Below are 42,015 nucleotides of genomic sequence, written 5' to 3' on the forward strand. Positions count from 1 at the left end.
TGCCCGGTGGTGCCCGTTGAATCGGATAACAGCCCGGAACGCGTGGAGAAAATTGCGCTCACCCTCGGCGCAGGTCTGCTGCTGAATACGACGGCGACGCCGGTTCAGATGAACGCGGTCAGGGTACTCAACACGGCGGAAATTAACGGGTCTGTCTGTACGGATGCCACACTGCATGCGCTGCTGAGTGAAAGCCGCCAGCGTTTGCAGGATGTCCCCGGCGAACCGCTGGCTTACATCATGTTTTCCTCCGGCACCACCGGCGAGCCGAAAGGGATCCAAATCACCCTGCGCAATATGGTGAATTTCATTCACTGGATCCGCGAAGATTTTCCACTGGACGGTGCCGTCACCGGCAATGTTCGCTACTGCTTTGATGTTTCCTTATTTGAAATCTGGTTAGCCTGGGTTTTCCTGCAACCGCTGTCGGTGCTCGATCACCGCGAACTCATCAGCGCCCGCAAAATGATTGCACAGCATGCAGAAACCGGTGTTGTCTGCTGGGTATCCACGCCTTCGATTATCCGCCTTTATCTGCTGGACCCCACGTTCAGTGCCGCACAACTTCCCCTGCTCAGGCGGTTTATTTTTTGCGGTGAAACACTGACAAAAGACATCGTCACACAGCTATGGACACGATTTCCCGATGCCAGCGTGATAAACACCTATGGCCCGACGGAATGCACGGTTGCGGTGACCTCGGTGCTTATTACACCTGAAATGATCAGCGACCCGCTACCCTTGCCGATTGGCGCGGCCAGACCGGGCGCGGTACTCAGCCTGCACGAACAGGAAAGTGACAGCGGCCGGGGCGAGCTGTTAATCAGCGGCACCTGCGTCGGGCCAGGCTACCTCAATGCACCGCTGAAACAGCAAACACAGTTTATCCGCCATGCCGGGCAAAATGCCTATCTGACCGGTGATATCGGCCAGGCGAAGGGAGATTGTTACTATTTTCTTGGCCGCGAGGACGGGGAAGTCAAGATCCAGGGACACCGCATCGATCTCTATGAAATTGAGCATTTCCTGCGTAGCCAGAATCTCGTGTCAGATGTCGTTGCAGTGCCTTTTTTACGCAAAGGCAATGCCGAGGCTATCCAGGCCTGCGTGATCCTCAATGATTCCTGCGCTCTTTCAGCGCTGGGCCACGCGATGCAGGCACATTTCCCGCCGTGGTCGATCCCCCGTTACTGGTATGCCATTCCTCATACTATTTTGAATCATAACGGAAAACTCGACCGCAGCGCGGCGCGTGATCTGGCACTGGATAAAGGGGAGAAATATGTTTTTATCGCAAATCAGACCGCTGTTTGACCGGCTTCGCAACTGTGATGACGCCATCGCGCTGATTAATCAGCAAGGCACCTACAGTTTTGCTGAACTGGGCGCACGGACGGCCGCCATCGCCCATTTTCTTACCCCTCTGGCGGGTCGCAATGTGCTGATCTACGGTCATAAACAACTCGATGCGGTCGCCGCTATTCTGGCCTGCATCAGTAAAGGCTGTTGCTTCACCTTTGTGGATCAGGCAAATCCGCCGTCCAGAATTGAAAAAATAGCCCGGATGACGCGCACGGAAGTGATCATCACCACGCTGCCGCAACCCCTCGCCGGGCTGGAGCAATGGCCGCAGTGTGTCAGTGCTTCACTGGCAGACATTTCTCCTGCAACGCTGCCCGCTGAACCGTCATTAACCCAATCTCTTTTCTATATCCTTTCCACCTCGGGCAGCACCGGTGAGCCTAAAGGCGTTATGGTCAGTTATGACAATTTTGCCGCTTTCAGCGCGTGGTTCGCACCACAAGTCACCGGCGGAACGGACAAGGGCTGTCATATTAATCACGCCTGTTTTTCTTTTGATATGGCGATCCTCGATCTCATTCCGGTTCTCAGCCGCGGGCAGACCGTGCTGATGCTGGATCATTGCAATAATGTTTTGCCCCGGCAAAACATCAGGCTGATGACAAGAGAGCCAGATGTGGCCGTCACCAGTTGGTTTTCAACACCCAGTTTTGCTGAACTCATGCTTAAAGACGCGCTATTCAGCCACGTTAAGTTCCCCGCCCTGAAGCGTTTTTATATCGGCGGTGAACGGGTTGCACCAGGTTTGATCACACAGTTACAGACGCGTTTTCCGGCGCTTGAAGTGATGCACGCTTATGGCCCGACCGAGACAACCTGCGTGACGCATACGCATCTTTTGTCCCAGCCGCTACACCATCAGGCGGGGTTATTGCCGCTGGGCAGGCCGCAAGGGCTGAACCGCATTCGCATCGTCGATGCGGCCGGTCATCCGGTTTCTGCCACAACGGTAGGTGAAGTCAGGCTTTACGGCCCTCAGGTTTCACAGGGCTATCTGCCGGAGGATCACCCCCGCAATCAGGCTTTTGCTGAGGATGAATGGGGTCGCTATTACGCCACGGGCGATCGCGGTTTTGTCGACGAAAATCAGTCACTGTTTATTTGCGGCAGAGATGACGGACAGTTTAAGTTGCATGGCAATCGCATTGAGCTGGCAGAAGTAGAATCCGCCGTGTGCCGAAATGCCAATGTGATCCAGTGCTGTCTGGTACCGCTCGAAGAACAGGGAAAAGTGACCGACCTGCAACTGTTTGTACAACTGCATGATGACAATGCGCTGCAGCGGCAAGCCTTACGCCATTTCTTGTCCGGGCAACTACCGGGATACATGATCCCTAAACAACTGGTCTTTTGCCAACACTTCCCCCTGACATTGCATGGCAAAATAGACCGGCAGGAACTCGTCCGGCAATACGCGGTTTCTGACCGTTTTTAATCGACATCCTGCAATCACATATAAAAAATCCAACGTAATTGCTGAGAAAATACCCGGCATCAATTTATCTTCATGATGATGAAGGCCATATAATTTTATGACGGGTTAACGGGGTTATAATGCGTTTCGATCATACCGGTTATGTCGTATCAGATACCGATGCAACCGTCGCGGCTATTAAACTCTTTTTCCCCGTGACCGTCAGGTATAAAGAACAGATTCATGCTCAGCGGGTGTTAATCACGTTGCTGTCCACGGCAGAGGGAAATAACCAGGTCGAACTGGTTGAGCCATTGCCAGATAATATTCATCTGCAAAGTATGCTGGATAAATCAGGCAAGTCATCCCTGCCTTATCATATTTGTTTTGTTGTCGATGATTTTGACCAGCAATATCAAACCATGAAATCCGCAGGCTGGATGGTATTAACGCGCCCGTTTCATGCCTTTAATAATCATCACCGCGCCAGCCACCTTTATCATCCTGATGCCGGAATCATCGAAATCATGTCGGGGTCGCTATGAAATCATTTTACGATCACCCATCAGACGCGGATTTTTTCACGCCGGATGCCCAGGCGCAGGCGATTGCCGATAAGCTCCGCCAGATAACCTCGCCGGACGACACGCGGGCGGTCATCAGCCAGTGGACGCAGGCTGCGGCGTTTAATCTCCTCGGCGTGCCTGCTGAATACCCGTCACACAAGCCACATCTTCAGGATTATCAGCACATCCGTTTGACTGAGCGCTACCGGCTCTATGAAAAAGTGGCCTTTATCTCCCCGATACTCATGTTTTCGGCTCCCGGCCCCGGCATGGCGGCTTTTGCCGTCTCCGGGCTGGGGACAGAACAACAACAGGATGCTTTTTTTAGCCGCTTTCAGCAGACCTTATGCTGGTCATGTTTTGCGATGACTGAACCGGAGCAGGGAAGCGATGCAAGCGCCATGGAAACCACGGCGTCGCCGGTTGACGGCGGGTATCTGCTCCGCGGGAGAAAAATGTTCATCGGCAACGGCATGATTGCCGATACCGGTGTGATATTTGCCCGCACAGCACCCGGACCTCTGGGTATTAATGCTTTTATTTTTAATCCGCAGTCAGCAGAAATTTCCCGCTACGCACTGGAATTAAACGGGTTGAAAGGCACTAACCTTGCGCACATGCAGTTTGATGATCTGTTTATCCCTGAAGCAGACATGTTGGGCAGGCATCTGAAGCCGACGGAGCGGTTTGCAAAATCCGCCATCGCCACATTCGATGCCCTGCGTCCTTGCGTCGGCGCGCTGGCGCTGGGTGTCGCGCGACGCGCACTGCACGAATGGCAACATGAGCGGCGAATGACACCTTCGCAGTCTGCCTGGCTGTCGCAGATGGAACGCCGCTGGCTGGTGGTCTATCACCACGGGCTGCGGGTCTGCCAGCAAACCGAAGATAAGCTTCCGCCGGAAAATCATCCCGGAATGGTAAAAACCAGTTGCGTGATCCTGGCGGAAGAGCTGATCTGCGGACTGATTCACCGTACACCGGCCAGAGATATGCGGCTGCTAAACACGCTATGGCAGGCCTTCCGGGATGTGAAAGCCTTTGAATACACTGAGGGAACGCGGCAGATCCACCGTTTAAATCAGGGGTTTTCCCGGCCGCAAGAGGTGAACACATGCCTGTAACCGTCACCTTGCTCGGTCAGGGCACGATAACGGTTCTTACCCGCAGCCAGGCCGTCACACCGGACAGCCGGCATTTCATTGCTTCAGAACTTTTGGCGACAGAACACAGGGCGGCGGGCAACTGGTATCATCACTGGCCTGAAGAGGATTGCGGAAACCGTCTGCATGCTAAAGCCCTGATCACGCTTTGCCAGCACCATGTTCTCTCCTCTTCGGAGAGTCTGCTGGTCTACGATTCACGGTATCCGGCCGCACGCGGCGCCACCCCTTTACTGCAAAGTTTGCTGTGCCACTGCCCGGAATTTTCCGAAGCCTGGGGGATTTGCAGTGGCCGTTTTGATCCCGGTGAGGCGTACAGGCTGGCTCAGACCCTGATGCAGGAGGAATGCCGCTTACTTTATCTCTACGACCCGATACAAAGGCTGAGTCAGGATCCCACGCCTCAGGAGTCAGAATTGCACTATCTGATTTTCTCGGCACGGATGTTGAGAAAGTAATGGATAATTTGCTGGTTTCGCTGACAGATAAGCTGTCAACCCCGGCTGTTTTTCCGATGCGTCCCTCAGAGGTGCAGCAGCTCGCGCTGATGAGAACGGAAACACTGCATTGCGGGCCATATCGCAGCCGGGTGCTGATCAGTCAAGGTCCGATGCAGGCGGCAAAAAAAGCGCTTGTGTTACATGGCTGGGGCGGTCATCCCCTGATGCTGGCGCAGGCTAAAGATATTCTGCTGGCGCAGGGATATGAAGTGTATCTGCCGTTTTTACTCGGACATGATCCGCAAACGCCAGCCCCCTGTGATTTTCCCGCACAGTGCCAGTTACTGCTCACCCTGCAAAATACCTTGGGTGCTTTCGACACCGTCGTTGCCCATTCTGCTGGCGGGCTGATCACCGCGTTGTCGGCATCTCTCGGCTTTCGCTTCAGCCGGCTGGTGCTGATGTCAGTTCCGGCCTCGTTTACCAGCCTGCTGCAACACTATCTGCGGCAAAATCATCTGCCTGAATCTTATCTTGCCCCGCTGTGCGCGTGGTATCAGGCCCGCTTCCCGGCACCGGAGATGCCCGCAACGGACTCGCTTTTTGCGCTGGGCGACATCCCTGCACTGATACTTCAGGGTCAGCAGGACACCAGAATCAATCCGGCCGATGCGTGGAAAATACACCGTCAGTTACCCGGCAGCCAACTGGCATTGATAGAGCATACCGGCCATCTGGGTGTGCTGACTCATCAACGGACACACTACGAATTAAACGCCTTTCTCCGTACGGCAAACGCTGATCCTGAAAAAAGGAGCCACTATGTTGGGTCACATTGAATCCCTGACGGTCTACATTCCTGAACAACGGAAATCACTGGCGGAAGTCGCGCCCGCGCTGCAACTGAGTCCGCTGGATATCAGAATGTTTTCCCGCTTTTACGGGCTGGCAAGTTTCCCGCGCCAGCCGGGTTCACTTGATGATCTGTTGCGCCCGTTGTTAAAGCAGTTCACCGACAATCACGCTGATTGGCTCCCCCGCATTAAACATGTGGTGCATGCCCATACGCTGCCCGGCATTCGCCCTTTCGACCTGTCGGGCAAAGCCCTGCTCGACGAGGCCGGATTTGCTGACGACACCCATTACACCTCGCTGACGATGGGGCATTGTTCGACGTCATTGTCAGCCGTGGAATATGTTTGCAGCCGGATTAAAACGGGGGAATATGCCTTGTTGCTGGTCGGCGAAAAGGCCTTTCACCCCAAAGTCGAACTGATCGACGATACCACCATTATGGGCGAAGCGGCCTGCGCCGTTCTGCTCAGTCGCGCCGGGGAACGCTGCAAAGTGACCGCCAGATACAGCATGCAGGCGGGTGAATTCAGTCAGCATCGCGGAAATGAATCAGGTAAGGAATCACGCTTCGCCAGCGTTTATTTTTCTTTTATCGCCACCGCGATGCGCAATGCTCTGGAACATTTCGGGCATACTGCCGGTTCGCTTGACTGGATTGCACCGCATAATGTGAATTTATCGTCGTGGCAGAAACTTGCTGACGAACTGAATATTCCACGGCAAACACTATTTCTCGAAAACGTACCACGTTATGGTCATTGTTTCGGCGCAGATCCTTATCTGAATTTGGCGACATTGATCCGTCAGAAAAGATTATCGCCCGGCAATCATGTGATGCTGGTAAGCGTAGGCATGGGCGCGACCTTCTCTTCATTGTTGCTGGTATTATCAGCCGGTAATGAAATTCCGGTATTTTGCAATTTGGAGCAATTTCCAGATATTAAGCAGGATTAAGTTAATACGCACTTGTTCTTTATGTGATGTGTTAACTCCTCATGGCTGATATTACCCGATACTACCCGCAGCTGAATGAACTCCAGGCACTGCTCACCACGGCTGGCAAAATTTCGGAATATAAACCGGATCAGGCGCTGGCCTGTTTTGATCATCCCGAACTGATGAGCATTGCCTGTATCGGCATTCCCTCCCGTTTTAATCCCTGGGAAACGGCGGCCTTTTCTGACGTTGATTACTCACATCACTTACAGATCATCGAATATCTGAGCCGGGCAGATGCCAGCGCGATGATGATGTTGCCCGGCGCATCCCTCAGCACCCGCGCTATTTTGACGCTCGGCACTGAACAGCAACAGGCACGTTTTTTCGCCTGTTTTGAACACAGCCCTGCCTGGACATTTTTTGCCGTCACCGAGCCGGGGTTTGGCTCCGACGCCACGGCAATTGCCTGCGAACTCACGCAAAACAGTCAGGGATGGTGGCTGAACGGGCAAAAGATGCTGGTCGGCGGCGCGATGCGCGCCAGCGCGGGCCTGGTATTTGCCCGTTATGAACAGACCCACCGGCTGGTGATGGTGTTTCCCGAAGGGAAAACCGGACCTTTGCAGCGTGAACTGCTCGATACCTTCGGGTTAGCGGGTGCAGCACTGACACGTCTGACGATGACCAATCTGAGTGTCAAAGAAGACGATATTTTAGGGCATGAACGCCGGGGATTGCAGCAGGGGCTTAATGCGCTGAGCAAGGTCTTTGAGCGCCACCGTCCCATGGTGGCGGCCATGGCGCTGGGCACCACTTACGGTCTGCTGAAAGCGCTGGAAACCCGACCATTACCTGCGACTGCGCGACATTGGATCGCCTGCCAGTGGCGTAAATATCATGTTCTCTTTGAGCAGATGCTCGCACTGGCGGAAGGCTATCGTACGGGTCAGCAGCAATATGCCAGCACCAGCCGCCTCAAATTAAGCGCTACCCGTCTGGCCGAAGAGACGGCGAGCCATCTGCCCCACTGGCTCGCCACCGAAGACTGGCTGGAAGAGACTTTCCTGCGCAAGCGCTACCGCGACAGCTTTGCTTTTGAATACATGGAAGGCACCAGCAATATCCACTTACTTAACAGCTTCCGCACACCTGAAATTCAGGGAGATCAACGCCATGCTGTACCTTGATCCCGCCGATATTGTCAGCCAGTCGTTTCATCACACCGAAGTCCCTCAACCGGAGTGGGAAACGGATATTCCGCACTGGCGTTCGTATGTTCAGCATTTTTTCGCCGCTAACGGTGAGCCGCTCAGTCAGGAAAACGAGCAGGTTAACACCTGGATCACCAGCAATGAACGGGCGGCCTTCAGCGATATGGTCGCTACGTTGCTGCCACATCTTGCCCCGGTCGTTCAGCCGCAGCGGGTGAAAACGGTGCTGATGGCGCACTGGACGCCTGACCTGCACATGGGGAGTTCTGTGGTGAATTTAGCCATACATCAGCTCGGCCTCACCGACTGTCTGGCGCTGGCAATCAGCGATCGCGGGCCGGATGCGGCGTTGTTCGCCCTTGATGGCCTCAGCGACTGCCTGCAAGGGAAAGCGGAAGACGGATTGTTACTGATCGCCGAACAAAAAAGCCTGATGTACTTTTCACCGCTGATGGCGCGCCTGCAACCGGAAAACAATGCCTGCCTCTGTCTGGTCAATACGCAACAGCGCGGATTACGTTATCTGGGGTATCAGCGTCTGAAAACGTCCGCAGATTTTAGCGAGGCCATCTTGCAGTCCGTTGAGCACTTCGGATTTACCCGCGAACGGTTAACGCTGATCGGCCCTCAAAATTGTCTCGCCAGTTTACCGGAAGGCTTTACGTCACTGGCGGTCAATCCCTGCTTACTTTGCGCGGCGCCTTTTGTCGCCCTGCGTCAAAACTGGCAGCCCGGACGTGATTATCTGCTGATGAGTGAACACAACGGACGGATAAGCCTGTGCGGTCTGGCGGCAGCAGAGAACCTGAGATGAATATTTTTGCGCTGAAAACCTGTATTCCTGTCACACGGATATCGCTTGACGCGATCCTCGCCCATCGCGGCGCGAACCCCAGCGAAGCCCGGACTTTCCGGCATCTTTTCGGTTTTCAGGAAGCGTCAACGCTGGCTGAAGACGAAAGTGCCACCGCGACGTTTGAATCACTGTTGCAGCAAACCGCCGTACAGTTAAGGCAGGCTGAAAAAATCGATGCGATTATTTTGGTTCAGGGATTGCCTGCCCGTTCACGACGGCAACGGGTTGATTTAGCGTTGCTGCGACAACGTTTTGATTTTATTGCCCCTGACGCACATCTCATCACCCTCAATCAGCAAAACTGCGCCACGTTATTCTGGGGTCTGCTGATGGCCGGGCGCATGCTTGAGCAGGGAAAATATCAGTGTGTGGCTCTGCTGGCAGGCGACACGCTGGCAGATTTCAGTCTGGCAGAGCGCTATGTTCCCGGCTGCACATTAATCGGTGATGCCTTTGCGTGTGCCTTACTGAGACCGGGCGGCGGTGAGCGCAGGGTGTCCGGCATTCACTGTTTTCATCATCCCGCATTCTGGCAGGGCCTCGACGGCAGCCGGGAAGATATTAAGCGTTTTTATCAGTCTCATGACGCTCTGATCGACATGGCGCTGCGTCAGTATCCGGCTGAACAGCGGAAGGACGCATGGTTACTGCCTCACAACATTAACCGCCTGAGCTGGCAAACCTGGCGGCGGCATCCTGATCGCGCCCATCAGCGGATCGCCACCGATCTCATCGGGCAATGCGGACATTGTTACACCACCGATCCTCTCTTACTGCTCGATACCCACCCGCCAGCCGAAACCGGCCAGCCAGCCATTTTACTTTCTGTCGGGCTCGGCGGTTGGGTGGGCAGCGCCATGATCACTTCAGACACATTTGCGGAGCCTCAGGATGCCCGATAACGCGCAAGCCATCCCTTTTTTCACCCCGCCTTCCTCACAGTTTGCCCGGCTCGGTTTTCTTAAAATCGCCGAAATGGCCTGTCGTCAGCACGGAGATAAAGTCTGGATTGGTGAAAAAGACAATGCGGTGCTGCTGCTTGCCGGCGCCCGCCATGTCCGGTTGCTGATTGAGCAGGAAAGCCAGTTCGTGAAGGAATTTGAACATCTTTCCTCAGCCTCAACTATCGGACGCATCTTGCTGGGCCAGTCACTGACGACATCCAAAGAAGGCGAGGAATGGCGGCTGGCGAGGAAACTCACCACACCGCTGGTGAACCCTAAATCCCCGTTGCTGAAACAAAGCACTGACCTCTCCGCCCGCTGGCTGCTGGGTATTCTGCAGGATCCGCAGCAGACCTCATTGCGTGAAATCTGCCTGCACTGGGCGCTGATGTGTGTGGCAGAAGGATTTTTTGGCCGGGAGATCAGTCTGGCCCAACTGAATACGCTGATTGGCCATTTCCGTGATATCTATCTGCAACTGATTATCGCCGCACCGGACGCGGATTATGAGGCACTGTGCAGGCATCCGGCACTGGTCGCCTTCCGGCTGGAGGCTGAGTCCCTGCTTGGTCCGTTGCTGGATGACGCCAGGGGCGGCAATACCACGATGCTGGAACGTCTTTGTCAGGCGCTCAGTCCCGGCGCGCACCCCGAAGCGCGTGAGAGAGTGATCAGTCTTCTTCTGGGCAATCTTGCCGCCAGCGTCGATAACACGGGTATTGCCTTGTTATGGACGCTGACACATCTTTCGCAGCACCTGAACTATCAGCACTGCGTGCGTGAGGAAGCGGCTCAGGGCAAACGAAACATGGCCTCAGCCATTGTCCGGGAATCGCTCCGGCTGACGCCGGTGACAGCGTTTTTTGAGCGCCGGGTGGCAGAAAATATCGTGGTGGATGACGTGGTGATTACGGCGGGCACGCGGGTTTTATTCTCCCCCTGGCTGATTCACCGTCATGCCGCCTGCTGGGCAGAACCGCTTTGCTTCAGGCCGGAACGGTTTCTGGGTGAAGAGAAAATTGCGCCGGAGCATTTTTTACCCTTTAGCGTCGGAAAACGAAACTGTGTGGGCATGACTCTGGCTCTCGATCAGCTGACCACGGCGGTTGCGACACTGTGCGAACATTTTCAGTTTTCGCTCGCCCCTTCGACGTCACCTGCCGCCCTCACCCCGCTTTTTGCGCTTAATGTCATCCCGCGCGGTGACCTGTCTTTCATTCTCACGTCCACAAACAAGGCTGAACAGCATGACCACATCCCGTGAGATCCCGGCGCTGAGCCTGTTCTGCTTCGCCGATGTGGCCAGAGACAACTTCGCTGATAAATATGAACAATTATTAAGTACCGCACGGCTGGCAGATACGCTGAATTTTCATGCTATCTGGACGCCCGAGCGGCATTTCCATACCTTTGGCGGCATGTTTGCTAATCCTTCGGTGGTCAGCGCGGCGCTGGCGGCCTGCACGCAACGTATCGGTATCCGGGCTGGCAGCGTGGTGCTGCCGTTACATGATCCTCTGCGGGTTGCCGAAGAATGGGCCATCGTCGATAACCTGTCTCATGGCCGCGCTGGCGTGGCGTTTGCCAGCGGCTGGCAGCGTAATGATTTTGTGCTCAGGGCTGAGAATTACCGCCAGAGACAACAGGTTCTTTTTTCCTCACTGGCGCAGGTTCAGGCGCTGTGGCGCGGTGAATCCGTCACACGCCACGAGCTTTCGCTGCCTGCGCAACCCGAACCGGTCAGCCTGAAAACCTGGCCTGCACCCTTTCAGACAGAGATCCCCGTCTGGCTGACCACCGGCAGTAATCCCGATTTATTTACTGAGGCCGGAAAACGCGGGCTGAATGTGCTCACCCATCTGGTTTCGCAGACCCGCGAGCAACTGGTGGAAAACTGCGCGGCGTATCGCCTCGCACGCCGTCAGGCGGGTTTTGATCCCGCAGAAGGCACCGTCACATTGATGCTGCACACGCAGGCCGGAGCAGCACGAAAAACGCTGTTGCCACGGATTAAACCGGCACTTACCGGTTATCTGCAGGCATTTATGGCGCTTTCCGACAATCTCAGTCAACCACGGGTCGCCGATGCGGAGCAAAATGAGAAGAAGCAAGCCTACACACTGAAATGGGGAGTAGAGAAATATCTCAACCACTGCGGTTTATTTGGCTCTGCACAAGAATGCGCAGATCAGCTTGCCCGTCTCAGGCAGGAAGGAATCGATGAAGTTGCGTGCCTGATGGATTTTGGAATGCCTCAATCAAGTGTGGAAGAAACGCTTCGGACACTTGCTACATTGTTATGAAATCAAGGAATTATGATGAAAAAAATCACCCTGACGCTTACCCTGCTCGCCTGTGTCACCAGCACTTCTGCCCTCGCCGCAGAAAAAACATTCCCCCTGGAAGCCTTTAGCGCAGTAGAAGCCAGACAGGGCATTAATCTCACCATTAAGTGTGCCGCAACGCCGTCTATGGTGGTCTCCGGTTCGCAAGACACGCTGAATAAATTGAAAGTCACCCATGACAATCACGCTTTACTGCTGGTCAATGATGCCGCTGAAAATGATCGCTTTATCTCGCACACGCTGGATATCACCCTGTATACCAGCGGCCCGCTGAACAGTCTGGCCGGGAAAGCGGGTGTTAAAATAGCCGCACCGGCCTGTGCGGTGGATCCGAAAACACTGGCCGTTTCCGGCAGTATGGGCACGGATATCCGCGCTGAAGGCAAAACGGCTGAACTGAATCTGGATCTGGCCATGGGCGGGAGTTTTAACAAGAAGCCTCAGAATTTTACGGCGGAATCGGCTAACGTACGCATGAGCATGGGCGCGGAATCCTCACTGTGTCATATCCCCAAAATTCAGGGCACGCTTGCGGCCGGGGCTCGTGTTTCCGTCAGCGCCTCTGCTCAGGTGGATACCGGTTCTGCCAGCTCATTTGCCAGCGAGATTTCCACTTCTGGCTGTGCTTAACGCGCCTGATTAACTGTCCGCCTGAAAAATACAGACCTGCCATCTGACCGGCAGGTCTTTCAGCGGAGCACAGGCGCCATACGCCAGACAATACACCCCGTCGTTTTCAATCAGCCGGTGATGTAACAGGCCGATCTCTTCTTTACGCTCATCGAATACGTGCGCGATGCCACTGTGTTGCGGGATGGCACAAAAACCGGCGAGCGACTGCGTAAGGCCGGTTCCCCTGACTTTGAGCCACGCTTCCTTCACACTCCACAGTCGGGTAAAACGCAACAGGTAATGCGCCTCATCTTCTGCCAGCCAGTGCTGTTCATCAGGGTTGAAAAACCGGCGGGCGATGGCTTTTTTCGCCTCAACGTTTCCGCTGACTTTTTCCAAATCCACCCCGACCTCTGCCCCGCGACACAGCACAATCGCCGCCGAAGTTCCGCTGTGGGATAAGTTGAAACGCAATCCCGGGAAATCAGGGAGCCAGGGTTTACCCTGAGGCGTTCTTGCGATACTTAACTGTTCATCGGTCACCGATAAGTAGCCCGACAATACCTGACGCAGCCAGCACTGCGCCTGCTGTCGCAGCAGTTGCCCTGACAGCGATGCCTCAAAGTGACGGAGCAGGCAAAGCCCCTCTCCTGCCTTCAGTTCAGGCAGGGGATCACAGTGGGAGATTGAGGGTAACGCGGCAACCGGTTCGATCATGGCGATTCTCCAGAGACAGATACCCGCCATGACTTTCAGCGATTTGCCGGCACAAAATCAGCCCGATGCCACTGCCATTGGGTTTGGTGGTATAGAAAGGAACAAACAGATTTTTGGGATTGGTCAGCCCGACACCCTGGTCAAGAATGGTCACAAACAGACAGCCTTTTTCTTCTGACCATTCAATACACACCGGCGCCGTGGTATCGCTCGTCGCCTCATCGGCATTCTTAATCAGGTTGATAAGCAACTGATGGATTTGCACCCGGTCGACATTTACCCTCAGCGGCGCCGGGCCTTTCAGGGTAATTTTACGGTGCGCAAACAACAGCGGCAGCTCCGCAATCAGGGCGGCAAAATCAAGCGGTGCTTTGACGGGGGGGGCGAGTTTACTGAGCTGGCGGTAACTGCTGATAAAAGCGATAAGTTCTTTGGCCCGGCGGTTGATCAGATCGATGCCTTCCGCAAAGCCCTCCGGCAGGTTTTCTGTATGGCGGCGATAATGCTGCTGGAGCATCTGGCTGATGGAGGCAATCGGGCTAAGAGAATTGTTTATTTCATGGCTGATCACCCGCAGCAGGTTTTGCCAGGCTTTTTGTTCTTCCTTACGCAGCATGTCGTCAACATCACTGACAAACAGCAATACGTTTTGGATCCCGTCCACCATATAGGTGTCACTGGACACTTTATAACGCCCCGGACGCCCTGCATGACTGGACTCCACCGGATGCTCCCGGTTGGCATTTTGCAACAACGTATCAAGTTGCCAGTGACTGCATTTTTCGCCAATCAGCTTTTCCAGCGATGTGCCCAGCATCCGCGAGGCCGCATCATTACACCACATCAGCCGGTTATTGCCGTCAATCGCGAAAATCGCCACCGTGATATTAGAAATCACTTTTTGCAGCAGAAAATCCATTTCTCTTTGCTGCTGGCGGTGGCGGGATAACTGACCCGAAATGGCGTTGATCTGTTCAATGACCCCTTCAAACACCCCTTCCCCGCTGGTCACACCGCGAAGGCTAAAATCTTCCTGCTCAACGGCTTCTAACAGGTTAGAAATCACATTGATTTTGTAGAGAAGTTGCTGGAAAAAGTGATAGGAAAAATACACTAACGTGACGCACAGAATAAAGAGCGTGAGAAATTTCAGGTAGAGAGACTGCTGTGGGAAAAACCACAGCAGCAGATAGGCAACAACGCCCCCCAGCGGGGACAAACTGCACAGTATTAAATGACGTGACTCAAAGGATCGAAAAAGTTTACTCATGACAGATTTTTAATTTATCCAGTCGTCGGTAAAAAGCGCTGCGACTCAGCCCTAACGATTCTGCCGCTTTCACTGCATTCCCGTCATAGTGACGCAGGCGCTGTAAGAGCACAGTTTCTTCCACTTCTGCCAGCGTGCCCGTCTCAAGTTGCGTCACCGGTTTTTGCTGTGGCTCATGACCGCTGTTTTGCCCCTTCACAGGCAGCGGCAGGCAAAGATCTGCCAGGTCGATCGTATTATTGCGGCAAAGCAATACGCCGCGTTCCAGCAAATGGCTCAGTTCGCGGATATTCCCCGGCCATGAATATTCATGCAGCCCCTGTCGCGCCATCGCCGATAATACCGGTTTAGGTTTACTGTATTTGCGGGCAAAACGTTGCAGGAAACGTTCAGCCAGCGGCTCAATATCTTCCTGCCGTTCACGTAGCGGCGGTAACGGAATTTGAATAACATTCAGCCGGTAGAGCAAATCCTGCCGGAACCGCCCTTCAGTCACGGCTTTTTCAAGATCCGTGTTGGTGGCCGCAATGATGCGGCACTGAGTGGTTTGCGTCCGTGATGAACCCACGCGTTCGAACTGCCGTTCTTCCAGGACACGCAGTAATTTTACCTGCTGGGACAAGGGCAAATTGCCAATTTCATCGAGGAATAATGTGCCTTTATCGGCCAGTTCAAAGCGTCCGATGCGATTTTCCCGCGCATCGGTAAACGCACCTTTTACGTGCCCGAACATTTCACTTTCAAACAACTGCTCATTGATGCACCCCATGTTGACTTCAACAATGCTGTGCTCACGGCGGGATGAGAGCTGATGGATATAGCGGGCGAGCAGGCTTTTGCCGGTGCCATTTTCACCCAGAATCAGGATGCTGGTATCCGTGGCAGCCACGGTTTCCACCACGTTGATTAACTGCTTCATGGCCTGAGAGCGGACAACCCATTCATTGCCCATGTCATCTTCAAGCGCCATTTTCAGCAGCTTGTTTTCTTCTCTCAGGCAATTCCCGGAGCGTCTCGCCTGGCTCAGTGCAATCTGTTGCTGAACAATGCTTAACAGGCGTTCGTTATCCCAGGGTTTTTGAATAAAATCCGCCGCACCGGCCCGCATGGCGCTGACGATGATGTCAACACTTCCCCATCCCGTCATGGCCACGGCGGGCAGACAGTCATCAAATTTTTTTAACTCATCCAGCAGTTGCAAACCTTCCAGACCCGACGTGGTGTCTTTCTGGAAGTTCATGTCCATCAGTACCAGATCAAAGGGCTTTGCGGACAAATGTGACAATAAACGGTTGGCCTGCGTTTCCAGCGTCACGTCATACCCTTCCATACGGAGCAGCATGTCGAGGCTGGTCAGAATGCCTGCGTCATCATCAATGACAAGAATACGTTTTTTTTCGTTCATTAAAGCATCCGGCTTGTGCCGCCGCACCCGTCAGGCACGGCGACAGATTATTCATAGCGAATGGCGTCCGCAGGCGACATCCGAATGGCGCGTCGGGAAGGCAACCAGACCGCTAACGCCACAATTAAAGAAATCATGACGGCGACACCCCAAAAGAGCAGTGCAAAGGAGGTATGCCCGTTGCCCAATATACGCGTCAACTTGGGTGCGACAAAGAAGGCCAAAGGCAACCCGATAATCAGGCCAATGAATAATTGCTTACTGCCCTGAAGCATCAGCATCCGTAACAGAACGCCTTCCGTTGCCCCCATCGCCATACGCACCCCGATCTCCTGAATACGTTGATTGATCACATTGCGCATCACGGCATAAATGCCGGTGGCCGCCAGAATGACCGCGACCAGACCAAACAACATAAAGAGGTTGGCAATGAAATGCAGCCCGGCGGTATTCCTGGCCAGACGTTGATTCAACGTTTGCACCTGATTAACGGAGAGCGTGCTGTCAATCTGGCGAACCGCATTCATGAGCGCAGGCCCTAACGTATCAGGATTCTGAGCCCTGAGCACCAGCGTTAATGACGCCGCGGGTATTTGCGCCAGCGAGCGGTAAACCGTGACCCGCTGGCGGAACGCGCTGAAAGGCCGGCCATGAATGACGTTAGGCACCACACCGATAACCGTGAACCAGCGCTGATCATCCGTATCACGAAAACGCAGGCGTTTACCGATGACATCCCGCTCACCGGGCCAGAACTGCTCCGCAAACGACTGACTGACCACCACCACGGGCTGTGAGTCCTGCGTATCACTGCTGGCAAACTCCCTTCCGGCCACCGGCGTGATCCCCATTGCCGTCAGGCTTCCCGGCATCACCTGAACATCATTGACCAGAGGATAAGACCAGCGGTCTTTACTGTTGTTGGTAGACGAATCGATATCCACCTGACGGGGCACGGTAAATTGTCCGACGGCGCTGGTGGTGATGGCCGTTTTTTCAACACCGGGGATCCCGCTGAGGGACGATTGCAGGCGCTGATAGAACAGGATCCGGCTCGCATCATCAGGATACTGGTTGGCATTGAGGTTAATCTGACCGGTGAGATAGCCCTGCGTCGCCACCCCGTAATCGGCACGGGTCGCCTGGTAAACCAGCAGCGCCAGCAGCGCACTTATGCACAAAATGGAACAGGACAATCCGACTTCAAACGTCACCAGAATACGGGACACCCTGCCTGCCCCGCGACTTTGCGCGCCCCGCGTTCCATCACGCAAAACATCGTTGAAATTACCGTGGGTGATTTTCCACGCAGGCAATGCACTGGTAACGACAGCCGTCATGATGACCAGCACTAACGCATTGAGGATCATGACGTTATCGAGTGACAAATGCCACCAGAACGGAATTTTGTTCGGTACAAACGTCGGCAGTAACGTATTGGTGATCTCGAGTCCCCAGGCGGCGAGCAGAACGGCGATGATGCCCGAGAAGGCGCAAATAAATAAGCTTTCCCACATCATTTGCATGACCAGACGACCGGAAGGTGAGCCCAGAGCAACGCGGATAGCGATTTCCTTTGAACGCTCTGTGGTTCTTGCCAGCAATAAGTTACCGACATTACAACACGCCAGCACCAGCACAAAAGCCACGGCAAAAAGCATGACGATGAATATCGGCATGGTCTCCTCACCCATGAAATTTTCCTGGAATGTCAGTACCTGCGCCGACAGCCCTTTATTGCTTTCAGGATACTCAGAGGCCAGCGACTGCATCACCTGAGCGAGGTCACCGTCAGCATCGGCGAGCGGAACACCGGGTTTCAGGCGCGCATAAACGGATACTTCCGGCGCACCTTTGCGGACCAGATACTGTGCAGGATCCAGCTTAGAAGGCAGCCAGAGATCATGGAAGAAAGGAAAGGCAAAATTGGCGGGCATGATGCCCACAATGCGCGTGTGTATCCCATTGATCAGGACATCTCTGCCAATGAGTTGCGCATCGGCAGCAAAGTAGTTTTGCCACATGCCATAGCTGATAACGGCAACCGGTGTCGCGCCAGGCTGGACATCTTCATTGTTCAGCACCCTGCCACGATAAGGCTGGATGCCAGTATAAGAAAACATCTCCGGCGTATTGCGGATCGCCATATAGGAAACCGCTTTGGTGCCGTCACTGATATCGGCACGTTCAGCATAAAAATAACCCACGTCATTGAGCGTGGTATTGCGGGCCTTAATTTCCTGGTAGTCCAGGAAGTTGACCCCGGAGTCACTCAGACTGACGCCATTGACCGTCGGGTTTACTAACACCATGTTTTTCCCGTCCGGATAAGGAAGCGGCGTAAACATGATGGTGTTAATGACTGAAAACATATAAAGCGTCAGTGCCAGACCGCAGGACATGATAAGCACAGTGATAAAGGTAAATGACGGGCTTTTGAGTAACAGGCGTAAGGCATATCGGATATCAAAAAGCATTTTATGCTTCCTTTATCAGGGTCAGTTCCCGTGCCACATGTCCGTCTCCGACGACCTGCCCGTCAGAAAGCACGATGCTGCGCTGCGCCCGCTCGGCTGAACGAGGATCATGGGTGACGATGCAGATCGTGGCGCCCTCCTGATGTAACTTATCGAGAATATTCAGCACCGCCTCGGCATTGTGGGAGTCCAGGTTACCGGTCGGTTCATCCGCCAGAATGATGGAGGGATTGCCCACGATAGCCCGTGCGACGGCCACGCGCTGCTGCTGTCCGCCGGAAAGCTGCGAGGGATAATGGCGTCCGCGGTGGGACATATTGACCTTGTCTAAGGCTTCCGCCACTCTCTGCTGCCGCTCAGTTTTAGAAATATCCTTGCGGTAAGTCAGTGGCAGGGAGACATTTTCCTCAATGGTCAAATCGCTGATGAGATTAAATGACTGAAAGATAAAGCCGATATCACGATTTCTCACCAGGGCACGCTGCTTTTTAGAAATATTTTCCACGTTGTGCCCGGCCAGCTGATAGGTCCCGGTAGAGGCCACATCGAGCAGACCCAAAATCGAAAGCAGCGTTGATTTACCACAGCCTGAAGGCCCGGAAATCGCCACGTATTCCCCTTTGGAAATGCTGAGCGTGATCTTGCTCAGGGCGTGTGTCTCAATTTCATCGGTCAAAAAAATCTTATTCACGTCAGTGAGTTCTACCAGTGATTCCATCATTTTCATCTCCATCGCATTGTCCTGTAAGCTGGCGTCTTTTGCAGGTGAGCCGGCATTATTTAGTAATCTCAATTTGATCTGCCCCTTGCCAGGCGCTGCCGTCACTGAGAATAATTTTATCTCCCGCACGCAGTCCACTGGTTACCTGAATATAATCCGCAGACCCCTGACCAAAGTTGACCTTCATTTTGGTGGCAGAGCGTTCCTTTTCATCGAGCCGGTAAAGCATCGAAGGTAAATTATTCTGGGCAAACGGTGGCCGCTCAACGTACAGGGAATCATTAATTTTTGTCACCGCGATTAAACCATCAACGCTCAGGTCAGGACGGGCTTCCTGCGGCAGTGGTTGATTGAATGTCACATCCACTTTAACGGTGCCATTGGTCACCGCAGGATCCACCCGTGACAATACCCCGGTGAACTGGCTGCGTCCGGTGTTAATGGTAACCTGCTGCCCGACGGCAAGATCACGGGACTGTAATTCCGGCACTTTGAGTTCAGCATAAAGTTCCTTTTCTTTCGCCAGACGGGCAATACTGGTGCCGGTGGTGACCCGCTGGCCGACCTGGACTTTCACATCCTGCAAAATGCCTTCAATCGGTGAGGTAACATTCAGCGAATCGACTTCCTGCTGGCTCAGCAGCACCAAAGATTCCAGTTTGTTAAGGCGCATCGCACTGGCTTTGATATCAGCATCAATGCTGAGCTTGAGTGTTTTTAATCGTTTTTCCTCAAGCAAAACTTGCTGACGATATTGTTCAGTATTAATACGGGTCGTTTCATATTCCAGCATCGGCACTGCCGCAATATATTTCTTTTGCGCAGCAAGCCGCATCGTAGAGCTGAGTAACCGGCTTTTCGCATCCAATACCAAGGCTTCCTGACTCAGAATTTTATTTTGTAATTCTGCATTAGTGGCGTCAGTCTCAGCCCGGCGGGCATCCAGCTCGAGCCGGTTTTCCTGTAATTTTTGTTCCAGCGTCGGGTTACTCATTCTGACCAATAACTGGCCTTTATTCACCTTCATGCCAGGTTTGTAAATGACCTCTTCCACGCGGGCATCGACATTGGCCGCAACCCAATTGATATCACGCGGTAAAAGTACCCCGTTACCCCGCACTTCAACCGAGAAATTGCCATATTGAACCTGCCCGACCGCGATACTCCCGCGGGAGATCTGATAAGGCGAAAAACGGTAATTATAGATTGCCGCCAGCGTGGCTAAAAAGAGTGCGCCCGCAACAATAAATTTGCGGTATCGCTTCAGTATGAATTTATTCCCGGGTTGCGGGATTGATATGTCCATAATAATACCTTTTCTGATAACTCCTTACCGATGAGCACAAATCGTGCCAACCTTTAAAATTTAATTAATCCACTGATTTTTATGTGTTTTTTAAAAAGTCGCCAATTACGCCTTTTCCCTTAATCATTTTCTATCTCATTAATGGAACGAAAATCGGGACGGCATGCCCTGATTACCCTCTTTTGCCTGCGAAACCCCACGCATATCATGCATTCCCAATATTGGGATATTAAATCAGGCAAGTTAATTAGTGTGTTTCGAAAATGGGATTTTACTATTTACATAACAGGAAAGAATAATAATATCCATTATAAACAATAAGTTGAAACAAATAAAAACATGGCATAGTAATTGCTTAGAGAATAGCGGGGACGGTATTCCAATTTTAAAAATCTGTTCATCACTCATTAATTACGCAGAAGGGGTGTGTATGTGGGAACGCAAACTATCGAACGCTGAAAAAAGTCTTTTCACACAGAAAATAACCGAGGATCTGGATAATCGTCATTTGACTATCTATGGCAAGCACGCTCATACAGACAAAGCATTATGTATTGTTAAGATTATTAATTATATGCTGGAGAATATTTCTGACGAGATCACACTTGAAGATCTGGAAAAAATATGTGGTAAAACCCGCTTTGATATTTGCCGCATATTCAAACATTTCTATGATGTCACACCGATAAAGTGGATGTGGAAGGTCCGGCTGGCGCTGGCCAGGGAATTTATCCATTTAGCCCCTGAGTGGTCTTTGACAGATATCAGCTATGCTTGTGGATTTTCGTCGCTGCCGCATTTTTCCCGAAGTTTCAGCAAGACCTATAATGAGTCTCCGCTCAAATTCAAACAGAATGTCATCAGGACAACACGCCCGGAAATAAAAAAAGAATCATCAGATTATGATTTCATTTTCGGCATCCAGAGAAACAACTTTTCAAGAAGTATGTTAATCAGCAACCTGCACTTCTTATAATTATTAATAAGATTTCTTATGCCATTTTTTATTATTCTCTACACGCAATATCAGTTTTGGTTCATGGAAAGATGAAAAATCCTCATGCAAAGTATCCCTCAGAAAGTTTGAAATATAATTGAAAACAACAGGGTCACGTAATGCGCCGTTGTGGCCCTTTCCCTCTGTAACGATTAATTCACTTTTCTTCAATGAATGGCTCAGTATTTCGGCCTCATCCAGTTCAATACTGAGATCATTCTTATCATGCAATATCATGACAGGTTGCGTTATTGAACCGATAAGCTCGGGACCAATAACATCAGGATGTACACCATAGCGGCGCTGATAAAGCTTTTTCATCGATACGGCAATGCGCCGGGGCAGTTTATTATTGCGGACATATCTGTCCATCATTTTTCCGTAACTGCACGGACTGCCGATTAAAATCATCCGTTTAAAAAGCAGTCCCTGTAGCGCGGCCATGCAGCCAATTAATCCGCCGGTCGAATGACCAATGATCACAGAGAAGTGCCCGTAATGCTTTTCCATCTCCATAACGGCCCGCGACAGATCATAGAAAGACACTTTTTTTCCGGGAGAAATACCATGTGCGGGCAGGTCAGGCGCAAAAACCGTATAGCCTTTTTCCTGCAACCGCTGCGCCATCTGCCGTAACATTATACTCCGGCCATCCCACCCGTGAAGAAGCAACACTTTTTCTGCCTGGGGATCCGCTTGCGGATAAATGAAGACCTTAACAAAAGATTTGCGCCAATAAAGCTCCTCCTGCACGCAGCGACTGAGCAGCATGATTTCCCCCTGCTTATAGGGTAAAGGCCGGGTCTTTTCGAAAAGACGCAACGCGTATAACGCAGAAAGATAGGAAGACATGGCATGCAGGGAATATAAGTCGAATAAACTGATTAATTTGCATGCCCGGGTATAATGCGTCGCAGGCCTTATTTTGGCTTTCATCAGTAACGTCGGACGCAATCGCATAATGACCAAAACCCGCAGATAATTTTGGTGAACCAGCGATAAAAACAACAAGACCGGATAAAAGAAGCTATAAAACATTCTCACTTCCTATTTTATTGGCCAGCCGCCAGTATTCTCTGCCGAACGCGATAAAGTACACCACATTAAAGACAATGATCAGATTCATAATACTTTGCAGTTGCGAGAACTTATCCCATCCCACCAGCAAGGTGATGACAGTCAGCAATTCGATGATAACGGTTAATACCAATACCCGCCGGGCCTGTTCTAATTGTTCCAGCAATGCCTGAAGCGAGGCAACGAAAGACGTCATGAAAAACGTCGGTAACAGAATCAGTAAAATCTGGCTGCTGACATCCTGAATTATTCTGTCACCGGACAGAATTTTTATCAGACTCACTTCGGTGAAATAGACGCCGGAGGTCAGCAGAAGGTAAATAATGCAAATAAAGGCTAACCCACGGTGCAGCAATCGTTTTAATTCTTCTCCGCTGCTGATGGCCAGCCGCTGGTTAATTAATATCGCCAGCGCGGATCCGCAGGCCACGGCGGGGATGACAATAAACATCCGAATCTTGGTCACAATCAGAAAACCGGCGACATATTGCTCACCCAGGGTGCCGATTAACGGGAATATCAGCAGAGAACTGAAAAACAGTACCACTAACGAGGCAAAAATGGGCATCCCCACCTGAAGCAAAAGCCCGCTGAGACGCGGAATAAATGCGCCGGGGCGGTCATCTTCCGCATGGCGACCGGTACGCCATACCAGCCAAAGTGCGACCGGGATAAGCAGGGCAGAAGCCAGGGCGTTGGAAATAATAATCGAATTGAAGCCTAATCCATAAACCTGATAGCCGGTGTAGCAGATCAACGCATTCAGCACGATATACGCGATGACTAACAGCATGCTTAGCGCGCTTTTTCCCTGCCCGCGCAATGCGCTGTTACACATCTCAAGCTGAATAAACGGCAGCATGGAAAGGAAATAGAGCGGTAATGCCGAGGAATAAAATGCATTGCCGGCGACCGGCAACAGGGTTTGCAAAAGAGGAGCGCAAAGCGCCGTCACGCCGCTCAGCAGCGCCACAATCACGATGCCCAGTGTCGCCAGCAGGGAGGTCGCCGCCAGTACCTTTTGGCGGGACCACATATTCAGCGAACGGGCACTGAAAACCTGATTGGTGATAGCCAGGCATTCCAGAATAGCCAGGAATAAGAAACTGAACGGCTGGAGCATCGAAAGCAAATAAATTGAACTGGTTTCTTTCCCGTGCCCCAGAATCGCGGTCTGAATGTTTTGCGAAAATGAGACGGCAATGGCCACCACGATCATCGGCCAGGCTAACTTCAGCAGGTCCGCGATATCTTTGCTCAGGCTGTTACGCCGTAGCAACGTCATCTCAGGTGAAGTATTCATACCCTACGCTCCTGACGTGCTGGCAACACGGTCATGGCAGCGTCTGCGGCCTTCCCGTACAGGCTGTAAATCATCATCGACAGGTAAGAAAGGCTGTGCGTCGAGCCTGATAAATAACCATGCCCGCCCATCAGTTTTTCTGCCCGGTTGGTTAGCTCCGTAATCTGCCAGTGATCCGCTTCCGGGTCAGCATAGTCCTGCGCCGTAACGCGCATCTGCCACTGGAGCAAAAGTAAATCTGTCTGGTTGCTCAGATCGGCAAAATCCGCCTTCACTAACTGATGTCGGGTGGTTTTTATGCCAAAACTTTTTCGCGCGGATAAGTGCTTCCAGCTCATCGCCAGGATCTGGCTCAGGAGCCCCAGGCGCGCCGCAAAAGAAGCCATCAGCGGGATCGGATCATCAGTGATGGTTTCTGTGCCGGTATGCTGCAAAGCAATCCCGAGTGACGCCAGAATACGATCAGACTCCGCGTGCTGCTCCGCGCAGGTTTCACCTTCTGCTGCCAGAATCTGATACCCGCCGCAAAATACGCCGCTGGCCGGGTTGGCCCATTTCTGCCGCATCTGCCGGAAGGCTTCTGCCGGCTCATGGTCCCTGAACAAAAAGTAAAGTCGGGTAAACTCTGCTTCACACATCAGAGCTCTCCAGTTGCAGATGCTGTTCAATCCATTGAATAAGTTTCCCGACAGTGGTGAAGGCATCCTGATTGATTTGATCAGGTTCAAACATCAGGCCGGGGATCTTTTCTTCCAGCGTTAATAAGAACTGTACAAATAATACTGAATCGAGATCCAAATCTTCATTAAAATCCGTTTCCGGCGTGATGTTGATTTTTGCAGACATGACATCATTTAATGCATCATTAACGGCTGACAGAAGTTGTGACATGGTTTACCTCATTATTTTCGTTTTTTTCAATCAGGATACAGGACATCGTTATCCCCATCCCCATAGCAACACAGAGAATTCTTTTACCTTCGAAGCTCTTTAATAAAGAAGACAAGTTAAATAAAATATCGGAGCAATAAGCGTGTCCATATCCTGATATATGCTCAGTAAAAAGCTCGCCCTTGAAGTTCAGTTTATCGGCAATTCTCCTGAGCATGGGTAAATCTATATTACCCGGAACAATCGCATCTATATGGTCAATCGTAAGGCTAAACTTATCCAGTACGTAAAGATAGAAATCATAATAATCTTGTTCGAGTGAGGAGAAAAGTTCCCGCCGTCGGGCGGCCGGAAATTCTCTGTGATTATTATAAAATGAAGACAGATGCCGCACGGCGGTTTGCTTGATTTGCCACGGTGAATGCCCCGCATTGAGGAGCATGGCAGCAGGAATTTCCGCCATAACACTATTATCAAGCTTATTAATATCACAGTGGAAAGCCTTTTCACCGGTGATGAGGATCATCGGCAACTGGCTTTTTATTATCCGGTTCTTTAATAAATGAATCGCCGACAAAGCCGATGCGCAATGATTGAGACTAATTGTTAATTTTTCCCAATGCCCGATTCCACAACGGGCCGCTATCTCATCAAGCCAGCAGTCATCAAAAAAAGTATTATGCGTTTGCGTTTTTGCATAGACCAAATATCCCCGCCCCTTAGCGACATTCAGATTTTCATTCACCAGAGTTGAAAGGGTTTCGTGTAACATTTCTGTATGGCTACCAGAGAACATTCCCACTGTGTGCAGAGAGTAATAACGTTCAAGTACCTTACGCGCGCCTGTTTTTAAATTATGAGATGATTCAAGCGTACTTAATGGCCTTAAAGAGATACGACCAGGCAACCAGCATAAATCATTAAGTGGCAACATATATTCTCACAGGGAATTATTTTAGAGTTATTATAAACGCAGTCCATAATCCCAGAAAAAAAACGTCTTTTTTGCCTGCAATTGCTTAAAGGGCAGGAATTCCCATTTTTGAATCCCAAAAATGGAATGTTATGAGTGTTCAGGAGGGAAAATCGGAAAGAACAGCGTACAAACGGAGCCGTTATAGCTGTACAAAGTGACCGTTGCTGACTTCGCGGTAATGACGCACCGGCGGCTGATAAGTGGCTGAGCGCAGCGGGCTGGCAAGCTCTTCCGGTACCACGGGACGTGTGCGGTGAACATCCGGGTCGGGCACCGGCACGGCGGCCAGCAGTTTGCGGGTATAGGCGTGTTGCGGGTTTTCGAAGATATCGGCACGCGAACCGATTTCGACAATTTCGCCCAGATACATCACCGCCACACGGTGACTGATGCGCTCGACCACCGCCATATCGTGCGAAATAAACAGATACGCCAGCCCGAGTTCCTGTTGCAGATCGAGCATCAGATTAATCACCTGCGCTTTGACTGACACATCCAGCGCCGACACGGCTTCATCAGCGATGATCATTTTCGGCTCCAGCGCCAGTGCGCGGGCAATACAGATACGCTGCCGTTGACCGCCGGAAAACTGGTGCGGAAAGCGCGTCGCCATATTGCTTTGCAAGCCGACCTGTTCCAGCAATTGCGCCACGCGGCGCTTCGCACTTTCGGCATCATGCAAGCCGAGGCTTATCATCGGTTCGGCAATCGCCTGACCAATGCGCATTCTCGGGTTCAGGCTTTCGTACGGATCCTGAAAAATCATCTGCGCCTGGGTACGGATATCCGCCAGCCGTGCGTTGTCAGCCCGGCGGATATCCTGCCCGCGGATCAGCACATCACCGGAAGTCGCTTCAGTGAGACGTAAAATCGTGCGTCCGGTGGTGGATTTCCCGCAGCCGGATTCCCCCACCAGTGACAGCGTTTCGCCCGGTTGCAGGCTGAATGACAGATCCTCCACCGCATGCACCCGGGCAGAAACCCGGCGCAGCAAGCCGGATCTGACATCAAAACGCGTCACCAGATTTTTAACCTCCAGCACCGGCTGACCGGTGCGCAGCGTATCGACAGACTCCGCCACCGGCAGCACTTCGCCGGTTTGGCTGTCGGTCAGCGGGAAGCGTTTCGGCAGCGCCACGCCGTTCATCGCGCCCAGTCGCGGCACCGCCGACAGCAGCGCGCGCGTATAAGGATGTGTGGGATGATGGAAGATTTCCCGCGTGGTTGCCTGTTCCACGGCTTCGCCACGGTGCATCACCAGCGTGCGATCCGCCACTTCCGCCACCACGCCCATATCATGGGTGATGAACAGCACGGACATGCCCTCTTCTTCCTGCAAGGATTTGATCAGCGCCAGAATTTGCGCCTGAATGGTGACATCCAGTGCCGTTGTCGGTTCATCCGCAATCAGCAAACGCGGATTACAGGCCAGCGCGATAGCAATCACCACGCGCTGACGCATGCCGCCGGAAAAACTCAGCGGATATTCATTGAGTCGTGCGGTGGCCGCCGGAATACGTACTTTCTCCAGCAACCGGACGGCTTCGGCGCGCGCGGTTTTATCGTCCATGCCGCGATGGCGTTTGAGCACTTCGGTGATTTGCACGCCGATTTTCAGCACCGGATTCAGGCTGGTCATCGGCTCCTGAAAAATCATGCCGATGCGGTTGCCGCGAATGCTTTGCATCTGCGAACGGTTGAGACTCAGTAAATCCTGGCCGTCAAACCGGATGTTGCCGGAATAACGGGTCTGCTTTTCATCCAGCAAACGCATGACGGACATCGCCGTCACACTTTTACCCGAACCGGATTCGCCCACCAGCGCCAGCGTTTCTTTCGGGCCAATCGAGAAGGAAAGGTCCCGCACCACATTCAGCCATTCGCCGCCCACGGAAAACGCGGTATTCAGTTTATCGACCTGTAAAACCGGGGGTTGCATCATCAATCTTTATTCCGCGGGTTGAGGATATCGCGCAGGGCGTCACCCACTAAGTTGATGGCGACGATCAGTACCAGCAGCGTGACGCCGGGGAAGAAGCTTATCCAGTAATCGCCGGACATCAGGTAATCAAACCCGTTGGCAATCAGCAGGCCGAGCGAAGGCTCGGTAACCGGCAAACCGATGCCAAGAAACGACAGCGTGGCTTCGAGCATAATGGCGTAAGCAATACGCATGGTCGCCACCACAATCAGCGGCGGCAGGCAGTTGGGCAGAATATGGCGGAACAGAATGCGCGGACTGGAAAGCGCCATGCTGCGCGCTGCGTCCACGTAACTGCGGCGACGTTCCAGCAGCGCCGAGCCGCGAATGGTGCGTGCGTAATACGCCCATTGCGTGACCACCAGCGCCAGAATGATTTTATCGACACCCTGCCCGAGTACCGCCAGCAAAATCAGCGCAATCAGGATCGGCGGGAAGCTGAGCTGGATATCGACAATACGCATGATCAGCGCGTCCGTTTTGCCGCCAACGTAAGCGCTGATCAGCCCCAGTGCTGCGCCAATGGTCAGCGCAATCATCGCGCTGGAGACACCCACCAGCAGACTGGTTCGCGTACCGTACAAAATGGCACTGAGTAAATCGCGCCCCTGATCGTCAGTGCCCAGCCAGTAAATCATGCCACTCATACTGGTGGTGCCCGGTTTCAGGCGGCCATCCATGATGTCGAGCTGCGATAAATCATAAGGATTTTGTGGCGAGATCCACGGCGCCAGCACGGAGAGCACAATGGCGATACCTAAAATGATCAGACCGCATAAGGAGAATTTGTTGCGCAGCAGCGCACGCACGGTGTGGTAAAACGCGGAATGCGGTTTGCCCTGCACGGCGGTACGCGAGTGAACGGAATCAGACGCCATCAGTTTTCGCCCCCCAGCCGCACACGCGGATCGACCAGCACATACAGCACATCCACCAGCAGATTAATCAGGCTGAACATCACCACGGTGATCATCAGATACGCCAGGATCACCGGCCGGTCGAGTACGGCGATAGAATCGATGATCAGCTTGCCCATCCCCGGCCAGGCGTAAATGGTTTCAGTGACTACTGCGAAAGCAATCAGCGAACCCAGCTCAAGGCCGATGACGGTAATCAGCGGGATCAGGGTGTTTTTCAATACGTGAACCAGCACGATGCGGCTTTCCGATAAACCTTTGGCGCGGGCGAAACGGATGAAGTCCTGTTGCAGGCATTCGAGCACACCGGCGCGGGTCAGACGGATAATCAGCGAGATTTTAAACAGCGCCAGATTCAGGGCGGGCAGGATCAGATGCGCGAGACCGTCGGCAGTAAACAGGCTGACGGGGACGCCGAAAATGTCTACCGTGGCACCACGTCCGGAGGCCGGAAGCACACCGAGTTTGACGCTGAACAGCATGATCATCATCAGGCCAATCCAGAACGTCGGCAGGCTGAAGCCTAAAATTGAGACGGTCATGATCGACTTCGATAACCAGCCGTCAGGGCGCAGACCGGCGTATACGCCGAGCGGAATGCCGGTCACCAGCGCCAGCACAAACGCCACCAGCGCCAGTTCAAGCGTGGCGGGCATACGCTGGAAAATCAGGTGCAGCGCGGGCTGATTGTAGATGAAGGAGTTACCCATATCGCCATGCAGGGCATTGACCACGAACAGGCCATACTGCTCCCACACCGGTTTATCGAGGCCAAAAGACTGGATCACACTCAGGCGTTCAGCAGGCGTCGCGGTCGTGCTGAGCAGCAGGTCAACCGGATTGCCGACCAGATACACGCCGCCGAAAACCAGCAACGACATCACCAGCAGCGTCAGCAACGTTTGCCCGAAACGCCCGAGCAGGTAACGGCTCATGCGTTTGCGTCGCCATCGCGGCTGCCGTATCGCGAGAAAACACGGCGCAGCAGACTGAAAAAGCCGTATTCATCCACTTTCTGCATGACCGTGGCGTTAGGCGGCGTCGACAGTTTGTTCCAGAAATCCGCGTAAGTGTATCCGGCGGTAGTACCGGAAACCGCTACGCCCACGCGCGCGGGCTGGCCTTCAAACAGGCCTGGCTGCAACATCCACGCAACGGTGGTGGCGTCATGCACCGGCCCGCCTTCGCGGCCAAACCGGTTGAGATCACTGCGGTCAAACGCATTAAGTAAAGCAGAAGTAGATTCGCCCGGCAGGCCGCCATCCTGTTTTAATGCTTCAATATCATCTGCGCTGATCAGCGCCTGAAAAGTCATATCAAGCGGCATGATGATCAATGGCACGCCGCTGTTAAACACTTTTTCGGCGGCATGCGGATCGGCATAGACGTTAAATTCAGCCCACGGCACGCGATGGCCGAGGGCGGTAAAGGCGCAGCTCATGGTGACGATCTGTTTAATGCCACGCGCGACGTCCGGGTGCATTCCCAGCGCCAGCGCAATATTGGTCATCGGACCGATGACGCACAAGGTGATCGGTGAGTTCTCTCCGGCGGCCTGTCGTAATGTCCGCACCAGAAAATCCACCGCGTGTTCGGCCTGCGGTTGCAGTTCCGTGTCTGGCACCAGTTCATTTTTGAACGCGCCAATGTGTGCGTATTTGCCATAAACCTGTTCACGCACCAGCGGACCGGGTGCGCCGGCATAAACGGGCGTAGCGGTTCTGCCAGACAACGCGACAATTTTGCAGGCATTGCGCACGGTGTCTTGCAGCGCCACGTTGCCAGCGACAACGGTCACACCAAGCACATCCAGTTCCGGCGAGGCCAGCGCCAGCCACAACGCGATGGCGTCATCCACGCCAGGATCGGTATCGATAATGATGCGCTGGCTCATAATTTTATTTCCCGGCATAACGTGAAAGCAGTTCGTAAAACAGCGCGAAGACTTTGTCGGCCTCTGCGTGCGTGACGATATCAACGTTGGGTGTCAGTCCCGACTTGCCATACCAGTCAGCGACGGTTTGCCCCATACACAACTCGCTGTCGTGTTCGACAAACACCCGCGCTTTTTCGGTGCCGAACAGTTCCGGCGCCAGTAGGTAAGCAATCACCAGCGGGTCGTGTAGCGGCCCGCCGCGTGAACCGTAACGGCGCACGTCGTTGCGATCCCAGAACGCCATTAATTCGCCCAACTGAACGGAGATCCGCCCGGAGACTTTGATAAATTTCGCCACATGTTCCGGCGTCAGAATCACCTGATGCGTGGCATCGAGCGGTAAAACCGTGATGTTCAGATCCGAGGAAAACACAATATGCGCGGCATGGGGATCGGCGAGCATATTGAATTCAGAGGTCATGGTGCGGTTACCGGCTTCGCGATACGCACCGCCCATCAGCACCACGCGACCAATACCCTCAGTGATCCCAGGTTTCATGCGCAGCGCCGTTGCCAGATTGGTCAGTGGCCCGAGCACGCACAGCGTCAGTGGCTGATTATGTTCAATCGCCTGCTCACAGCGGCTGATCAGAAAGTTAACGGCATGAACGGCGTCAGCCTGTTTCTGTGGCGCGGGAAAGGTGGTATTACCCAGACCGTTTTCGCCGTGAAACTGGCCGTGGATCGGCGCGCGCAGCAGCGGCTGATGACAACCGGCAAACACCGGGATATCCGGCCGGTAACCCAGCTCGGTAATTTGCAGCGCATTACGTGTGGTATTCGCCAGCGGCTGATTGCCGCACACGGTGCAAATGCCGAGAATGTTCAGTTGCGGCGCGACGAACGCGCTGAGCAGTGCAATGGCGTCGTCAATGCCCGGATCGCAGTCAATGATCACCGGCAGGGTTTTCACAGCGCCCCCACGGAACGCAAAACATCAGCGATTTCCTGACGCGCGGCCTGGTTTAATGGCACCTGTGGCGGCAACGGATCACCGACCTCAAAACCCTGCAATTGCAGCGCGGCTTTAATACAACCGGCGATAGAATATTTGGCGAAGATTTCATTGATGCGCCACAGCGGACGCTGTAACTCCATCGCCTTTTTCCAGTCGCCCTGCTTCGCGGCCTCATACAGCGCCAGACTTTGCTTCGGCACAATACAGGCCGGACCGGCCATCCAGCCCACGCCGCCAATCAGCATCACGCAGGCAGGAATATGTGCCGATGCGGCAAATACCTGCATCCGCCCCTGCGTGCGTTCGATAATCGACAGCAACCGGCCGGTATTGGTCGAAGCATCTTTAATATAGTTGATATTTTCCACGTGACTGAGCCGCTCGATGACAGGCAGGCTGAGATCAGAACGCTGGAACTGCGGATTGGTATACAGCACAACCGGCAGCTTTCCGGCTGCGGTCGCGATGGCACAAAAATAATCCTCGACGCCCTGTTCGGGCACCGGGAAATAGGCCTCGAGGATCGCCAGAATACCGTCGACACCCAGCGCGACGTAGCGAGCGGTTTGCGCTACGGCGTCCTGAATGGTGGTGGCTGCGACACCGGCAATAACCGGAACGCGGCCCCGAGCGGCTTCAACGACAATTTTCACTATCTCCGTGCGTTGTTCTGCATTGAGATAAGCGAATTCACCTGTACTGCCGAGCGGCGTCAGACCATGCACCCCGCTGTTTATCAGGTGTTCGACCAGCGCTGTTAACACTGGTTTGTCTATCTGGCCGCCATCAGTGACCGGCGAAACCAGATAGGGATACACACCGCTAAAAGAAGTCATAGCTTCTCTCTCTTTTAGTAAACTACTACCTTAGTACAGCCCTGGTGTTGGTGCTGTATTCCCGCCTGGGTTTGGTATGCACTTTGCGTTTACTTACTGTTTTTTATGGACAAAGTACGGCAACGTATAGCCATCTGAGCGACCAACGTAGGTATAAGGTGTTTTCATCGCCCAGGTGTAAGAAAGGAACAGCAACGGAATGGTGCCTTCGTCTTTCATCGCAATCTCTGTGGCGTGTTGCAGTAACTTTTCACGCTGCCCGTCGTCGAGAGTTTCCCGTGCCTGCAGCAGTGTTTTATCAAATTCAGGGTTCGAGTAACGCCCGCGATTGCCTTGCCCGCCGTTCGGCCCGAAGGTTTCGAGCAATGGCCCCAGCACACCGGAGGCTTCACCGGTTTCAATCGCCGCACCGCCCATAATCAGGCTGAAATCGCGTTTGGATGCACGGGAGAAATACACGCTGCCCGGCATGGTCACGACGTCAGTTTTAATGCCAACGCGGCTGAACATCTGGCCGAGCGCCTGCGCAATTTTAGAATCGTTCGGATAACGGTCATTCGATGCATGGAACGTCAGCGTAAAACCATCCGGATAACCGGCCTGCGCCAGCAATTGTTTCGCTTTCACCGGATCGTAAACCGGTGCGGCAATCGACGGCGTATAGCCGAAGTAACCTTTCGGCACCAGTTGCGACGCCGGAACGCCCTGCCCGTCCATAATGCGATCCACAATCGCCTGACGGTTTATCGCCAGCGACATCGCCTCACGCACTTCGCGTTTTTTCAGCGGATTGCTGCCATCCGGCCCTTTGGCGAATGGCGACACATCGCGATCCTGATCCGGGTGTAAATACAAAATACGGTTACCGGCGACAGATTCCAGATGCAGGCTGGCTTGTTTGCCCAGATCCCGCCCGTCTGCCGTCGGCACGCTTTCAATCATATCAACGTCGCCTGAACGCATTGCCGCCACGCGGGCACTCGGGTTTTTGAACACGCGCAAGGTGACGTTATCCCACTGCGCTTTTCCGCCCCAGTACTGATCGTTGCGCGCCAGCACGACGTTATCGTCCGGTGTCCAGCTGACAAATTTGAACGGGCCGGTACCGATGACATCTTTCCCTTCATTAAGGGTTTGCGATCCGACTGTCTCAAGCCGGGCCGGTAAAATAGCAACACGGCTTAAGTTGTTAAGTAATAATGGTGTTGGCGCTTTGGTGACAATTCTCACCGTTAAAGGATTCACTTCGGTGACGTCAGCGATATCGTTGACATACGGCGTATAGGCGCTCGGGCTGTTTTTTGAGGCCAGCGCCACGCGTTTCACGCTGGCAATCACATCTTTGGCAGTGAAATCGCTGCCATCGTGGAATTTCACACCGGGACGCAGGGCAAATTCCCAGGTGGTGTCGTTGATGACTTTCCATGACACTGCAAGCGCTGGCGTTATGAGTTGTTTTTCGTCCTGATTCACCAGGCCGTCGAATATGTTGCGTGCCATCGCACTGTTGGCACCGCCGACGTAAAACTGCGGATCCATAGACGTGGTTGATGCGGCAAGGCCGATATTAAGATCAGCAGCCTGTACGGTCTGTAAAGCAAAAAGCGTGGCCAGTGCCGAGGAAAGCACTCCTGCCAAAACGGACTTTCTCATTCATTTAACCCTTAATTATTTTAGATTTTCAGGCAATGTGTATCAGATCGTAAACTGGAGTCTAGGGGGTGGACTTCTGAATTGAAAATTGTATTTTGTGTTACATCCATAAACAAATGTTATGGATCTTGAGGATGCATATGAAAATTAATCCCAGACAGGTAGAAGCTTTTCACAAGGTGATCCTTACCGGTGGCATGACCGCCGCCGCCAATATGATGAACATTACGCAGCCTGCGGTCAGCCGCCTGATCCGTGATTTCGAATATGCGGTTGATCTGAAGCTGTTTGACCGCGACGGACGCGGGTTGATCCCGCGTGACGATGCCATCAAGTTGTATCGTGAAGTCGAGCGTTTGTATCTCGGACTTGAACATATTTCACGTATCGCCGACGAAATACGTCATTCAAAAGGCAGCGTTTTGCGCATTGGTACGGTTGCGGCGCTTTCCGCGCTGTGCGTCGAACACATTTTGCCGCCGCTGATTGAGAGTATTGACGATATCTCGCTGTTTCTGGATATCGAAAGCACGACGCACATCACCGATGTGGTGACCAGCAATCAGTACGACGTCGGGTTCATTTTCGGTAAGCCGGATGTGAAAGGGCTGGAAGCGGAAATGCTGGCGCGGGCCAATGCCGTTGCCGTGATGTCGCCACGTCACCCGCTGGCCAAACAGGATGTCGTCACCGCGATGGATCTGACGCGTTACCGCCCTATTATACCCGGGCGCAAAACGCCGCTGCGTGAACAACTCGACCAGGTGATGAGCCGCCTCGACTTATATATGAATAACCCGATTGAAACGTCGCTGAACAATTGTTGTGTGATGGCGGGGAATAATCTGGGTATCGGTGTGGTGGATTTCATCACGGCGCGCAGCCACAAAAGCGATATCGTGCTTAAGCCGTTTACGCCAGATATCAGCATCGCCTATCTCGCCGTTTTCCCGCCGCAGATCCCGAAAAGCCGTCTGGTGGAACATATCACCAAAGAAATGAAGACATTAATTGAAGGCTATTTGTAAAACACCCCGTCAGGTTCGCCAAAATCGTACCAGTGAGTCCAACGTGTTCTCCTTCTCCCCTTTATGGTGAGAAGTCCGCGGACGGCTGGTGCGTTTAATTAGATGAAAAACGTATATCAAACACTTCAGTTATCAAAATAACGAATAAAACACTTTATTTTATTCTTTAAAATCAATGAATAAAATTTACCTGCATAAATAATAATCTAATCTATAATAATTTACCTAATTTCAAACTCTTCGTTACACATTCACAACCTCGATGAGAAGTATTACTCTTTGCGCGAAATTGTTCTATTTGGTTCATTTAATAACGGGTGGTCATTAAGTGGTACCAGCTTTTCATCAACAGTTCTCTACAACCTATTTTCTACAAACCAATGCAGTGAGATAAATCATGCCAACAACAAATAACAAGTGGACGTGGCTCCTCTGGTTACTGAGTGCGCTGATGGTCGTCATCGGCCTGACACTCGGTATCGGTGGTGCGTATCTGGCCACATTAGGAGGAAGCGTTTACTTCCTGCTGATGGGTCTGGCGCTCATCGTTTCCGCCGTTTTGATTTTTAAAGGTAAGCCGTCAGGCGCATGGCTGTATGCCGTGGCCTTTGTGCTTTCTATTATCTGGGCTGTCTGGGACGCGGGCTTCACGTTCTGGCCGCTGTTCTCCCGCCTGTTCACTTTCGGCGTGCTGGCTTTCCTGGTGGCACTGGCCTATCCGTTGCTTCAGGCACGCGCGGGCCTGGTGGTGCGTAAAGGGCCAGGCTTCTCGCTGGCGGCTGTTCTGGCCGTTGCGCTGATTGCCGCATTCGGTAATACCTTCGTGCCGACGCCAATCATCAGCGCCGACAGCGATCAGGTGCCGGTGAAACCGGTAGATAAAGGTGCAGAGCAGAAGAACTGGGAAAACTGGGGTAACACCACCGCAGGCGACCGTTTTGCTGCACTGGATCAGATCAACAAAACCAACGTGGATAAACTTCAGGTTGCGTGGATTGCCCATACCGGTGATATCCCGCAGAGCAACGGCTCCGGCGCTGAAGACCAGAACACGCCGCTGCAAATCGGTGACAAGCTGTTTGTGTGTACCGCTTACAGCAAAGTGATCGCCCTGAATGTGGATGACGGTAAAAAGCTGTGGTCTTACGATTCCAACTCCACCGCACCTAACTGGCAGCGTTGCCGCGGGCTGGGCTATTACGAGAACAGCGCCGCGCCTCAGGCTGCGGCGGCACAACCTGCCGCTGTGCCTGCTGCTGAACCGGCAAGCCCGACCGCTGCTTCAGAAGCTGCCGCGCCTGCCACGAACGCACCGCAAACGCCTGCGGCTACCGGCGGTACCGTCAGCGCCACCTGTGAACGTCGTCTGTTCCTGCCAACCATTGATGCCCGTCTGATCGCCATCAACGCTGACACCGGCAAGCCTTGTGCTGATTTCGGTGACAACGGCGTGGTTGACCTGAAAGTCGGCATGGGCGAAGTGAAACCTGGCTACTACCAGCAAACCTCTACCCCGCTGGTCGCGGGTAACGTGGTTGTCGTTGGCGGTCGCGTAGCGGATAACTTTTCCACCGGCGAACCTCCGGGCGTGGTGCGTGCGTTTGACGTGAACACCGGCGCCCTGGTGTGGGCATGGGATCCGGGTAATCCGAACATCACCAAACTGCCACCGGAAGGTCAGACTTATACCCGTGGTACGCCAAACGTCTGGTCGGCCATGTCCTACGATCCAAAACTGGGTCTGATTTACATGCCAACCGGTAATGCGACGCCAGACTTCTTCGGCGGCACGCGTACCGAGCTGGATGACAAATACAGTTCTTCTGTTGTTGCGGTAGATGTGGCCACCGGTAAAGTCCGCTGGACCTTCCAGACCACCCATCACGACCTGTGGGACTTCGACCTGCCTTCTCAGCCGCTGCTGTATGACCTGCCGGACGGTAAAGGTGGCAGCACGCCGGTTCTGGTGCAGACCTCCAAACAAGGCATGATCTTCATGCTGAACCGCGAAACCGGCCAGCCGGTCGCGAAAGTCGAAAACCGCGAAGTGCCGCAGGGTAACGTCCCTGGTGAACGCTACTCCAAAACACAGCCTTTCTCTGTCGGTATGCCAAACATCGGCAACCAGACGCTGAAAGAATCTGATATGTGGGGCGCAACGCCGATGGACCAGTTGCTGTGCCGCATCGAGTTTAAAGGTATGCGTCACCAGGGCGTTTACACGCCTCCGGGTCTGGATCGTTCCCTGCAATTCCCGGGTTCTCTGGGCGGCATGAACTGGGGCAGCGTCTCGGTTGACCCGAACAACGCCATCATGTTCGTGAATGATATGCGTCTGGGTCTGGCGAACTACATGGTGCCGCGTGCACAGGTTCCGACCGGCGCGAGCGGTATCGAGATGGGGTTGGTGCCGATGGACGGCACGCCTTATGGCGCAGTCCGCGAGCGTTTCCTGTCTCCGCTGGGCATTCCTTGCCAGAAACCACCGTTCGGTACCATGTCTGCGGTGAACCTGAAAACCGGCAAAATCGTCTGGCAGGTGCCGGTCGGAACGGTGAAAGACACCGGTCCGCTGGGCATCAAAATGCGCATGCCAATGGAAGTCGGTATGCCAACGCTGGGCGCGAGCCTGTCAACGCAATCCGGCCTGCTGTTCTTCGCCGGTACGCAGGATTTCTATCTGCGTGCGTTCGATACCGCAACCGGTAAAGAAATCTGGAAATCCCGTCTGCCAGTCGGCAGCCAGTCTGGCCCGATGACCTACGTTTCACCGAAAACCGGTAAACAGTACATCATCATCAGCGCCGGTGGCGCACGTCAGTCCGCAGAACGCGGCGACTACGTGATCGCCTACGCACTGCCTGACGAGAAGTAAGATTTAGCAGTCAATGACAAAGCCCGCCGGTGCAGACCGGCGGGCTTTTTTTTATTGAACGTAACCTGCTGATACCTCTGGTGATGTTCCTGTCTGCACGACAATAATGTTAAAACATACTAAACAAAAAATTTTGGTTAAGGATGATGGCGAGTATCATGTCGCCATTATCCCTGTTAACCAAAAGGAATTGGCATGGAAATCATCGGAGACAACAGCGTTATCACCAGTGTTGCACCCAAAGGTAAGGTTGTTTACTGCCGTGGTGAAACCCCCAGATTCTGGCTGGAACTGCAATTTGTCGATGAGAATAATCTCCCCGTTACCGGACTGAAGGTCACACTGGAATACCATCCGCTGGCATCCGCGCAAGACGTCGCGATGTGGAAAAAATATAGTAATCACCACTACGATCCCACACCACCACCTAATCCCCCTGCCGGAGTGACAGACAGCCAGGGACTGGTCAGGTTCGACGATTTGTCCTGGATAACGGTCGACGTAAAAGCAGATGCACAGCAGCTGGCCGACGAAATGGAGCAGCGCCCGCTGGGACTTCGGCGCAATCCTAACAGCCAGCCGGTGAGCAAAAATGTCTTTCGTCGGGAAACGCGAGATAAAAGCTGGCGATCTGACGTACAGGAAAAAGCCGAGGCCGCAGGACATATCCACCATTACGTGACCATCGGTGAACTTTGCGATCAGTTGCCTCACATTGAAGGCTGGGAGGAGAAGGAGCCACCGGAGTTTCATTTTCAGCAAGGGCGTTCGCTGAAAGGCACAGAGATAGCGTGTCAGGCGCTAAAGCAGCGGCACGTCATTGAAATCTGCCCGTTCCGGGCGTGGGTGCTGGCACTGCATGACACCACCGCGTTTGATCTTGCCAACAGCCTAAACCTCGGCATTATGGCTGACCTTGCCTATTCGGCTGAAGCGAAGAACAATACCATTGATTATTTCTTCCGGAATAAATGTCAGGATCTGTCTGCAATCCCGCAGTTTGCCGAATTCCCGTCTTATTACCACACGCTGGCCGTAGATGTCCCCTTCCGGGAACGTTATCTCAAAGCCATTTATTTAAATACGACTGAAGGGGAACAGCCAAAAGGCGATACCCGGTTATTCACGGTGGAATGCGGCAAGCACATAATCGTTGCATGGTGCGGTACTGACAGCCTGCTTAACGCTCTGACAGATATCTCCTTTGCGCCCAAAAAATGTCTGCCAGAGCTTGGTGGCGTGGGTAATATTCACGGCGGTTTTCTTGAGGCTTATGATTTGGCGAAGCAGAAGTTTGATCCTATATTCCAGAACGTAGTCTCATCTCTAAATGAAGCCGGGGGAACGAAAAAATTATTTGTCTGCGGTCACAGCTTGGGTGGGGCTCTCGCGTTAGCCTATGCTGCCGAGATGAAGTATAGCCGTCCTATTCTGTATACCTTCGGTATGCCACGCACCTTCACCCGTGCGGCAGTGCTCGGACTGGACGCAGTAACTCACTACCGCCACGTCAATGATAATGATTCAGTCACCCAAATTCCTCCCGATGCTGATTTAGACAATATCTTCTATGAGAAATGGGGACCACTGGGCGACAAACTGGGCTTTGACTGGTCGGTGACAACGCTCACCGGTTTGGGAGTTGCTGTTCGTGACCTGGCTTTTCAGTCCACAGGAATTTCCGATAAAAAAGATCCCTACTGGCATCATGGCAATACGGTGATATTTTTCCAGGCTCAGCAGTGCGTAATGAAATCCCGCCAACAAAATGTGCCATGGATAGGTGGCGGAGGCAGCGATAATCCGGCACCCGGCGTGGTGAGCACCTGTATTAAGCAGTCGGTTAAACTCTTTCTGGTGCCATCACTGAATGAAGAATGCCTTAATGCCACCGGCGAGCATCAGGCGAAGTTTATCGGGTGTCTGGATACCGTTAACCTGAGAAAAACCTTCCCCAGAAACACTAATCCCGAACTGGACGGACTTTTGAGTAACCCTTCCAGCCATTCTATGGCACACCGCTACCTGCCTTATATCCATAATCAGGTACTTGAGCTGGCAAATCCGGATCTTGAGATGGACCGGAAGGAGAAGCGGGCTGAGTTCAGGCAGGAGATTGAAGCAACTGCCAAAGGAAGTGCTAATCAGGATGAAGTACAGCGAAACCAGGAATTTATAGCGCTTCAGGATATGTTGCCGGTGGCACTAACCCGCACCCGCTCAGAAGATGTGGGCAAAAATGCCCTGCTACGTTTTGCGGCAGTTACGGAGGAAGAAGTTGAATTTTCTAAATAAAACAGCCCTGTTGATGCCGACAGTATTTTTGCTTTCCGCCTGTTATGGCAAAACAGACCAGACGTTGTCACCGCCGGAAAATGCCCGGCGAGTAACCATAGCCGTCAGGGTTCCTGAAGGCATTACACTATTGCCATTGCAAATGCTTTACCGTTCTGAACGGTGCAAGACTAAAAGCTATAACTCGAGTAATGAAGCCTACGAAATTCGCGGATATAACGGTTTTATGCAGGCATTCCCCCCGCAGGAAAACAGTGATATCAGACAGCAGCGGATTGCCATTGATGGCGGCGGGCCATGCCAGTGGCAGCTTAATTCCATTAAAGTCAGCTTTAAATTTTCCAATGACAATCCTCTAGTACAAGGGAAGAAAATAATTACTACTAATTATATTTTTGATTTTGATGATTATGGCTTTAGTGATGGTTACGCCACCGGTGAAGCACAAATTTCCAGTGGAAATCTTGAATTGAAAACAGATTTTTTTCCTATGGTTATTATAAATCAAATGTTCAATCAAATATCTATTGAGATGTTTGGTGGTGATACAAATTATGACAGATGGAGCCGACGTTACAAACTTCAAGATACTCAGAAAATAGCCATTGAACCGATATTACACTCTCAGAAAGAAGTATTACTACAGGGTGATGAAGAACGTGGAGTCGGGATGATGATCACTTATCCCAATGGAAGCATTGAGCATGTACGCAAGATAAAGCCTGATTATGAAAAGCTACTATCGATGAAATAGAAAGGAATGTTTTATTTTACATATTCATGGAGGAAGAAGTTGAATTTTCTAAATAAGAATTATGCGGTTATATCCTTTATCGTGCTGCTTTATGGCTGTGATAACACTCCCGACCGCACTCTGTCTCCACCTCAGAATGCAAAGTGGGTCGACGTGGTCTTCACGCTTCCGGCAGATACCGTTCTTTTACCAATGGAAGTTCTTTACCGTTCAAATAAGTGTAAAACAGTGCGTTATAACTCGAGTAATGAGCCTCATGATATTCCCGGTTATAACGATTTCGAGAAGCCATTCGGTCAGCAAGGAAGCAGCAATATCTGGTGGGCACATATCGCCATTGATGGCGGCGGAAAATGCCAGTGGCAGCTTAATTCCATTAAAGTCAGTTTTAAGATCGCTGATAGCAATCCTCTCGTTAAAAGAAAAGAGGTTTTAGCTACTAATTATATCTTTGATTTTGATGATTATGGATTCAGTGATGGTTATGGAACAGGAAGAGCAAAAAAAGTCAGTGGCGATCTAGATATCAGAACAGATTTTTTCCCAGAAATATTTATTAGTCACAAATTCAAAAAAACGACACTGGAGTTATTTGGTGGGGATACCCGACACGAAAAATGGAGTCAACGTTACAGGGTTAATGATATTAAAACTATCGTTATAAACCCTGTCGTACATTTTAATCGAGTAGTTATACTTGAGGGACCAAATCAATCTCCAGGAAATATAATTGTGACTTATCCTGATAGTAGTAAGCAAAAAGCTTTGTATACAGAACCTGATTATGAAAAGCTACTATCAATGAAATAGAAAAGGAATTATTTCATTTTACATTTTCAAGGAGGAAGAAGTTGAATTTTCTAAATAAAACAGCCCTGTTGCTGCCGACAGTATTTTTGCTTTCCGCCTGTTATGGCAAAACAGATCAGACGCTG

General features: G+C 52.5%; 37 protein-coding genes (1 of these 37 running past the window's edge). 19 read left to right on the plus strand and 18 right to left on the minus strand.

The features are described from left to right. The 13 genes from EX31_RS02445 to EX31_RS02505 form a co-directional block, all read left to right on the plus strand. Positions 1 to 1,314: the 3' portion of an AMP-binding protein gene (locus EX31_RS02445; protein WP_037033154.1), read on the plus strand. Its footprint begins 240 nt before the window's first position; only the last 1,314 of its 1,554 coding nucleotides appear in the window; the start codon falls outside the window, past its left edge; the stop codon is at positions 1,312 to 1,314. After that, complete coding sequence (locus tag EX31_RS02450) at positions 1,283 to 2,797, plus strand: AMP-binding protein (RefSeq protein ID WP_037033155.1); 1,515 nt, start codon at positions 1,283 to 1,285, stop codon at positions 2,795 to 2,797. Before EX31_RS02445 ends, EX31_RS02450 begins: the two co-directional genes overlap by 32 nt. A gap of 119 nt (positions 2,798 to 2,916) precedes the next feature. Next, positions 2,917 to 3,321 (plus strand): VOC family protein, encoded by a 405-nt coding sequence (locus EX31_RS02455; RefSeq protein ID WP_037033156.1) that lies wholly within the window; start codon positions 2,917 to 2,919, stop codon positions 3,319 to 3,321. Beyond that, positions 3,318 to 4,466, plus strand: a complete 1,149-nt coding sequence (locus tag EX31_RS02460) for an acyl-CoA dehydrogenase family protein (protein ID WP_037033157.1) — start codon at positions 3,318 to 3,320, stop codon at positions 4,464 to 4,466. The genes EX31_RS02455 and EX31_RS02460 overlap by 4 nt, the downstream gene beginning before the upstream one ends. Further along, complete coding sequence (locus EX31_RS02465) at positions 4,457 to 4,963, plus strand: hypothetical protein (RefSeq protein ID WP_037033159.1); 507 nt, start codon at positions 4,457 to 4,459, stop codon at positions 4,961 to 4,963. The genes EX31_RS02460 and EX31_RS02465 overlap by 10 nt, the downstream gene beginning before the upstream one ends. Then, positions 4,963 to 5,784 carry an alpha/beta fold hydrolase gene (locus EX31_RS02470; RefSeq protein ID WP_037033161.1) on the plus strand — a complete coding sequence of 274 codons (822 nt, stop codon included), beginning with the start codon at positions 4,963 to 4,965 and terminating at the stop codon, positions 5,782 to 5,784. Before EX31_RS02465 ends, EX31_RS02470 begins: the two co-directional genes overlap by 1 nt. Continuing rightward, a complete protein-coding gene (locus EX31_RS02475; RefSeq protein ID WP_037033163.1) occupies positions 5,768 to 6,754 on the plus strand; it encodes a 3-oxoacyl-[acyl-carrier-protein] synthase III C-terminal domain-containing protein in 987 nt (328 codons plus the stop codon). The genes EX31_RS02470 and EX31_RS02475 overlap by 17 nt, the downstream gene beginning before the upstream one ends. A gap of 41 nt (positions 6,755 to 6,795) precedes the next feature. Beyond that, on the plus strand, positions 6,796 to 7,926 hold the full coding sequence (locus EX31_RS02480) for an acyl-CoA dehydrogenase family protein (protein WP_037033165.1): 1,131 nt from the start codon (positions 6,796 to 6,798) through the stop codon (positions 7,924 to 7,926). Then, entirely contained in the window at positions 7,913 to 8,764 is an 852-nt protein-coding gene (locus EX31_RS02485; RefSeq protein WP_037033167.1) for a hypothetical protein, read from the plus strand. Before EX31_RS02480 ends, EX31_RS02485 begins: the two co-directional genes overlap by 14 nt. Then, positions 8,761 to 9,708: a beta-ketoacyl-[acyl-carrier-protein] synthase family protein gene (locus EX31_RS02490; RefSeq protein ID WP_037033169.1), complete on the plus strand. Its 948-nt coding sequence runs from the start codon at positions 8,761 to 8,763 to the stop codon at positions 9,706 to 9,708. Before EX31_RS02485 ends, EX31_RS02490 begins: the two co-directional genes overlap by 4 nt. Then, positions 9,698 to 11,014, plus strand: coding sequence for a cytochrome P450 (locus tag EX31_RS02495; protein WP_037033170.1), 1,317 nt, complete (start codon positions 9,698 to 9,700; stop codon positions 11,012 to 11,014). Before EX31_RS02490 ends, EX31_RS02495 begins: the two co-directional genes overlap by 11 nt. Next, on the plus strand, positions 10,998 to 12,053 hold the full coding sequence (locus tag EX31_RS02500; protein WP_037033172.1) for a MupA/Atu3671 family FMN-dependent luciferase-like monooxygenase: 1,056 nt from the start codon (positions 10,998 to 11,000) through the stop codon (positions 12,051 to 12,053). The genes EX31_RS02495 and EX31_RS02500 overlap by 17 nt, the downstream gene beginning before the upstream one ends. Positions 12,054 to 12,068: 15 nt before the next feature. Beyond that, the gene (locus EX31_RS02505; RefSeq protein WP_156106957.1) at positions 12,069 to 12,725 is read left to right on the plus strand and encodes a GIN domain-containing protein; all 657 of its coding nucleotides are present in this window, start codon (positions 12,069 to 12,071) and stop codon (positions 12,723 to 12,725) included. A 9-nt stretch (positions 12,726 to 12,734) separates the two neighbouring features. Here the strand turns inward: EX31_RS02505 and EX31_RS02510 are convergent, their stop codons facing one another. The 6 genes from EX31_RS02510 to EX31_RS02535 are packed head-to-tail and all read right to left on the minus strand — an operon-like array spanning position 12,735 to position 20,603. Next, entirely contained in the window at positions 12,735 to 13,424 is a 690-nt protein-coding gene (locus EX31_RS02510) for a 4'-phosphopantetheinyl transferase family protein (protein WP_037033177.1), read from the minus strand. Beyond that, a complete protein-coding gene (locus EX31_RS02515) occupies positions 13,381 to 14,694 on the minus strand; it encodes a sensor histidine kinase (protein ID WP_037033178.1) in 1,314 nt (437 codons plus the stop codon). Before EX31_RS02515 ends, EX31_RS02510 begins: the two co-directional genes overlap by 44 nt. Further along, complete coding sequence (locus tag EX31_RS02520) at positions 14,687 to 16,099, minus strand: sigma-54-dependent transcriptional regulator (protein WP_013577961.1); 1,413 nt, start codon at positions 16,097 to 16,099, stop codon at positions 14,687 to 14,689. Before EX31_RS02520 ends, EX31_RS02515 begins: the two co-directional genes overlap by 8 nt. A gap of 47 nt (positions 16,100 to 16,146) precedes the next feature. Next, a complete protein-coding gene (locus EX31_RS02525; RefSeq protein WP_037033180.1) occupies positions 16,147 to 18,576 on the minus strand; it encodes an ABC transporter permease in 2,430 nt (809 codons plus the stop codon). A 1-nt stretch (position 18,577) separates the two neighbouring features. After that, positions 18,578 to 19,294: an ABC transporter ATP-binding protein gene (locus EX31_RS02530; RefSeq protein WP_037033254.1), complete on the minus strand. Its 717-nt coding sequence runs from the start codon at positions 19,292 to 19,294 to the stop codon at positions 18,578 to 18,580. A 58-nt stretch (positions 19,295 to 19,352) separates the two neighbouring features. After that, positions 19,353 to 20,603: an efflux RND transporter periplasmic adaptor subunit gene (locus EX31_RS02535; protein ID WP_037033181.1), complete on the minus strand. Its 1,251-nt coding sequence runs from the start codon at positions 20,601 to 20,603 to the stop codon at positions 19,353 to 19,355. A gap of 430 nt (positions 20,604 to 21,033) precedes the next feature. On the opposite strand from EX31_RS02535, the gene EX31_RS02540 reads away from it, so the two are divergent. Continuing rightward, the gene (locus EX31_RS02540) at positions 21,034 to 21,579 is read left to right on the plus strand and encodes a helix-turn-helix transcriptional regulator (RefSeq protein WP_013577965.1); all 546 of its coding nucleotides are present in this window, start codon (positions 21,034 to 21,036) and stop codon (positions 21,577 to 21,579) included. Between the two features lie 3 nt (positions 21,580 to 21,582). Here the strand turns inward: EX31_RS02540 and EX31_RS02545 are convergent, their stop codons facing one another. From EX31_RS02545 to EX31_RS02600, 12 genes are all read right to left on the minus strand, one after another. Continuing rightward, positions 21,583 to 22,638 carry an alpha/beta fold hydrolase gene (locus EX31_RS02545; RefSeq protein ID WP_013577966.1) on the minus strand — a complete coding sequence of 352 codons (1,056 nt, stop codon included), beginning with the start codon at positions 22,636 to 22,638 and terminating at the stop codon, positions 21,583 to 21,585. Next, positions 22,628 to 23,980 carry an MATE family efflux transporter gene (locus EX31_RS02550; RefSeq protein ID WP_051930981.1) on the minus strand — a complete coding sequence of 451 codons (1,353 nt, stop codon included), beginning with the start codon at positions 23,978 to 23,980 and terminating at the stop codon, positions 22,628 to 22,630. Before EX31_RS02550 ends, EX31_RS02545 begins: the two co-directional genes overlap by 11 nt. Next, positions 23,977 to 24,546, minus strand: coding sequence for an acyl-CoA dehydrogenase family protein (locus EX31_RS02555; protein WP_231576016.1), 570 nt, complete (start codon positions 24,544 to 24,546; stop codon positions 23,977 to 23,979). The genes EX31_RS02550 and EX31_RS02555 overlap by 4 nt, the downstream gene beginning before the upstream one ends. 64 nt (positions 24,547 to 24,610) lie before the next feature. Next, entirely contained in the window at positions 24,611 to 24,871 is a 261-nt protein-coding gene (locus tag EX31_RS02560) for an acyl carrier protein (RefSeq protein ID WP_013577969.1), read from the minus strand. After that, positions 24,846 to 25,805, minus strand: a complete 960-nt coding sequence (locus EX31_RS02565) for a 3-oxoacyl-[acyl-carrier-protein] synthase III C-terminal domain-containing protein (protein ID WP_037033184.1) — start codon at positions 25,803 to 25,805, stop codon at positions 24,846 to 24,848. Before EX31_RS02565 ends, EX31_RS02560 begins: the two co-directional genes overlap by 26 nt. Before the next feature lie 181 nt (positions 25,806 to 25,986). Then, positions 25,987 to 27,786 (minus strand): ABC transporter ATP-binding protein, encoded by a 1,800-nt coding sequence (locus tag EX31_RS02570; RefSeq protein WP_037033257.1) that lies wholly within the window; start codon positions 27,784 to 27,786, stop codon positions 25,987 to 25,989. Positions 27,787 to 27,788: 2 nt separating this feature from the next. Beyond that, positions 27,789 to 28,706 (minus strand): ABC transporter permease, encoded by a 918-nt coding sequence (locus tag EX31_RS02575; protein WP_037033186.1) that lies wholly within the window; start codon positions 28,704 to 28,706, stop codon positions 27,789 to 27,791. Continuing rightward, positions 28,706 to 29,680, minus strand: a complete 975-nt coding sequence (locus EX31_RS02580) for an ABC transporter permease (protein ID WP_014416605.1) — start codon at positions 29,678 to 29,680, stop codon at positions 28,706 to 28,708. Before EX31_RS02580 ends, EX31_RS02575 begins: the two co-directional genes overlap by 1 nt. Next, on the minus strand, positions 29,677 to 30,639 hold the full coding sequence (locus EX31_RS02585; RefSeq protein ID WP_037033188.1) for a nucleoside hydrolase: 963 nt from the start codon (positions 30,637 to 30,639) through the stop codon (positions 29,677 to 29,679). The genes EX31_RS02580 and EX31_RS02585 overlap by 4 nt, the downstream gene beginning before the upstream one ends. Positions 30,640 to 30,643: 4 nt before the next feature. Continuing rightward, positions 30,644 to 31,594 carry a nucleoside hydrolase gene (locus EX31_RS02590; protein ID WP_037033190.1) on the minus strand — a complete coding sequence of 317 codons (951 nt, stop codon included), beginning with the start codon at positions 31,592 to 31,594 and terminating at the stop codon, positions 30,644 to 30,646. Beyond that, entirely contained in the window at positions 31,591 to 32,475 is an 885-nt protein-coding gene (locus tag EX31_RS02595; protein WP_037033192.1) for a dihydrodipicolinate synthase family protein, read from the minus strand. The genes EX31_RS02590 and EX31_RS02595 overlap by 4 nt, the downstream gene beginning before the upstream one ends. 93 nt (positions 32,476 to 32,568) lie before the next feature. Next, a complete protein-coding gene (locus tag EX31_RS02600) occupies positions 32,569 to 34,128 on the minus strand; it encodes an ABC transporter substrate-binding protein (RefSeq protein WP_037033195.1) in 1,560 nt (519 codons plus the stop codon). A 140-nt stretch (positions 34,129 to 34,268) separates the two neighbouring features. Between EX31_RS02600 and EX31_RS02605 the strand changes: the two genes are divergently transcribed. The 5 genes from EX31_RS02605 (at position 34,269) to EX31_RS02625 (ending at position 41,890) form a co-directional block, all read left to right on the plus strand. After that, entirely contained in the window at positions 34,269 to 35,156 is an 888-nt protein-coding gene (locus EX31_RS02605; RefSeq protein ID WP_037033258.1) for a LysR family transcriptional regulator, read from the plus strand. Between the two features lie 397 nt (positions 35,157 to 35,553). Then, positions 35,554 to 38,031 (plus strand): membrane-bound PQQ-dependent dehydrogenase, glucose/quinate/shikimate family, encoded by a 2,478-nt coding sequence (locus tag EX31_RS02610; RefSeq protein WP_037033197.1) that lies wholly within the window; start codon positions 35,554 to 35,556, stop codon positions 38,029 to 38,031. A gap of 195 nt (positions 38,032 to 38,226) precedes the next feature. Continuing rightward, positions 38,227 to 40,326, plus strand: coding sequence for a lipase family protein (locus tag EX31_RS02615; RefSeq protein WP_037033199.1), 2,100 nt, complete (start codon positions 38,227 to 38,229; stop codon positions 40,324 to 40,326). Next, complete coding sequence (locus EX31_RS26140; RefSeq protein WP_231576017.1) at positions 40,310 to 41,080, plus strand: hypothetical protein; 771 nt, start codon at positions 40,310 to 40,312, stop codon at positions 41,078 to 41,080. The genes EX31_RS02615 and EX31_RS26140 overlap by 17 nt, the downstream gene beginning before the upstream one ends. Positions 41,081 to 41,119: 39 nt before the next feature. Beyond that, positions 41,120 to 41,890 carry a hypothetical protein gene (locus EX31_RS02625; protein WP_037033259.1) on the plus strand — a complete coding sequence of 257 codons (771 nt, stop codon included), beginning with the start codon at positions 41,120 to 41,122 and terminating at the stop codon, positions 41,888 to 41,890. Positions 41,891 to 42,015 lie beyond the last annotated feature (125 nt).

Source organism: Rahnella sp. WP5 (assembly GCF_000745615.1).
GTDB classification, from domain to species: Bacteria; Pseudomonadota; Gammaproteobacteria; order Enterobacterales; family Enterobacteriaceae; genus Rahnella; species Rahnella aceris.

Excerpts from the sequence above, each read along its gene's own strand:
- EX31_RS02450 (WP_037033155.1), top strand. The coding sequence starts at position 1,283 with ATGTTTTTATCGCAAATCAGACCGCTGTTTGACCGGCTTCGCAACTGT.
- EX31_RS02455 (WP_037033156.1), top strand. The coding sequence starts at position 2,917 with ATGCGTTTCGATCATACCGGTTATGTCGTATCAGATACCGATGCAACC.
- EX31_RS02460 (WP_037033157.1), top strand. The coding sequence starts at position 3,318 with ATGAAATCATTTTACGATCACCCATCAGACGCGGATTTTTTCACGCCG.
- EX31_RS02465 (WP_037033159.1), top strand. The coding sequence starts at position 4,457 with ATGCCTGTAACCGTCACCTTGCTCGGTCAGGGCACGATAACGGTTCTT.
- EX31_RS02470 (WP_037033161.1), top strand. The coding sequence starts at position 4,963 with ATGGATAATTTGCTGGTTTCGCTGACAGATAAGCTGTCAACCCCGGCT.
- EX31_RS02475 (WP_037033163.1), top strand. The coding sequence starts at position 5,768 with ATGTTGGGTCACATTGAATCCCTGACGGTCTACATTCCTGAACAACGG.
- EX31_RS02480 (WP_037033165.1), top strand. The coding sequence starts at position 6,796 with ATGGCTGATATTACCCGATACTACCCGCAGCTGAATGAACTCCAGGCA.
- EX31_RS02485 (WP_037033167.1), top strand. The coding sequence starts at position 7,913 with ATGCTGTACCTTGATCCCGCCGATATTGTCAGCCAGTCGTTTCATCAC.
- EX31_RS02490 (WP_037033169.1), top strand. The coding sequence starts at position 8,761 with ATGAATATTTTTGCGCTGAAAACCTGTATTCCTGTCACACGGATATCG.
- EX31_RS02495 (WP_037033170.1), top strand. The coding sequence starts at position 9,698 with ATGCCCGATAACGCGCAAGCCATCCCTTTTTTCACCCCGCCTTCCTCA.
- EX31_RS02500 (WP_037033172.1), top strand. The coding sequence starts at position 10,998 with ATGACCACATCCCGTGAGATCCCGGCGCTGAGCCTGTTCTGCTTCGCC.
- EX31_RS02505 (WP_156106957.1), top strand. The coding sequence starts at position 12,069 with ATGAAAAAAATCACCCTGACGCTTACCCTGCTCGCCTGTGTCACCAGC.
- EX31_RS02510 (WP_037033177.1), bottom strand. The coding sequence starts at position 13,424 with ATGATCGAACCGGTTGCCGCGTTACCCTCAATCTCCCACTGTGATCCC.
- EX31_RS02515 (WP_037033178.1), bottom strand. The coding sequence starts at position 14,694 with ATGAGTAAACTTTTTCGATCCTTTGAGTCACGTCATTTAATACTGTGC.
- EX31_RS02520 (WP_013577961.1), bottom strand. The coding sequence starts at position 16,099 with ATGAACGAAAAAAAACGTATTCTTGTCATTGATGATGACGCAGGCATT.
- EX31_RS02525 (WP_037033180.1), bottom strand. The coding sequence starts at position 18,576 with ATGCTTTTTGATATCCGATATGCCTTACGCCTGTTACTCAAAAGCCCG.
- EX31_RS02530 (WP_037033254.1), bottom strand. The coding sequence starts at position 19,294 with ATGGAATCACTGGTAGAACTCACTGACGTGAATAAGATTTTTTTGACC.
- EX31_RS02535 (WP_037033181.1), bottom strand. The coding sequence starts at position 20,603 with ATGGACATATCAATCCCGCAACCCGGGAATAAATTCATACTGAAGCGA.
- EX31_RS02540 (WP_013577965.1), top strand. The coding sequence starts at position 21,034 with ATGTGGGAACGCAAACTATCGAACGCTGAAAAAAGTCTTTTCACACAG.
- EX31_RS02545 (WP_013577966.1), bottom strand. The coding sequence starts at position 22,638 with ATGTTTTATAGCTTCTTTTATCCGGTCTTGTTGTTTTTATCGCTGGTT.
- EX31_RS02550 (WP_051930981.1), bottom strand. The coding sequence starts at position 23,980 with ATGAATACTTCACCTGAGATGACGTTGCTACGGCGTAACAGCCTGAGC.
- EX31_RS02555 (WP_231576016.1), bottom strand. The coding sequence starts at position 24,546 with ATGCGGCAGAAATGGGCCAACCCGGCCAGCGGCGTATTTTGCGGCGGG.
- EX31_RS02560 (WP_013577969.1), bottom strand. The coding sequence starts at position 24,871 with ATGTCACAACTTCTGTCAGCCGTTAATGATGCATTAAATGATGTCATG.
- EX31_RS02565 (WP_037033184.1), bottom strand. The coding sequence starts at position 25,805 with ATGTTGCCACTTAATGATTTATGCTGGTTGCCTGGTCGTATCTCTTTA.
- EX31_RS02570 (WP_037033257.1), bottom strand. The coding sequence starts at position 27,786 with ATGCAACCCCCGGTTTTACAGGTCGATAAACTGAATACCGCGTTTTCC.
- EX31_RS02575 (WP_037033186.1), bottom strand. The coding sequence starts at position 28,706 with ATGGCGTCTGATTCCGTTCACTCGCGTACCGCCGTGCAGGGCAAACCG.
- EX31_RS02580 (WP_014416605.1), bottom strand. The coding sequence starts at position 29,680 with ATGAGCCGTTACCTGCTCGGGCGTTTCGGGCAAACGTTGCTGACGCTG.
- EX31_RS02585 (WP_037033188.1), bottom strand. The coding sequence starts at position 30,639 with ATGAGCCAGCGCATCATTATCGATACCGATCCTGGCGTGGATGACGCC.
- EX31_RS02595 (WP_037033192.1), bottom strand. The coding sequence starts at position 32,475 with ATGACTTCTTTTAGCGGTGTGTATCCCTATCTGGTTTCGCCGGTCACT.
- EX31_RS02600 (WP_037033195.1), bottom strand. The coding sequence starts at position 34,128 with ATGAGAAAGTCCGTTTTGGCAGGAGTGCTTTCCTCGGCACTGGCCACG.
- EX31_RS02605 (WP_037033258.1), top strand. The coding sequence starts at position 34,269 with ATGAAAATTAATCCCAGACAGGTAGAAGCTTTTCACAAGGTGATCCTT.
- EX31_RS02610 (WP_037033197.1), top strand. The coding sequence starts at position 35,554 with ATGCCAACAACAAATAACAAGTGGACGTGGCTCCTCTGGTTACTGAGT.
- EX31_RS02615 (WP_037033199.1), top strand. The coding sequence starts at position 38,227 with ATGGAAATCATCGGAGACAACAGCGTTATCACCAGTGTTGCACCCAAA.